This window comes from Streptomyces sp. NPDC002868, from assembly GCF_055563295.1.
This window is the reverse complement of the sequence record NZ_JBVHDR010000011.1, coordinates 285,660-340,210: the sequence shown is the minus strand read 5'-3', so window position 1 is coordinate 340,210 and position 54,551 is coordinate 285,660. Positions and strand designations below refer to the sequence as shown.

The 54,551-nt window shown below is 68.3% G+C and carries 55 protein-coding genes and 1 tRNA gene (1 of these 56 only partly in view); 18 read left to right on the top strand and 38 right to left on the bottom strand.

Features of this window, described 5'->3' with window-relative positions; all coding sequences use genetic code 11:
- A partial coding sequence (locus ACZ3H8_RS30135; RefSeq protein WP_467407288.1) for a helix-turn-helix domain-containing protein occupies window positions 1-470 on the bottom strand: 470 nt, incomplete at its 3' end.
- Between the two features lie 154 nt (window positions 471-624).
- Here ACZ3H8_RS30135 and ACZ3H8_RS30130 point away from each other — a divergent pair.
- A complete protein-coding gene (locus ACZ3H8_RS30130; protein ID WP_467407287.1) occupies window positions 625-1,449 on the top strand; it encodes an IS5 family transposase in 825 nt (274 codons plus the stop codon).
- Here the strand turns inward: ACZ3H8_RS30130 and ACZ3H8_RS30125 are convergent.
- Both ACZ3H8_RS30125 and ACZ3H8_RS30120 read right to left on the bottom strand, forming a co-directional pair.
- Window positions 1,446-3,002 (bottom strand): oxidoreductase, encoded by a 1,557-nt coding sequence (locus ACZ3H8_RS30125; protein WP_467407285.1) that lies wholly within the window; start codon window positions 3,000-3,002, stop codon window positions 1,446-1,448. The genes ACZ3H8_RS30130 and ACZ3H8_RS30125 overlap by 4 nt on opposite strands.
- A 21-nt stretch (window positions 3,003-3,023) precedes the next feature.
- Complete coding sequence (locus ACZ3H8_RS30120) at window positions 3,024-3,548, bottom strand: hypothetical protein (protein WP_467407284.1); 525 nt, start codon at window positions 3,546-3,548, stop codon at window positions 3,024-3,026.
- Between the two features lie 131 nt (window positions 3,549-3,679).
- Between ACZ3H8_RS30120 and ACZ3H8_RS30115 the strand changes: the two genes are divergently transcribed.
- A complete protein-coding gene (locus tag ACZ3H8_RS30115; RefSeq protein WP_467407283.1) occupies window positions 3,680-3,916 on the top strand; it encodes a transposase in 237 nt (78 codons plus the stop codon).
- Between the two features lie 340 nt (window positions 3,917-4,256).
- Here the strand turns inward: ACZ3H8_RS30115 and ACZ3H8_RS30110 are convergent, their stop codons facing one another.
- The 20 genes from ACZ3H8_RS30110 to ACZ3H8_RS30015 all read right to left on the bottom strand — a co-directional run bounded on the left by ACZ3H8_RS30110 (window position 4,257) and on the right by ACZ3H8_RS30015 (window position 17,010).
- Window positions 4,257-6,242, bottom strand: coding sequence for a YfjI family protein (locus ACZ3H8_RS30110; protein WP_467407281.1), 1,986 nt, complete (start codon window positions 6,240-6,242; stop codon window positions 4,257-4,259).
- Complete coding sequence (locus tag ACZ3H8_RS30105) at window positions 6,239-6,856, bottom strand: bifunctional DNA primase/polymerase (RefSeq protein ID WP_467407280.1); 618 nt, start codon at window positions 6,854-6,856, stop codon at window positions 6,239-6,241. The genes ACZ3H8_RS30110 and ACZ3H8_RS30105 overlap by 4 nt, the downstream gene beginning before the upstream one ends.
- A complete protein-coding gene (locus tag ACZ3H8_RS30100; protein WP_467407278.1) occupies window positions 6,853-7,005 on the bottom strand; it encodes a hypothetical protein in 153 nt (50 codons plus the stop codon). Before ACZ3H8_RS30100 ends, ACZ3H8_RS30105 begins: the two co-directional genes overlap by 4 nt.
- Window positions 7,002-7,373 (bottom strand): hypothetical protein, encoded by a 372-nt coding sequence (locus tag ACZ3H8_RS30095; RefSeq protein ID WP_467407277.1) that lies wholly within the window; start codon window positions 7,371-7,373, stop codon window positions 7,002-7,004. The genes ACZ3H8_RS30100 and ACZ3H8_RS30095 overlap by 4 nt, the downstream gene beginning before the upstream one ends.
- 153 nt (window positions 7,374-7,526) lie before the next feature.
- A complete protein-coding gene (locus ACZ3H8_RS30090; RefSeq protein ID WP_467407276.1) occupies window positions 7,527-7,748 on the bottom strand; it encodes a hypothetical protein in 222 nt (73 codons plus the stop codon).
- A gap of 77 nt (window positions 7,749-7,825) precedes the next feature.
- A complete protein-coding gene (locus ACZ3H8_RS30085) occupies window positions 7,826-8,023 on the bottom strand; it encodes a hypothetical protein (RefSeq protein WP_467407274.1) in 198 nt (65 codons plus the stop codon).
- Window positions 8,024-8,029: 6 nt separating this feature from the next.
- Window positions 8,030-8,173: a hypothetical protein gene (locus ACZ3H8_RS30080; RefSeq protein ID WP_467407273.1), complete on the bottom strand. Its 144-nt coding sequence runs from the start codon at window positions 8,171-8,173 to the stop codon at window positions 8,030-8,032.
- 174 nt (window positions 8,174-8,347) lie between these two features.
- A complete protein-coding gene (locus tag ACZ3H8_RS30075) occupies window positions 8,348-9,193 on the bottom strand; it encodes a hypothetical protein (RefSeq protein ID WP_467407272.1) in 846 nt (281 codons plus the stop codon).
- Complete coding sequence (locus tag ACZ3H8_RS30070) at window positions 9,193-9,798, bottom strand: hypothetical protein (protein WP_467407270.1); 606 nt, start codon at window positions 9,796-9,798, stop codon at window positions 9,193-9,195. The genes ACZ3H8_RS30075 and ACZ3H8_RS30070 overlap by 1 nt, the downstream gene beginning before the upstream one ends.
- Before the next feature lie 155 nt (window positions 9,799-9,953).
- A complete protein-coding gene (locus ACZ3H8_RS30065) occupies window positions 9,954-10,094 on the bottom strand; it encodes a hypothetical protein (RefSeq protein ID WP_467407269.1) in 141 nt (46 codons plus the stop codon).
- The gene (locus ACZ3H8_RS30060; RefSeq protein WP_467407267.1) at window positions 10,091-10,405 is read right to left on the bottom strand and encodes a DUF7739 domain-containing protein; all 315 of its coding nucleotides are present in this window, start codon (window positions 10,403-10,405) and stop codon (window positions 10,091-10,093) included. The genes ACZ3H8_RS30065 and ACZ3H8_RS30060 overlap by 4 nt, the downstream gene beginning before the upstream one ends.
- A gap of 12 nt (window positions 10,406-10,417) precedes the next feature.
- Window positions 10,418-10,555, bottom strand: a complete 138-nt coding sequence (locus ACZ3H8_RS30055) for a hypothetical protein (RefSeq protein ID WP_467407266.1) — start codon at window positions 10,553-10,555, stop codon at window positions 10,418-10,420.
- Window positions 10,552-11,151 (bottom strand): DUF6197 family protein, encoded by a 600-nt coding sequence (locus ACZ3H8_RS30050; protein ID WP_467407265.1) that lies wholly within the window; start codon window positions 11,149-11,151, stop codon window positions 10,552-10,554. Before ACZ3H8_RS30050 ends, ACZ3H8_RS30055 begins: the two co-directional genes overlap by 4 nt.
- A 90-nt stretch (window positions 11,152-11,241) precedes the next feature.
- Window positions 11,242-11,652, bottom strand: a complete 411-nt coding sequence (locus ACZ3H8_RS30045; RefSeq protein WP_467407263.1) for a hypothetical protein — start codon at window positions 11,650-11,652, stop codon at window positions 11,242-11,244.
- A gap of 271 nt (window positions 11,653-11,923) precedes the next feature.
- Window positions 11,924-14,164, bottom strand: a complete 2,241-nt coding sequence (locus ACZ3H8_RS30040; protein ID WP_467407262.1) for a hypothetical protein — start codon at window positions 14,162-14,164, stop codon at window positions 11,924-11,926.
- Between the two features lie 98 nt (window positions 14,165-14,262).
- On the bottom strand, window positions 14,263-14,817 hold the full coding sequence (locus ACZ3H8_RS30035; protein WP_467407261.1) for a hypothetical protein: 555 nt from the start codon (window positions 14,815-14,817) through the stop codon (window positions 14,263-14,265).
- A gap of 55 nt (window positions 14,818-14,872) precedes the next feature.
- Window positions 14,873-16,120, bottom strand: a complete 1,248-nt coding sequence (locus tag ACZ3H8_RS30030) for a hypothetical protein (RefSeq protein ID WP_467407259.1) — start codon at window positions 16,118-16,120, stop codon at window positions 14,873-14,875.
- Complete coding sequence (locus ACZ3H8_RS30025) at window positions 16,117-16,332, bottom strand: hypothetical protein (protein ID WP_467407258.1); 216 nt, start codon at window positions 16,330-16,332, stop codon at window positions 16,117-16,119. Before ACZ3H8_RS30025 ends, ACZ3H8_RS30030 begins: the two co-directional genes overlap by 4 nt.
- Window positions 16,329-16,700 (bottom strand): WhiB family transcriptional regulator, encoded by a 372-nt coding sequence (locus ACZ3H8_RS30020; RefSeq protein ID WP_467407257.1) that lies wholly within the window; start codon window positions 16,698-16,700, stop codon window positions 16,329-16,331. The genes ACZ3H8_RS30025 and ACZ3H8_RS30020 overlap by 4 nt, the downstream gene beginning before the upstream one ends.
- Window position 16,701: 1 nt before the next feature.
- The gene (locus ACZ3H8_RS30015) at window positions 16,702-17,010 is read right to left on the bottom strand and encodes a helix-turn-helix domain-containing protein (protein WP_467407255.1); all 309 of its coding nucleotides are present in this window, start codon (window positions 17,008-17,010) and stop codon (window positions 16,702-16,704) included.
- Between the two features lie 305 nt (window positions 17,011-17,315).
- On the opposite strand from ACZ3H8_RS30015, the gene ACZ3H8_RS30010 reads away from it, so the two are divergent.
- Both ACZ3H8_RS30010 and ACZ3H8_RS30005 read left to right on the top strand, forming a co-directional pair.
- Complete coding sequence (locus tag ACZ3H8_RS30010) at window positions 17,316-17,855, top strand: GntR family transcriptional regulator (protein ID WP_467407254.1); 540 nt, start codon at window positions 17,316-17,318, stop codon at window positions 17,853-17,855.
- A gap of 3 nt (window positions 17,856-17,858) precedes the next feature.
- Window positions 17,859-18,626: a GntR family transcriptional regulator gene (locus tag ACZ3H8_RS30005; RefSeq protein ID WP_467407253.1), complete on the top strand. Its 768-nt coding sequence runs from the start codon at window positions 17,859-17,861 to the stop codon at window positions 18,624-18,626.
- 457 nt (window positions 18,627-19,083) lie between these two features.
- Here ACZ3H8_RS30005 and ACZ3H8_RS30000 read toward each other — a convergent pair whose 3' ends face one another.
- Window positions 19,084-19,395: a helix-turn-helix domain-containing protein gene (locus ACZ3H8_RS30000; RefSeq protein ID WP_467407251.1), complete on the bottom strand. Its 312-nt coding sequence runs from the start codon at window positions 19,393-19,395 to the stop codon at window positions 19,084-19,086.
- Window positions 19,396-20,896: 1,501 nt separating this feature from the next.
- On the opposite strand from ACZ3H8_RS30000, the gene mobF reads away from it, so the two are divergent.
- From mobF to ACZ3H8_RS29985, 3 genes are all read left to right on the top strand, one after another.
- Window positions 20,897-24,481 (top strand): MobF family relaxase, encoded by a 3,585-nt coding sequence (mobF, locus tag ACZ3H8_RS29995; protein ID WP_467407250.1) that lies wholly within the window; start codon window positions 20,897-20,899, stop codon window positions 24,479-24,481.
- Between the two features lie 392 nt (window positions 24,482-24,873).
- Entirely contained in the window at window positions 24,874-25,218 is a 345-nt protein-coding gene (locus tag ACZ3H8_RS29990) for a transposase domain-containing protein (RefSeq protein WP_467407248.1), read from the top strand.
- Window positions 25,149-26,345 carry an IS4 family transposase gene (locus ACZ3H8_RS29985; protein ID WP_467407247.1) on the top strand — a complete coding sequence of 399 codons (1,197 nt, stop codon included), beginning with the start codon at window positions 25,149-25,151 and terminating at the stop codon, window positions 26,343-26,345. The genes ACZ3H8_RS29990 and ACZ3H8_RS29985 overlap by 70 nt, the downstream gene beginning before the upstream one ends.
- Window positions 26,346-26,533: 188 nt before the next feature.
- Here the strand turns inward: ACZ3H8_RS29985 and ACZ3H8_RS29980 are convergent, their stop codons facing one another.
- From ACZ3H8_RS29980 to ACZ3H8_RS29945, 8 genes are all read right to left on the bottom strand, one after another.
- Window positions 26,534-27,169, bottom strand: coding sequence for a hypothetical protein (locus ACZ3H8_RS29980; RefSeq protein WP_467407245.1), 636 nt, complete (start codon window positions 27,167-27,169; stop codon window positions 26,534-26,536).
- A gap of 299 nt (window positions 27,170-27,468) precedes the next feature.
- Window positions 27,469-28,170, bottom strand: coding sequence for a hypothetical protein (locus ACZ3H8_RS29975; protein ID WP_467407243.1), 702 nt, complete (start codon window positions 28,168-28,170; stop codon window positions 27,469-27,471).
- A 458-nt stretch (window positions 28,171-28,628) separates the two neighbouring features.
- Complete coding sequence (locus ACZ3H8_RS29970) at window positions 28,629-30,662, bottom strand: hypothetical protein (protein WP_467407241.1); 2,034 nt, start codon at window positions 30,660-30,662, stop codon at window positions 28,629-28,631.
- Window positions 30,659-30,970, bottom strand: a complete 312-nt coding sequence (locus ACZ3H8_RS29965; protein ID WP_467407238.1) for a hypothetical protein — start codon at window positions 30,968-30,970, stop codon at window positions 30,659-30,661. Before ACZ3H8_RS29965 ends, ACZ3H8_RS29970 begins: the two co-directional genes overlap by 4 nt.
- A 260-nt stretch (window positions 30,971-31,230) precedes the next feature.
- Entirely contained in the window at window positions 31,231-32,148 is a 918-nt protein-coding gene (locus tag ACZ3H8_RS29960; RefSeq protein ID WP_467407237.1) for a hypothetical protein, read from the bottom strand.
- A gap of 644 nt (window positions 32,149-32,792) precedes the next feature.
- Complete coding sequence (locus ACZ3H8_RS29955) at window positions 32,793-33,077, bottom strand: DUF6959 family protein (RefSeq protein ID WP_467407235.1); 285 nt, start codon at window positions 33,075-33,077, stop codon at window positions 32,793-32,795.
- A gap of 664 nt (window positions 33,078-33,741) precedes the next feature.
- A complete protein-coding gene (locus ACZ3H8_RS29950) occupies window positions 33,742-35,394 on the bottom strand; it encodes a tyrosine-type recombinase/integrase (protein ID WP_467407232.1) in 1,653 nt (550 codons plus the stop codon).
- 87 nt (window positions 35,395-35,481) lie between these two features.
- Window positions 35,482-35,554, bottom strand: a tRNA-Arg gene (locus ACZ3H8_RS29945).
- A gap of 151 nt (window positions 35,555-35,705) precedes the next feature.
- On the opposite strand from ACZ3H8_RS29945, the gene ACZ3H8_RS29940 reads away from it, so the two are divergent.
- Window positions 35,706-36,860, top strand: coding sequence for a CapA family protein (locus tag ACZ3H8_RS29940; protein ID WP_467407230.1), 1,155 nt, complete (start codon window positions 35,706-35,708; stop codon window positions 36,858-36,860).
- 40 nt (window positions 36,861-36,900) lie between these two features.
- On the top strand, window positions 36,901-38,601 hold the full coding sequence (locus ACZ3H8_RS29935) for a class I adenylate-forming enzyme family protein (RefSeq protein WP_467407228.1): 1,701 nt from the start codon (window positions 36,901-36,903) through the stop codon (window positions 38,599-38,601).
- Here the strand turns inward: ACZ3H8_RS29935 and ACZ3H8_RS29930 are convergent.
- Window positions 38,588-39,874 carry a M6 family metalloprotease domain-containing protein gene (locus ACZ3H8_RS29930; protein WP_467407226.1) on the bottom strand — a complete coding sequence of 429 codons (1,287 nt, stop codon included), beginning with the start codon at window positions 39,872-39,874 and terminating at the stop codon, window positions 38,588-38,590. The genes ACZ3H8_RS29935 and ACZ3H8_RS29930 overlap by 14 nt on opposite strands.
- 279 nt (window positions 39,875-40,153) lie before the next feature.
- On the opposite strand from ACZ3H8_RS29930, the gene ACZ3H8_RS29925 reads away from it, so the two are divergent.
- Together ACZ3H8_RS29925 and ACZ3H8_RS29920 are read left to right on the top strand one after the other, a co-directional pair.
- Window positions 40,154-40,807, top strand: a complete 654-nt coding sequence (locus ACZ3H8_RS29925; RefSeq protein ID WP_467407224.1) for a TetR/AcrR family transcriptional regulator — start codon at window positions 40,154-40,156, stop codon at window positions 40,805-40,807.
- Window positions 40,808-40,942: 135 nt separating this feature from the next.
- The gene (locus ACZ3H8_RS29920) at window positions 40,943-42,469 is read left to right on the top strand and encodes an MFS transporter (protein ID WP_467407222.1); all 1,527 of its coding nucleotides are present in this window, start codon (window positions 40,943-40,945) and stop codon (window positions 42,467-42,469) included.
- A gap of 129 nt (window positions 42,470-42,598) precedes the next feature.
- On the opposite strand, the gene ACZ3H8_RS29915 is transcribed toward ACZ3H8_RS29920, so the two are convergent.
- On the bottom strand, window positions 42,599-43,123 hold the full coding sequence (locus tag ACZ3H8_RS29915; protein WP_398987338.1) for a MarR family winged helix-turn-helix transcriptional regulator: 525 nt from the start codon (window positions 43,121-43,123) through the stop codon (window positions 42,599-42,601).
- A 138-nt stretch (window positions 43,124-43,261) separates the two neighbouring features.
- Between ACZ3H8_RS29915 and ACZ3H8_RS29910 the strand changes: the two genes are divergently transcribed.
- Window positions 43,262-44,044 carry a dioxygenase family protein gene (locus ACZ3H8_RS29910; protein ID WP_467407219.1) on the top strand — a complete coding sequence of 261 codons (783 nt, stop codon included), beginning with the start codon at window positions 43,262-43,264 and terminating at the stop codon, window positions 44,042-44,044.
- Here the strand turns inward: ACZ3H8_RS29910 and ACZ3H8_RS29905 are convergent.
- Window positions 44,041-44,595: a GNAT family N-acetyltransferase gene (locus ACZ3H8_RS29905; protein ID WP_467407217.1), complete on the bottom strand. Its 555-nt coding sequence runs from the start codon at window positions 44,593-44,595 to the stop codon at window positions 44,041-44,043. The genes ACZ3H8_RS29910 and ACZ3H8_RS29905 overlap by 4 nt on opposite strands.
- A 146-nt stretch (window positions 44,596-44,741) precedes the next feature.
- On the opposite strand from ACZ3H8_RS29905, the gene ACZ3H8_RS29900 reads away from it, so the two are divergent.
- Window positions 44,742-45,737 carry a sigma-70 family RNA polymerase sigma factor gene (locus ACZ3H8_RS29900; RefSeq protein ID WP_467407214.1) on the top strand — a complete coding sequence of 332 codons (996 nt, stop codon included), beginning with the start codon at window positions 44,742-44,744 and terminating at the stop codon, window positions 45,735-45,737.
- A gap of 144 nt (window positions 45,738-45,881) precedes the next feature.
- On the opposite strand, the gene ACZ3H8_RS29895 is transcribed toward ACZ3H8_RS29900, so the two are convergent.
- On the bottom strand, window positions 45,882-46,844 hold the full coding sequence (locus ACZ3H8_RS29895) for a helix-turn-helix transcriptional regulator (protein ID WP_467407213.1): 963 nt from the start codon (window positions 46,842-46,844) through the stop codon (window positions 45,882-45,884).
- A 63-nt stretch (window positions 46,845-46,907) separates the two neighbouring features.
- On the opposite strand from ACZ3H8_RS29895, the gene ACZ3H8_RS29890 reads away from it, so the two are divergent.
- The 5 genes from ACZ3H8_RS29890 (at window position 46,908) to ACZ3H8_RS29870 (ending at window position 53,370) form a co-directional block, all read left to right on the top strand.
- Window positions 46,908-48,413 (top strand): MFS transporter, encoded by a 1,506-nt coding sequence (locus ACZ3H8_RS29890; RefSeq protein WP_467407210.1) that lies wholly within the window; start codon window positions 46,908-46,910, stop codon window positions 48,411-48,413.
- A gap of 215 nt (window positions 48,414-48,628) precedes the next feature.
- On the top strand, window positions 48,629-49,390 hold the full coding sequence (locus ACZ3H8_RS29885) for a DeoR/GlpR family DNA-binding transcription regulator (RefSeq protein ID WP_398986683.1): 762 nt from the start codon (window positions 48,629-48,631) through the stop codon (window positions 49,388-49,390).
- A complete protein-coding gene (gene pfkB, locus ACZ3H8_RS29880; RefSeq protein WP_467407207.1) occupies window positions 49,387-50,358 on the top strand; it encodes a 1-phosphofructokinase in 972 nt (323 codons plus the stop codon). The genes ACZ3H8_RS29885 and pfkB overlap by 4 nt, the downstream gene beginning before the upstream one ends.
- Window positions 50,355-52,814: a PTS fructose transporter subunit IIABC gene (locus ACZ3H8_RS29875; protein ID WP_467407206.1), complete on the top strand. Its 2,460-nt coding sequence runs from the start codon at window positions 50,355-50,357 to the stop codon at window positions 52,812-52,814. Before pfkB ends, ACZ3H8_RS29875 begins: the two co-directional genes overlap by 4 nt.
- An 85-nt stretch (window positions 52,815-52,899) precedes the next feature.
- Entirely contained in the window at window positions 52,900-53,370 is a 471-nt protein-coding gene (locus tag ACZ3H8_RS29870) for a hypothetical protein (protein ID WP_467407203.1), read from the top strand.
- Window positions 53,371-53,417: 47 nt separating this feature from the next.
- On the opposite strand, the gene ACZ3H8_RS29865 is transcribed toward ACZ3H8_RS29870, so the two are convergent.
- Window positions 53,418-54,179, bottom strand: a complete 762-nt coding sequence (locus ACZ3H8_RS29865) for a DUF6227 family protein (protein WP_467407201.1) — start codon at window positions 54,177-54,179, stop codon at window positions 53,418-53,420.
- Between the two features lie 184 nt (window positions 54,180-54,363).
- Window positions 54,364-54,551: the 3' end of a P1 family peptidase gene (locus ACZ3H8_RS29860; protein ID WP_467407199.1), read on the bottom strand. It continues 883 nt past the right edge of the window; only the last 188 of its 1,071 coding nucleotides appear in the window; its start codon lies beyond the right edge, outside the window; the stop codon is at window positions 54,364-54,366.

Genomic DNA, 54,551 nt, shown 5'->3' with positions numbered 1-54,551 from the left:
TTCATCGCGTTGATGCGGCTCTTGCCGGAGATGAAGCGGCTGCGTCCGCCGCGGTGTGCGGAGGGCCTGCGGACCCTGATCTCGGTGGCGTCCATCAACGCTGTCTGGCCGGTGGCACCGAGATGAGCGATGACGTCAGCAAGAGTTCGCAGCCGCAGTCCACCCTCGATGCGGCAGCCGCGGTCGGCGAGGAGAGGCCGGATTTCCCCGACCGCACGCGTGATCGTCGACCGGTCGACCTGAAACCAGCAGGCAAGGACGTCGTGTGTGACGCCGTGCCGAAGGTGGACGAGGGTGGCCAGGAGCCGGTCGACGAAGACCAGCTTGTACTTCGCACCCGCACCGACGGCTCGGCGACGCGGACGATCAGCCAGTTCGGCATCTCTTCGGGCCTGCCACACCGGCCCCAACTCCGCCACCAGATCGGCGATCACGGCCGCCGAAACTCCCGTGACTCGACGCTCCGACATGATCAACCTACGTGCCTCAACCCCCACCACAAACAGCCCAACGACCCAGCCCGACCACCGTCACCGCTAACCATGCACGAGGTCGTAAGAACTCCTAACAAAATGATCTTCAGGGTGCTTGATCGCTCCGGGACGGATGATCTGGGGGTGCGGGGTGGCTCGGCCGAAGCCATGGGAAGTCGACGACGAGCTGTGGGCGGTGATCGAGCCACTGCTACCCAAGGTCGAGCGTCGGGCCCGGCACCCCGGGCGCAAGCGGCATCCGGACCGGCTGGTGTTCCAGGGCATCCTGTTCGTCCTGCGCACCGGGATCGCCTGGGAACACCTGCCGCAGGAACTCGGCTTCGGCTCGGGCATGACCTGCTGGCGCCGGCTGGCCGAGTGGACCGAGGCCGGTGTGTGGCCCCGGCTGCACGAGGTCCTCCTGGTCAAGCTGCGCAGTGTGGATGCCCTGGACTTCTCCCGGGCGGCCGTCGACGGCTCCCACATCCGGGCGTTGAAAGGGGGCTCCAAGACCGGACGAAGCCCCGTCGACCGGGGCAGGACGGGCTGCAAACACCACCTGATCACCGACGCCACCGGCATCCCGCTGGCCGCCACCCTGACCGGCGGCAACCGCAACGACGTCACCCAACTGATCCCACTGCTGGAGGCGATCCCGCCGGTACGGGGCAAGCGCGGCCGGCCCCGTCGCCGCCCCACCGTGGTGCTGGGCGACCGCGGCTACGACCACGACAAGTACCGCCGTCTGGTCTGGAGTCTCGGTGTGAAGCCACTGATCGCCCGCCGGGGCACCGAGCACGGCTCCGGACTTGGCACCCAACGCTGGGTCGTCGAGCGCGCGTTCGCCCACCTGCACTGGTTCCGCCGCCTGCGGATCCGCTGGGAGATACGCGACGACATCCACGAGGCCTTCCTCACCCTCGGATGCGCACTGCTCTGCTGGCGCCGCCTGAACTCAGCTGTCGTCGACCGCTAACTCTTCTGCAGGGTGCGGGTGACACCCGCGATGACCGCAGTCGTCAGCACCCAGCCGAAGGCAATCAGCAGGTAGGCCAGCCACTGGAGGCTGTCGTTCGACCAGTACCAGGCCGTGCGCTGGCCCAGACCACCGATGGGGACCAAGAGGTCGAGTGTGTAGACGAGGGGCTGGAACGGGGCGCCTTCGCCTTGTTTGACCGGGGTGGGGGAGTGAGTGCCGAAGGACAGCGTGCCCAGCAAGGTCAGTGCGAGGAGCCAGATGCCGGCCAGCCAGGGGCGGTAGCCATAGCCGACGGTCACGTCGAGCAGGTGCCCCCACACGCGCGCGGCCGGGAGCAGAGTTTGACGCCGGTGGCGCTGTTTGGCCAGGAGTACGCGGCGGGCGTCGTCGTCGTGGCCGGCCTTCCGGTACCAGCTCGCCAACTGCTCATAGGGCTGGGGGTTGTAGCCCGGGCCGCGTCGTATCCACGCCACGCGGCGGGCCACGGAGTCCCGCCGCGCCACTGCCTCCCGCCGCTCGCCTGCCTCGTCCACCTTGATGGAGCCGTAGACGAAGCCGTCCAGCTCCACCATGGCCGGCCAGCTTTGGTCGCTGTCGTGGAGGTAGGACACATGCGCGCCCCGCAGGTCCACGGTGCCGGACGGTGGCCGGGCGAGGGTGAAGTCGAAGTCGACGGCCTGCATCAGCAGGGCGACCAATGACGGGCCGTGGCCGTCGGGCGGCCCGTTCAGGACGGCTCCTTCAAAGTTCAGGTTGTCCGAGATCCGAACACCCCGCAGCCGTACGGTCCCGTTCGCGATGAACCCGTCGGAGAAGTCGAGCGTCGAGGCCACGGCGTTGTCCAGGGCGAGCGCCACCCCACGCTGGCCGGGGCGTTCCAGTAGTGCGCCCCGCATGTGCAGTCCGCCTGGCAAGTGGGCCCCCATGAGACGGACTTCACCGTGCGCGACGAATCCGTCCACGCAGTAGACGCCGCCCTCCGCGACGAGTCCGCCAGCGGACACCGCCCATTCCTCGGGTGCGGTGATCTCGGCGCCGCTGAGGTTCACGGCGCCGCTCACGTGGGCGTTGATGAGCGACAAGGCGGTGACCCTGCGGTGCAAAGGCGAGGCAGAGCCGCTTTCCAGGCGAGAGCGCCGCAGGTCGAGGCGCCCCTCGATACGGATCAAGCCGGCTTCCACGCCCGGCACTCGGCTGCCCACGATCGCAATCGACTGGGTCGACGCACCAGAGAGGTCCACGCCCTCCTCGAACCAGCAGTCCTCGAGCCAGAGGGCGTGAGCGACCTGCGCGCCGGCCAGGTTGAGGTGCCCGGATATCCGCGCCCCGGCGAGCCTCAGGCACGCGACGACGCCTGGCTGCGCGGTGTTCGCGCCCAGGACGAGCGCCACGATCACGGCGGCCCGAACCGTCCGCCCGGGGCCCCACCGCCCACCCTCGGCGACACGGTCGTCCTCGGGCACACCCATGCGCAGGTCCACACGGCGTCCCTCGGGGAACGCGTCCCACAGCTCACGCTCTGGTGAAGTCAACTCGTCGTATGAGAGCACTCATGCAGAGTAGTGATCTTCCTACGTGCTCGCCGTGCCCCACTGCGTGCGGCCCGCTCTGTTAGAGGTTCTAAGTGCGGCCTGGGCCAGCGAGAGCCCTCCCCGATCGAGCTGCCCCCTGATGGAGTCGTCTTCCCAGAAAGGGGCCAAAGTGTCTGTCTGCTCGGGGAAGGCCATGTAGCTGATCAGGAACGGCTTCCTGTGGACCGCAGCGGCCCCGGCGGAGAATCGCTCGAAGTCTTCGATGGGGGCCACGAGGGGGAGCGTGAGGTTGGAGTCCCTCTTCGCTGCGCGGAACAGCGTGTCATCCTGGCCGATTGTTATGTCGACCAGGCGACCGAAGGACTCGCTCCAGACCACGACATGACCGTTGTAAAGGCCGTCGTCGCTGATGTGCGGAACCTTGTCCCACACGCCGACGTCCGTCACCTTTACCTGGGTGCCGCCGGCGCTGTTCGTGCTGTAGACGCTGGCGCAGACCCCCACGAGCTCAGCGTGAAACCCGAGGTGCCGCAGTGCGGCGGCGAGTTGGTAGCTGGTGGCCACACACGAGCGGGCTGGCTGGCTGGCCCCCGGCTATGTACCGCAGATGCATCGCCGCAGCGTAGAGCGGCTGGGCTTGATCCGCTTTGACGGACATCCGAGATCAGGGGTTCTGCCCCGGAAGGATGTCCATCATGGAGGGCATGGGGAAGAAGAAGCCTCGGCGTCGCCGTTCGTTCACGCCGGAGTTCAAGGCCGAGATCGTTGAGCTGTGCCGGCGCGGTGACCGCTCGGTCGGTCAGATCGCCAAGGACTTCGATCTGACCGAGACCGCGGTCCGGCTGTGGGTCAGCCAGGCCGAGGTCGACGCGGGCGAACGCGATGGCCTGACCAGCAGTGAACGGGAGGAGTTGGCTGCGCTCGCGGCCTGACCACCACACCAATGGTGTCCGTCAAACCGGAACAAGCTCAGGCAGGATGTCCGGCGGCATGTGGAGCAGCGGAGCGAACAGCGTCTCCTTGCTCAGCATGGGCAGCACCGGGCCCGACACCGATCTTGACGCTCCGGTCGCTTGTGCTGCCCGTGCCTTCGGCGGCTTGCGGGATCGGTGCACGGTCTTGCGCTTGCGAGAGTTCTTTCCCAAAGCCCTGCCCTCCCGGCGATCGGCAGCGGGAAGGCTGCCCCGACCCGTCCTCGCGCACGCCCCGACAGGATTGGTTGGCGTGGATGCGACCACGCATTACCGAATCGCGTGCTGCTGATTCGCCTGCTCAGCGATCTTCGCTGACGGCTTCGGAGCGTCGAAGGGCTGTGACCTCCGGGTGGACGCGATACGTAACCGCTGGCTGGCGGCCCCTGGAGCCGTTGCGCTCCGCGTGGATTCCGCGCACGAAACCGTGCTCTTCGAGTGTCGTCAGAGCCGGCCCCACGGATGCGACCGTCTTGAACCGCCTGGAGCCTGCGACGACGTCCTTGGCCTTGAACTGGGTCTGGCCGAAGCGGACGAGCCACTGCAGCACGGTGTACGCGTCATCGACGACGGGCTCGGTCGTCATCAGGTCGAAGGCCGCGAGCGCGTGGGCGGTGTAGTAGTCGCCGATGGCGATGGCGCGCTCGACCGTGGCGGCCTCGATGGACTGGCCCCAGCGGCCGGTGATGTGGTCGCCGAGGTGGAGCAGGCCGGCGATGCGGGCGACCGCGCCCACGTACTTACCGGCCCAGTCGTCGATGTGGGCCAGGGCACCGTCGGGGCGGAGCTTGGGCTCGATGTCTTCCTGCAGCTTGATGATGGCCTGGTCGGCAGCGGGCGAGCACTTGATGGTGACCGGCTCGGGGAGGTCGGTGAGGGTGTGGACGAGCGTGGTGAGACGGGATTCGTACGTCCGCGCCGTCTTGTCCGGGACCGGAGGCACAACCACCTTGCGGTACCCGAGCGTTGAGGCGGGGAGGGAGAACAGGAAGCGGGCCAGGAGGCCTCGGCCGCGGGCGCCCGGGGTCTGGGCGAGGTCCATCAGGACGGGCGGCTGCAGGGTGATGCCGATGGTGAGGGCAGGCTTCTCACTGAGGTCGGCGTCGCGAGTGATGCGCTCGGTCTGCAGGCGCTCGCCCTTGTGGCCCTGTAGGAAGACACCGAGGTTGGGTTGCTTGCTGTAGCGGCCCGCGATGATGTCGAAGAGGTCGCCCTCCGGGGAGAGCACGCCGATGCGGCCGTGGGTGGCCAGGAGCTTGGTCAGGGTCTCCGGGGTGACGTCACCGGAGGCGGTGAGGCGGGGCTTGGGCGGCACGACGATGGCGTCGGCCTCCATGCGCAGGCCTGCGGCTTCGGCTACCAGGGAGTTCGAGGCGAGGGCGTCGTCGGCCTTGCGGGCCTTGGCCAGGATGGACTCGGCGCGGGCATCCGCGGCTTCCTTGGCAACCTCGGCCTCGATAATGGTAGGCCGAGCCTCTTCCTGCATGGCCGCTTCGATGTCGTAGATCGGTCGGGTCATGGGGGCGAAGACGTCGGACTTGCGGGAGGCCGGGGGCATCGCGACGACGAGGAACAGGTTGGTCTGCTCGACCCAGCCGTCGCGGATCTGGACGTGGACGCGCCCGCCGGCGGCGGTGGACAGGGCGGCGAGAGCCATGGTGGCCGCCATGTCCGGTGGTGTCTGCGTGAACTCGGCAACCGCGGCCACCTGTTCGGCCACCCAGGCTGGGAGAGCGTCGACGGGGAAGGTGGGGAGGGCGACGTGTTCACCAAGAGGGGCGGGGGTGGGCCAGCTCTCCTCGACAGTCGTGCTGTCGAGGACGGTGCGAGCGTCGGCGATGAGCTGGTCACGTTCGAGGCCGGAGGCGTGCCGGGCCTGGGTGAGGCGAGTGCCGAGCTGCGTGAGCTTTCGTTCGTTGGCCAGCTCGCGCACGATCTTTGCGTAGTACGGGCCGTTGAAGGCCGTCGGTGGGGCGTCGTAGCACGTGTGGAGGTAGCTGGCTCCGCCGATGCGTTCCAGGTTGCCGGACTTGCGCAAGACATCGGCGAGGATGATCGGGTCGGGCTGGTATCCCCCGGCGGCGAGGTCCAGGATCGCGCGCCAGATCGTCTCGTGGGCGGGGCGGTAGAAGACAGATGGGTCCTCCCCGAGTTCGGCTTCGATCGTGGGGAGGAGCCCTACGTCGATCATGACGGCGCCGAGTACCGATCGCTCGGCGTCGGCGTCGTGGGACGGCTCGGTCAGGGGGAAGACATTGTCGGTGGGGGCGCGTTCGGGCGTGCTCACGCCGCTCCTCTCAGTGCGGTGGTGCGGTGGGGCGCCATCAGGTCGGCCAGCCATGTGGGCAGCGGAGCAGGGACGGCGGCGTGAGTGGCGGTGAAGTTGCCCCAGCGCGTCGGGTTGCCCGCGGCTGCGACGTACGAGCCGGCGGTGCGCAGGCTGATGTGCCAGCCGAGCGGGCTGCTCGGCCCGTGGGTGGCGGGTGGGCAGGTCCCCTCGGGGTGAGTGAAGTAGAGGTGGGTGCCGCCGAAGGGGGTGCGAACGGTGTACGTCTCCGTGGGGTAGACGGCCCCATGGCGCTCGGCGAGGACGGCCAGAGCGTCGGTCCCGTCGACGACCCCGGGCAGATCCCATTCGGGCCGTGGGCGGAGGCCGCGAGTGGGCGGGACCAGGTCGAGCACGACGAGACCGGAGGGGCAGGGCACGATCCCGACGCCGAAGGCGCCGGCGCCCCAACAGCGACGGATGCGCTCGGGATCGGTGGTGGCGCGGTCGTGCCAGTCCCGTACGGCCGGAGCAAGGCCGACGACCTGCAGCGGGAAGACGTGCCAGCCGCGGGAGGCCGCAGCCAGAGCGGCGGCCTCCAGGTCTTCCCACTCCTGGGTGCGGTGAGCGGTCACAGCCGCACCTCTACGTAGACGCGGACGAGGGCGCTGTCACTGCGGCGGTTCAGGTACGGCTCGGATTCCTCGACGACGGTGACGACCTGGCGGAGGCGCTCGACAAGCTCGGCGGCCTCGTCGTCGGTGGCCATGATTCGGATCTTCACGCGGGGTCTCCTTCTGCGAGGGGGATGGCTGTCTGGTCAGGGGCGACGAGCCGGGCGGCGCGAGTCCGGGCCGCGGTCCTGGCGTGCAGGGCGGCGTCGTACGCGAGGTGGCGGGCCTGGCACATGGCGGCGAGGTTGTCGGCGGCGCAGTGCTCGGGGATGTCGTCGACGTGGGCGACGGTGAGGACGACCAGCGAGCCCGTGACCGGGTGGGGCCCGCCTTGGACAGATGGGCAGCGGCCGACGTGGCGACGACCGCAGCGGCCGTCGCATTCGCAGCGCCCGCCCGCACGCTCGAAGCGGATGGGACGGCTGATCTGCGGCCAGTTGCGGGGGTAGCGGGTCCGCATCTCGGGGCGGATGGGCATCAGGTGCTCCTCTGCTCGGTGACCGGCCAGGAGCCGTCCACGGGCTGACCGCCGCCCACGTGCACGATGTCGGCGATGACGATGCGAGCGGTCTCGGGGGCGAGGCCGGTGTTGTGGAGGTGGAGGCGGCCAGGCGCCTGGTGCGCCAGGTGGTCACGACGGCACCCCGGCGATGTGGTGCCATGCGTTGTAGCTGGCGAGGGGCATGCCGCCGGATGTCGAGCCGCTTATGGCGGTGGCCGCGGCGAGCGCGAGGGTGGCGTGCACCTGGGCCTCGGCGAGCAGGAACAGATTCTCGGTGGAACCGCGGTCCTCGATGCCGCAGGCGTGGTCGAGGAGCTTTTCGGCCTCGCGGTAGTGCTCGGGTCCGGTCATGGATGGAGTTCTCCTTGTGGGGTGTGGCCGACCTCCCGGCGCGGGGTGGACGTCGCGCCGGGAGGGGCGTCGAGGGTTCAGGCGTGGTCGAGGCGGTGGCGGGCGATGAGGAGGGCGAGCAGGTCCTCGTTGTTGGACTGGCCCGCGTACGAGCCGGAGGGAGACCAGGCGTGCCACCAGAAGGAAGTGGTGCGGCGGTAGTCCTCGGCGGTGAGGGCGACGGTGTAGCCGTTCAACTCGCCGGTTTCGACGGGCTGTCCGAGGGGCTTCTTCACGGTGGTTCAGCTCCTTTCGGAATCTGTGTGGCAGTCGAGGCAGTGGCCGTAGCGACGGGGCAGGCAGTAGCCGACGTCGCGGCGGCAGTCGGGGCAGAAGCGGCGGGCGGCCTGGGCCTTGGCGAGGGCCTCTATCTGGAGCCAGGTCATGACGCGCTTCGGCTTGGCCTGCGGCGTAGGTAGAGGTGGGCCTCGCGCTTGCCCTTGCGCCAGACCAGTCGGGCCGCGACAGGCCCGCCGGGCCTCAGCCGCTCGGCGGCGAGCTGGCGGCGTAGGCGCGTCGGTCGGCCTGGTTCCAGTCGAAGACCGGGAGCCCGCCGGCCATCACGCGGCCTTGTTGCGCGCCGGGCTGGCCCAGCCGCCAAGGAGACCGCGTACGTAGTCGGGGCTGAGGCCGACACGCTTGGCGATCTCGTCGCTCGAGGTGCCGAACGACGCCAAGTGCTCGATCTCTTCGCGCCGTTCGGCGGATGAGATCGTGCGACGTACATCCTTGTGCGGCTGGGCCCCGGGGTCGTCGAGCGCGTCGTCGTCCCAGGCCATCGGCGGAGCCCAGCCGCGGGAAGCCGCGTACCTGCGGGCACGGCCGACCTGCGCCGGCTGTACGCCGTGCGCCGTCGGGTCGGCGTCCCACCAGGCGTCGTACAACTCGGCGATACGGCGGGCGGTGGAGGCGAGGACCAGGCGCTCGTGGAGCTGCAGGCCCTGGCCGACGTTGCCGAGGGCCCGCGCGATGTGCACCTTGGGCCAGCCGACAGCGACCAAGGCGCGGATGCGGCGCCAGGTGCCGGTGGCGTCCACGAAGGCGCCGTCGGCGAGGAGTTCCGTGGAGTAGTCGACGGCCAGGAGGCGCTCGGCGGTCTCGCGGCGGATCCGCTGCGCGGGCGGGCGCCCCTTGCCGGGCACGCCGTACAGCAGCTTGTTGATCGTGCCGGTCGCGACGCCGGAGACCTCGGCGATCCGGCGCCACCCCATGCCCCGAGCCATGAGCTCCCGGACATGCCCGCGAGCGGGCTCGGCGTCGACATACGGCTGCCAAGTGCCGTACACCTTCTGCCGGGTGCGGCGCTGCTCGTACTCGCGGTGCGCGGTGCGGCAGGTCTCGCAGCGGCAGCCGTGGTTGCTGTAGCGACTGCGTGTGCCGTGGGTGGGCAGAGTGCGGGCGGGCATCACCGTTCACCTCGAAGGGCGGCGACGATCGGGCCCGCGTGCTGGTTGATACCGGAGGCCAGAGCGGCGACGGTGCATTTGGCGTCGTCGACCAGGCCGTGGCCGTGGGTGTGCTGCTGCGGGGGCAGGCCCCAGCTGGTGTCCGCCACCAGGCGCACGACGGTGGTGGTCAGCAGGGCGGGGCGCTTGGAGCCTGGCTCGAACAGGGTCGCGTACGAGGAGAGGTAGTGACGCTCGGTGTCCCAGTCCTGCCAGCCGAGCGGGATGTCCCGGGTCGCACGCAGGTCCTGGTGATATAGCGGGACGTGTACGTCGATGAGAAGCCGCCCGTCGCCGTCCTCGTCGAACGTCGGGATGATGCCGCGGAGGTCGGACCGGATCTCGACGTACCCGGGTGACATGACCGGCGAGGTCGCGACCTTCCATGCTGCGGCGGCGAACTCGGCGGTGGGCAGCGGCTGTTCGGGCTGGTCGTACTCGTGGAACCGAGACAGCCGCTGGTTGAGGTATGCGCCGTAGCGGGAGTGGCCGTCGGAGGCGTTGCGGCGGTCGTGCTCGTCGTCGACGAGGGCGAGTGTGGTTGGGGTCCAGCTTTCGGTGGTCACGGGCATTATGGGAGTACTCCTTCGCACCGCTTGGTGGTTGAGGGGTTCTGCGGGGCGAGTCCGTTGCTGTAGGAGGCTGGCGGCCTCGCCCCGTGTTCTGTTGTCGGTTCGACCCGGAGGGTTGAGCTCGAAACGGATGGGCGCGGGTGGAACTGTCAGGAGTCGTCGAAGCGGGTTGGCTCGCACTCGTTGCACATCGGCACACGCCAGTCCCTATCGAGGACCTCCCAGACGAACGGGTCCCTGCGAACCGACACGTCCGGCTTGGCCTCGCCGCAGAACTCGCAGCGAGTCATGACCAGATCCAGGGCTCGCCCGCGTCGGAGGCGCGGTCGGCGGCGTCGGCGAACAGGCCCGCCTCCTGTTCCCAGTCGCGGGGCATGCGCCATTCGGCAGCGCCGCGGCGGAGGATGGCGGCGATCACGCGGGCCTCGTTGGGGTCGACGGCGACCGGGGTGCGGAGCGAGCCGTCGAACAGGTGCCGGATGGCGGCCCAATCGCCGGAGGAGAGCACGTTGCAGAGGTGCTTGCCGAGGTTGTGGACCGTGGTTGCGGAGCGTCGTTCCTCGCCGTACAGGTCCGAGCCGTGGCTGACGTTGATGCCCATGGCGGTCGTCCTTCAGGAGGCGGTGGCGCGGGGGCGGACGGGGCCGGTCTTGCCGTGGCGGCGCAGCTCGGCTTCGGCCCGTTGACGGGCGGCTTCGGCGCGGCGGGCGGCTTCAGCGGCGTGGGCGGCCTTCTGCTGCTGTTTGGTCATCGCCCGGCCCTCCTGGCGGCGGCGGCCGCGGTGCGCACGAGGGTGAGGACCTGGTCGCGGGTGCGGGCCGGGTGGTCGTTCCAGACCACGTAGGAGCCGGCGGCGTGCCCGAGGGTGTCCTGCAGGATCGTGCTGGCGGTGCGCAGGGTGGCGATGTCGCCGTAGCCGAGTCGGGTCAGGGCGTACTGGGCGCCGATCAGGCAGCGCTGGCCGCGCTCGCCGCATTCGGTGCCGCGGGTCCAGCCGAACCGCTCGATCATCAGCGCGGTGAGTTCGAGGTGTTCGGCGGCAGTGATGGGGCGGCCCCCGCCGTGCCAGGCCCGCATGAGCGGCAGGGAGAGCACCCAGCCCGGCAGGCGGCGCAGCAGTGCCGAGGGTGCGGTGAGCTGCGGGGCCGTCCCGGCGGGAGCCGGAGGCGGGGTGTCGAGTCCGGCGAGCGCTTCGGCGACCAGCTCGCTTGTGGTCTTGGTGACGAGCGGGTGGGCGGTGGCCCGGGTGCGGGCGGCGAGGTACTGCTCGATCTCGGCGACCAGGCGGTCGGCGTCGACCGCGATGTCGGCGGGCTGGGTTGCTCTGGCGGCGGTGGCCGTGGTCATCTCGTACTACCTCCTGCGTGCTCGTGTGTCGCGGGTTGGGGTTGGGGCGCTCCCGTGCTGTCCAGGCGGAGGGAGCGCCCCGGTTTGCTGTCAGAGCCAGCCGCGCTTGCCGCGGCCGGAGGCGTAGTCGGCGCGCTCGACTTGCCGTTCGAGGTCGGCGATCTCGCGTTCGGTGAGCTTGCGGTCGAACTCCTTGCCCTTGGGCAGGGGACCGGCGACCTGCGGGCCGGGGGCGGCCACGTTGCGGAGCCCGCTCGGCTGCTCGGTATAGAGCGGGCCGAAGCGCAGGCAGATGCCTTCGACGGACTGGCCGCCGACCATCGCCCCGCCCAAGAGCGGGTGATCGCCGGTGACGGTGTACTCGCTGTACAACCCGTCGTCCTCGTACGGCGCCACGTTGGTGGCGACGCTCATGACGATGAAGAAGCGGTCGCCCTTCTTCAGCTCGCAGCCCGCGCGCTTGGCGTCGCGGACGGTCCGCTCGTAGGTCGCCTTCGACATGTCGGTTCTCCTTCTCGGGAGTTGGGGCGGGGCGCTCCGGTGCTGTCCAGGCGGACGCAGCGCCTCTTCGGTATGTGCCGGTTTGTGGGGCGGTCTTGGGGGTGGTCACCCCCCGGTGGTCAGTGCTTTTCTCCTGGTTTGCCAGGTGGTCCCGTGGGCGGTCCGGGTGGTCGGGCGACCGGTTGCGGTGTGCGCGCGACCGTAGGCCAAACCGGTTGAAAGCGGGCACTGACCGCGGGGTGGCTGGGGCTCAGACCGGGTCTGTCTGAGGTTATTTGCCGGTTTTTACCGCTGTGGCGATCTGCTCGCGGGTGTAGCCGTTGGCGTTGGCCATGCCGTCGACCGCGCCGATCTTCTTGGTGGTGCCGGCGCCCGCGTCGCGGAGCCGGGCTTGGAGCTGGGCCTTGGTGGTCTCGCCGTAGCGGCCGGGGTGGTGGTAGGCGAGCAGCTCCAGGAGCCGCTCGGTGCGGGCGCGGTCGATCCCGGCGGCATCGAGTACGGCGAGGCAGTCGGTCAACAGCAGGGCGGCGGCTGCTGCGGCAGCGTCCTCCTTGCCGTACTCCAGGGCGTCGCCGGTCAGGGTCCCGGCGTCGGTGCGGAGTTGGCGGCCGCGGAGGCAGATCTCGCGGAACTCGGGGAGGTCGATGACGTCGGCTTTGAGGGTGACGTGGCCCTGCTCGCTGCCCTGGTCCAGGACGACGACTCCCTTGGACGCCTCGGTCAGCAGGTGGGGAGAGGCGCCGGCGGCGACCGCGTCGTCGCCGAGGACCATCTTGGCGCTGTTGTCGCCCTTGACCCGGTACGACGCTCGCTTGGCACAGACCTCGCGGAGCTTGGTCGGGACCGAGTCGGCGGAGGGGCGCTGGGTGATGAAAACGCCCATGCCGCCCACGAAACGGGTGACGCGGACGTAGCGGGCGAAGGCTTCGACCAGGAGGTCACGGCCGGATCGGGTCTTGGCGCGGCCACCGCCCTCGGGCTCGTCCTCGATGGGGACCTGCACCAGGGCGGCACCGTCCAGGAGCTCCTGGAGCTCGTCGACGACCAGGAGCACCGGACCCATCCCCTTCTGCGCGAGCTCGGGCGTGATCTTCCCTTCGGGAACGGAGTCGGGGTTCTCCTCGTAGAGGCGGTCCAGCTCGGTGCCCCGGTCCTGCATCTCGCCGATGGTCTGCTCCATCACCCCGAGCACGCGGCGGATGATGTCCGGGGTGGCCCCGGCGATCCACTGGTGGGCGATGTGCCGCAGCGGTGCCCAGTCCGGGCCGGTCTTGCCAGTGAGGACGATGACGCGGACGGTCGGGTCCAGCGCGGCCGCAGCCGCGACCAGGCGGGCCATGTAGCTCTTGCCGTAGCCCATCAGGCCGCCGATCATCAGCGACGACCACAGCAGGTGCATCGTGTGGCGCTCGCGGCGAGCATCGGCTCCGAGCGGGACCCCCTGGTGCCAGAGGTCCCACCGGTCGGCGTCGATCAGCTCGGACGGGTGCTTGGCCGTGCCGTAGGGGTTGTCCTCGTTGGCGACCCAGAGCACGAACTGTCCGTCGTGGCCGTCGACACTGGTGTCTGCTGAGATCTCGATGCGTGACTTCTTGATCCTCAGCGCGGACGCGAGTTCCCCGACCCGGCTAACGGCGACGGACGCCTCGATGCCGCGCGGCAGTTCGACCGTGGCGGTCCATCCCGGGCCGGACGGCTGGATGACGCCGACCAAGTGGGTCTCGTCCCGCTGGGCCTCGGTGATGATGCGGGCCTTGATGAGCGCCGTGACGAGGTCCTTCTCCCCCTGGACGCGGCCCGACTCGGGCTTGACCAGGCTGACGCGGCCCATCGCGGCGAGCGCATCCGGCACGAACGGCGCACCCGGCACGGCACTGTTGGCGACCGGCATGGCCTCGGGGCCGACCTGCCCGGGGACGACGGGAGCCTCGTCGGCGGCGAACTCGCGCCCGAGGTAGAGCCAGGCGACGGGTGCGGCACCGAGCGAGACGAGCGCGAGCAGCGGCTCGGCGGCGACGCCGTTGAGGTAAGCGAAGGTGCCGGCACCGACTACACCGATCCGGGTGGCCCTCTTCATCCAGCGCGCCCGTACCAGGTCGCGGCCGGAGACCTTCATACGGTCGGCGTCCTCGTCCTGACGGATCTGGAGCTGGGTCTGGGCGGCGGTGAGCTGAGCCGACAGAGCCGGGGCGGTGTTCTCGTCCGCGGTCCGCAGCTGCTCGCGCAGCATCCGCACGCGGTCGCGGAGCTCGCGCTCGCCCTGGTGCTGCTCACGGCGGCGCTTGCGTTCGATCTCGGCGGCGAGCTCGGCGTCGGTGACATCGGTGCTGGTGAACCATTCGTTCACCCGGCGGGCGACGTTGGCGCGCTGCTGCTCGGCCGCCTTGCGGGCCTTGGCCTGGTGACGGGCCACCAGGTCCCGGGCCTTGCTGCGGAGCTGTTCGGCGCGGGTGACCTCTTCGACGTCAATGACGTCCTCGGTGGGCTCGGTGGTGCTGACCTCGACGGCCATGGGCTGTCCCTTCCCGGGTCCGGGCGGGGCGCGGACTGTGCCCGCGCCCCTGGCTATCTGGCTTGCTGGTGAGCTGGCTAACTGCCTGCTCAGGGCCCCTACAGGCCGCCGAAGATGTTCCCGAAGGCCGTCACTCCAGTGCCTCCGAGCTGGGTGACGAGCGGGCCGACGAACGTTCCGGCGAGCACGACGCCCATGGCCATGGAGGTGAAGGCCCAGCCCTTGGAGACCCTGCCGTTCTTGATGCCGAAGAACAGGACCAGGCCGAGGACCAGGGCGAGGACCGCGCCCGTACCGAGGACGGCTCCGCTGCCCGCCTGGGTCTGGACCTGCTGCGGGTTGTAGCCGGGCTGCTGGAGCTGGGCACCAACACCGCCCTGCGGGGCGGTGTTGTTGACGTCGGCGGGGGCGGCGAGCTGGTCGACCGCAGTGCGGTGGGAGGCGTCGGCACGGTAGGCGACGGAGTCGAGTCCGCGGACGTGAAGGGTCTTGCCGGACGGTAGGGAAACCGGGGCGCCAGCGGCGCGGTCGACGGCGGCCTCGATGGCGGCGGTCGCCTGCTCGGGGGTGGCGGCGGTGGTGGCGGTCGCGGTGCCGAGGACGGTCGCGGCGGCGGCACCGGAGAGGGCGATGACTCGGACGATGCGGTTCACGGCGGTTCCCTTCGGGGAGTTCGTGCGGCGGTCGGTTCGGGGTGGTGCTCGGTGCTCAGTCGGCAGGCTGCTCGGCCTTGTGGCGGCGGCCCTCGTGGCTCATCTCGCGGCGCGCGCCCTCCGCGTAGGGGGCGGTGTCGCCGGGCCTGCGCAGCGGAGGGACGCCCCCGTTGAAGCGGCGGCCGTCGACGGCGTCCGGGTCCTTCTCGCGCAGGTGCTGCTTTTGGGATTCGACCTGCGACAACGCGTCCTCGTCGCCGTCCGCGAGCAGGCCCTCGACAGCGGCCTTCATGCGGGCCTGCGCAGCCTTGGATCGGGCCTCGATCTCGGGCGTGACGCCGATCGTCTTCGAGCCGGTGACGCGGTACCAGGCATCGGCCCAGATCTGCTCGGTGACGGTCTCCGCACCACGGGCGGAGCGGAGCGCTTCGGCGACCTCCCACACCTCGGGGTGGCGCTGCTGGCGGTCGGCGTCCTTGCGCTGCTGCTCGGCCTGCGCGCGGTCCTGTGCTTCCTTCTTCTCGGCGGCCTTGGCCTCGTCGGCGGCCTTCTTCTCGTCTGCCCTGCGCTGCGCTTCGGCGGCGGCGGCCTCGGCTGCCTTCGCCGCGTCGCGGCGCTCCCTCCAGGAGGGGATGCCGTCGCGGCGCTGGGCGATGCCGTGCTCGTACGCCATCAGCACGACCGGACCACCGAGCGAGGCGATCGCGCCGATCATTCCGGCGTTGAGCCCGATTGCAGGGTCGATCAGGCCGTGCCACAGGTTGATGGTCGCGGCGATCAGCGCGCCGACCATGATGCCGACGCGGTACGGCATCACGTCACGGCGGTGGGCGACGGCCCAGGCCGCGCCGAACGCAAGCACCAGGGCCAGCCCCTCCAGCAGCGCCGGGGCGACGATGAGGAAAGGCCGGCGCTCGTCCCAGAAGGCGAGGAACTGGATCGGGGCCGCGATGATGAGGCCGACGGCGTAGATGCCGCGGGCGCCCCACTTCCACGTCCGCTCGGTGCGATGCTGCTCCTCGATCCGGTGGGCTTCTGCCTTCGCCTCGGCGTCGGCGTCCGCCTTCTCCTTCGCGGCCTCGGCCTCGGCCTTGGCCTCGGCGGCCTTCAGCTCCGCGAGACGCTTGGCGTGCGTGGCCTTCTCGGCCTCGAGCTTCATCGCGGCGCGGGCGTTGGCGATGCGCTGCTTCTCCGCCTCGGCTTCGGCCTGGATGCGAATGGCGTCCGCCTCGGCCTGCGCCTTGAGTTCCGCGGCCTCGGTGTACGTCTCGCCCGACTCGGGGCGCAGCTCGGTAACCGTCATCGCGCACCCCCCTCGGGCTTGAACGCAGCGAGGACCTCCCGGGTGCTCGCACCGGGGTTGTCAGCGATGAACTGGGCCATGCACTCCAACCCGGCGCGAATCGCCAGGGTCCGGTCGCACGTCTCCAGCCACTTGTCGAACTCGACGCTGGACCAGTTGGCCGGGTCACCGTGCCGCTGAACGAACGTGAAGGGCGTGTACTGCTTCGTCATGCCGCTGCCCCCAAGTCGCGCTTCTGGGAGACAAGTCGACGGAGAATGGCGCGCCGTTCGGCCGGTGTCGTGCCGCCGAGAACGCCGAAGTCATCGCCGTTCCGCAGGGCCTGCATCAGACAGGTCCGAATGACCGGGCAGCGACGGCAGACGTCCTTGGCCGCGCCCACCTGCGCGGTGTTGGACTCGTGCGGGAAGAACAGCTCGGTGTCGTAGCCGACGCACGCGGCCTGACGCTCGATGTCCTCACTGAGCCGGGGCGCGGTTCGGGCCACCCTCTCCGTCATGGCCGCTCGCCAGTCGGGCGAGTCCTTGATCGGCGTCGAGGTGGCTGAGACGCGTACGGCGGCACGGCGGGGGACTGCCATCTCAGCCCACCTCCGCGATGGCTGCCTCGGCACGCCAAGCGGCCGTCCAGTCGGCCGCGTCGACGAGCTGCCCGGACTTGGTGACGGACTCCATCAGCAGTTCGATCGCCTTGATCGGCACGAGGATGCGACCCCGGATCTTGATCCCGGGGAACTCGCCCTCGCGGATCGCCCGCCACAGGGTCTGGTAGCTGACGCCGAGCTGTTCGGCGGCCTCGGCGATGGTGATGGCGAGGCGCGTGGGGTTGTTGCCGCCCTTGACGCGCTGCAGCTTCACAGCGGCGGCCGACTGGCTAGCCTGGTCGTGCATCGAGCCTCCTGGTCTCAGCAGGGGGTGGGTGTCGGCCTCGGCGAAGATCTTCGTGGTGGTGGTGCACCACGGGCCGGACTTCGCCGAGGCCGTTGTGTTTGCTGCGGCCGATCCCGGGCTCGACCTGCATCGATGCTGGTCGACAAGGGATTCAGAGCAGCGGAATGCCGCGTGCAATCAGGGGCAAGCCCTGGAGCATGCTTGGCAGCTTAGTGAGATACTCATCAAGCTAGCAAGGGTCATGCTGAAAGAATCACCAAGCGAGTAGGCGGCTATCGTGGAATCAGGCCAACGAAGGGGTAGTCGTGCCAGGTCGCCGGTGGGAGTCCGACTCGGTCGCATACCTGACGCCGCGTGGTGCAGGGGAGAGCGATGCCTGGAGTCAGGAGTTGGAGCGCCAACAACGTCGTGGTGCGCAGCGGATCGTCGATGTACGCGAGCTGGAGCCACCGCCGTCGATCGCGGCGGCCTTGCGCCTCAAGGCCGGCGAAACGGCTGTTGTGCGGCGACGGATCATGTACCTGGATGATCAGCCTGTGGAGCTGACTGACTCGTACTATCCGGCGGCCGTTGCCCGGGGCACAGCTCTTGCGGAGGCCCGCAAGATCCCTGGAGGCGCTGTCACCCTCGTAGCCAAGCTCGGATTCACGATCAGCGAGGTCAGCGAGGACGTGACGGTGGACATACCCAGCCAGGAGGTCCGCGAGGCGCTCTGCCTGGACGAGGGCGAACCGGTGCTCGTGCTCACGCGTACCAGCGCCACGTCCGATCAACAGCCTGTGGAGGTATCCCAGATGACCATGCTGCGTGGTCATCGCCTCACCTATCGGACCAAGGTCGGCTGATCCATGGCGAAGCACACGGACACACGTCCAGCGCATCACAGAATCGCAGCACAGATTCGTGCCGAGATCATGTCTGACGATCTCGCAGCAGGTCAGCAACTGCCGATCACTCAAGACCTGGTAACGCAGTACGGAGTGTCCAGCCAGACGATTCAGCGTGCTCTTGGGCTGCTCAAAGCGGAGGGCTTCATCGTTGGCCGATCCGGCCGCGGTGTCTTCGTACGTGACAGCCCGCAACAGGCCTTCGACAGCGTCGCGACGATGCCGCCGGCCCGGGACGGCGAGCCTTACGTATGGATCAAGGAAGCCGCCAAGCAGTCGAAGGTAGGGACCAACAACATCCTGCGCGTTGCGGAGGTCGTGCCACCGACGCAAGTCCGTGATGCGCTCGGCCTTGAGCCAGGTGAGACAGCCGCGATGCGCGAGCGTCTGCTGCTCTTGGACGAGGAGCCGGCCGAACTGGTCTGGTCGTACTACCCCATGGACATCGCCCAGGGCACCGCTCTTCTCGAACGCAAGAAGATCAAGGGCGGATCGCCCACACTTCTGACCAACAAGGGGTACCCACCACGAGAAATGGTCGACAGGGTGTCGTGCCGTCCCCCGACCGAGGAAGAGTTCGTCGGCCTGGAGCTGCCGACCGAGGTGCCCGTGCTCAGGACCTTTCGCGTCGTCTACTCGGACAACGCCAAGCCCATCGAGGCGACGGTCATGGTGAAGGCCGCGCACCTGCATGAGTTGCTGTACCGCGTCCCGCTCGACCTCGACTGAGCCGGCCATCTCAGACCATCCGGGCAACGACCGTCTCGGCACGCCAAGCGGCCGTCCAACGCCGTGGGCCCGGGCGGCGCTGGCGGAGCACTTGAAATCGGTGAGCCCCTCGACGTGTCCCGCCTGTCCATCGAGCGCCAGGTCCGTCTCGCCATGGACCTCGTCTGCGCCCACGTGCAGCTTCGTCACGCCGGTGAAGCCGTACGCCACTTCTTGCGCGCTGAAGGGCTGGTCTCGGAGATGGTTCAGTCCCACATCGCCGCTCGCGCAGTGAACCGTGACCTGATGCCTGTCGCCTGACACTCGGCTCCGCCGGAGCTGATCAAGCTGGCGAGAAGGACTGGCGCCATGCCCCGAGCTGTTCGACCGCGTTCGTCCTGGCGGCCCCGCCAGTCGGCCTGAGCCGGGGCCAGCTCCTTGCTCCCTCGCACGACGGTCACGTCGAGGGGTAGCCATGTCAGCTCACCTCCGCAGCCGGGGAGTTCTCGGCCCGCCAGGCGGCGGTCCAGTCGGCGACGTCGATGAGCTGCCCGGAGTCCAAGACCGTGTCCATCAGCCGCTCGACGGCCTTGATGGGCACGAGAATCCGCCCCCGGATCTTGATGCCCGGGAACTCACCGTCCTTGATGGCCCGCCACAGGGTCTGGTAGCTGACGCCGAGCTGCTCAGCGGCCTCGGCGATGGTGACGGCGAGCCGATTGGGGTTACGGCCGCCCTTGACGCGCTGCAGTTTCACAGCGGGAGCGGGTTGAATTTCCTGGTCGTGCATCGGTCCTCCTGCGTACTTAGGGGTGACGTCTCGGGCCTCGGCGAGGGATTCGCGCGGCGCGGGAGCACTTCGCGATCCGGTTTCTCGGTACTTGATCCCTGAGGATGACCGGGTCTACAAGCGCTGAACGGCGGAGAGCGTCGAACTACCCGCAGGGCGGGAATCTTTCTTCTCGACTTCCTGCCAGGCGGGAAGGTCGCCTTTACAACTCGCTGCCGAGGGTTGGGAGACGTCAGGTGCGTTTGGCCCGTGCCCGGTGCAGCAGAGCAAGATCGGGTTCGTGCAGGAGGTGCCCAATGCCCCTGCACCCCCGCTCGGGGCTGAAGGAGGCCATGCGGTCACGACCAGCTCGGCGATGTGGTCGATCAGTTGGCCGATCGGGATTGCCGAGTCGGGGAAGCAGCGCATGCATTTAGCTGTGCAGAATCCTCAAGCGCACCGATGAGTAAGGTCAGTTCACCGGTAGAGATGAGTCGAAAATCAAGGGGCGAGACAGCCCAGCTCGACAGCGCCGGCCCCCAGCATCCGGGGAGGCGAGCGCGTGGCCTGCACTGTGCCCGGCTTCGATGCCGTGCTGCGCCCTGACCGAGCGGGTGAAGCCGCTACGTCAACGCCCTCAGGGGTGACTGTTCGTGATCGGCGGCCGGGATCCAGCGAAGGAAGCAGCCAAACCGTCAGCGATGTCAGCGAAAAGCGCTGAGCAGGTCTTTTGCAGTCAGCATTAATGTCAGCGACCGTCAGCGTTGTCAGCGAAAAGACCCGATTCCGCTGACAACGCTGACAAGCGCTGACATTTTTGCTGACACCGTTTCCCCAGCTCAGCGATTTTCGCTGACATCGCTGACGGTTTCGGAGGTGAGCGCCTCCAGTAGCGATACCGCGTTACTCAGCGTGCGCGCTGCGGGGGCGGGGCGACCGGCTGAATCCGGGTGCCTGACGGTGGCAGGGCCAGATGACTTGTCGGAGGTCGGCTCGTCCCGTGCGCGCGGGGCCCGACTCGGGCCCCGGCTTGCCGGGGTTCCCCATGGGGAACCCCCTTCGTCCTCACTTGTGTTTGATCACCTACGGGACATGCCGATGTCAGCGGGATGGCCTGGGTTATGTCAGCGGTGGCGCAGTCCCTGTGGGTCCCGAGCACCTGTCACGCCCATCCGTAAGACGGGCATGTGCCCAGGCACTGCGCGTCTCTCCCCGGCCAGCGACATCGAGTTGCTCAGTGGGCCCGTCCCGCCTGGCAGGAAGTTGAGAAGAAAGATTCCCGCCCTGCGGGTAGTTCCACGCTCTTCGCCGTTCCGCCCTTGAAGGCACAGCCAACCTCAGGGGATCAAGGACCGACGGAGGTGAACTTGATGCCTAAACGAGGGTGGACTGCGGCCCTTGCGCGCCTCGACGACTTGGAGCGCAAGGTCGCGGATCTGACGAGAAGAGTGACCGCTCTTGAGGAAGACGAGCCGCCAAACTCGAAGGAGTGCCCCGTGCGGCGTCCGCAAGGGGGCCAGGGATGGCATGGCTGACGAGGATCGTCGCGGACGCGCAGGTGGAGTATCGGCTGCGGCAGCAGGCCGGATGTGCCGTGGTCGAGTCGTCCGCAGGGGAGACCGTCGTCATCGACGACGGCGAGGAGGCAGCTGTCGAGTACCGACTGAGGCCGGAGGGTGGCGCCGCCCTGGTGTGGATGGGCTCCGGACTGGGGGCGGTCGGTCTGGTCGAGGGCGAGGTCCTTGACCAGGAGGGCAAGAACGCGGCGCGTCGGCTGATGAGCGGGTGCCATCCGGCGACTGGCGCCCGCCTGATCGCCTCCCGGACCTCCGTCCAATCCCATCCGAAGGCGCAGTTGACCACGGCCCGCGTGGTCGAGGCGATCGTGGAGGCCGCCGAGAAGCAGGGAGTGGAGCCTGCGGTCCTCCTGGAGGGCAAGCCCAAGCAGCAGCGGGTCCTGGAGCGGATGCAGCGGATGGTGCACCGCCAGGGCGAGGCGCATCGGATGCAGGTGGAGACACTCCACAAGCTGGCCCGGGCCGCCGGACTCTCCGTCGCCGACATCTACGGCGAGCAGGAACTCGCCGTCGCCTGGGCGCACAAGGACATACGCGTCGACGGCCGTGTCCGCGGCTGGGATTTCGTCTTCGACCTGCCGAAGTCCGACAGCATCCTGATGGGCTTGCTCGACGAGCAGCAGCTGCGGGAACTGGTCCATCAGGCCAAGCGGGACACCTTCGGGCAGGTCGAGCGGTGGTGTGGCTACGCGGTCGGCAGTGAGGACGGCGAGCCCGTACGGCTGGCGATCGGTGGCCTGCTCGCGTGGTCGGTCGAGCACCAGAGCGCGCGTCCGGTCCGGGCCGGGGAGCCCGGCGACCCGCATCTGCACTTGCACGTCACGATCGCCAACATCGGGTTGTGCGAGGACGGCAAGTGGCGCTCGATCGCGAACTCCGGCAACGACTTGCACGCGCACGCCAACGCCGCCGACGCCTACTTCAAGGCACGCGTCCGAGCTTTGCTGAACGAGCGGTTCGGCGTACGGCGCGAGCGGAACGAACGCACCGGGGGCTGGGAGATCGTGGGCATCCCCGCCGAGCTGCGCGACGCCTTCTCGCGCCGGGCCGCTCTCGTGGAGGAGAAGGCCGGCGCCGACGCCAGTCGCCAGGAGAAGGCGGCGGTCTCGATGGCGACCAGGCGCGACAAGCTCGATGTCGACGCCACTACGATGCGCGACAGCTGGCGTCGACGGGCCGAGGCGATGGGCATTGACGTCGATGCGATGGTGGCGGGAGCCGCTCCTGGACCGCCCGGCCCGGACGGCCAAGCAGACGCCGACGGGCCGGGCTCAGGGCCACGAATGCCCGCGTCCTCCGACCTCGCCGCCATCCTGTTCGACCCCAGGACCGGGCTGACCAAGTCGCGAAAGTCCTTCAGCCGCGCGGAGTTGCTGGCGGCCGTGGCCAACGCGCTGCCATACGCCATCGACGCCGACCCGGACCGCCTGGAGCAGCTCGCCGACCAGGTCCTCGCGGTCGAGGGCTACGCGGTGCGCGTGCCATCCGTGGGCTCCGCCGTCATGTCGTCCACCGACCGCTACACCACCCAGGACATCTTCGACGCCGAGAACGTCGTCCGTACGCAGACGCTGGCACGCTTCAACGACGGTTCCGTCCGGCTGAGCGAGGCCCCAACTGCCAAAGCCATCGCGAAGTTCGAGAAGGCGGTCGGCTGGCCGCTCTCCGAGGAGCAGCACACGGTGGTGACCCGGCTGCTCACCGCCGGGCACGGCATCGATGCTGTGGTCGGCGCCGCCGGAGTGGGCAAGTCGACGCTCATGGAGGTATGCCGGATCGGCTGGGATAACAACGATGCCACGTATGCGGGCGCCTGCTTGAGCGCGGTCGCCGCGCAGAGCCTGTACGGCGTCTCCGGCATCCCCTCGAAGACCATCGCGGCCTGGCTGACCGAGATCGAGCACGGCAAAGGCCTGCGCGGCATCGACGTGCTGTGCCTCGACGAGGCGACCATGGTCGATGACCGCGCCGCCTCCGTGCTGATGACCGAGGCCGCACGCACCGGCACCAAAATCATCGCCATCGGGGACCACCTGCAGCTGCAGGCGATCGGCCCCGGCGGCTGGTTTCGCGAGGCCCACCGCCTGGTCCACGGGCTCACCCTCACCGAGAACCGTCGCCAGGAGGACGCCGCCGAGCGGGCGGCGCTGGAGGTCTGGCGTACCGGTGACCACGAGCTGGCCCTGCAGATGCTCGCCGAGGGCGGCCGGGTCCACGCCGCCGACACTGCGGACGAGGCCCGCTCGCAGATCCTCACCACTTGGGACGAGCTCCGGAAGCGGTGGCCCAACACGTACGACCTCATTGCGAACATGGTCGTACTCGCCGCCCGGAACAGCGACGTCGATGCCCTCAACATCGGCGCACAGCAGATCCGTCGTGCCGCCGGCGAACTCGGCGCTGAGCACCGTTACGCGCTGCCCGGCGGTGACACCCTGACCCTCGCAGTCGGCGATGCGGTCCGGGTCCGTATCAACGACTACCGCGAGCGCCGAGGCGAAGGCCCCAATGTGCTCAACGGGTACCGGGCCGTCATCACCGCGATTGATGAGGACCACCGGGTCCAGATCAGCTGGCGGATGGACGGCGCCGGAGGGAATGGGCCGCAGTACGAATCGGTGTGGATCACGAAGGAGAAGATCGCCGCTGGAGCGCTGTCGCTGGGCTACGCCATGACGATCGCCGCGAGCCAGGGTCTGACCTGTGACACCTCACTGCTGTACGGGCACGGAGCGAACGCCTTCGCAACGTACCCGGGCATCACGAGGGCCAAGAAACAGAACCACATCTGGCTCCCGCTCGCGGTGCTTGAAGACGAGCGGACCCAAGCCCAGCTCGGCGCCGCCCGCAGCGAGAAGGAGTTGCTGCAGCGTGCCGTCGCCGCGTTCGCCCAATTCCTCGGACAGTCCAGGCCAGATCGCATGATCTCCGACCTGCTCCGGGAGCCGCCAGCCCCAGCGCAGCTCTCACTGCGGCGCGAGGCTGAGGAGGCCCGCGTGGAGGCCGAGCGCAAGCTACGCCGGGCCCACGCGGCGAGCGCCCTCTCCCCGTCCGTCGAACAGGCCGAACGTGAGGCTCGCAAGAGGCGCCGCCCGACCAGGGAGTCATCGGCCCTGGACCGGCACTCCGTCGTGGCGGACGCTATTGAGGCCCTGCGTAAACACCCTTCGCGCGAAGTGGTCCGGCGCCTCGCCACCGCGTTCGGGTTGGAGGCGCCGGCCCGCACCCTGGAGGAGGCCGAAGAACTCCTCTCCCAGATCCAACGGAAGGCAGGCGAGGTCGATGCTCGCTTGGAGACCATGGAGACCATGGAGACCAAGGAGACCATGGAGACCATGGAGACCAAGCGGTACCAGCTCAGCGACGAGCAGAAGGATTGGCTGGCACGGATGCGCGAGGAGCACGAGCGGTCCGCTGTGGTGGTAGGGGAGACAGCACCGAGTCTCGCCGAGCGGCTTGAGCCGCTGAACGAGAGCCAGGCAGTAGCTACCGCGCAGCCTCCGCAGCGCCCTGGACTGCGTGGACGGTGACTCAGGACAACAACTTGCTGCAGCGCATCCAGAAGTCGTGGCCCGTCTGGAGTACCAACCGTCAACCATCAGCTGGGACCGAAGTGTCAAGCATCTACCGGGACCGGACACAAACGCTGCCAGTCAGCGAGTTACAACTTTCTCTCCTGGTTCAAGGCGCCGCGCAAGCGCGGCGCGCGCCGCTGCCCCCGGCTCGGGGGCAGCCCCTGTCTTCGCCGGCTGCTCCCGGCCGGGCGGCGGCGCACCGAGCGCGGACGCTAACCGTCAGAGAAGCGGTCGGCACGGGGCTGGGGCGGTCGGCTCCGCGGCTTTAGGCCAAGACCGGGAAGTTAAGTGGTGTTGTGGCTGGTCGGGTGGGTTGACATGGGAACGGAGCCCGGCGCGGACTGTGAGTGTCGAGGTCACGGTTCGTGGGGGCTCCGTTGTCTGTTCAGTGTGCCACCGGCGAGGTGGTTCGGGACCGTTCATGGGTGTGGCTGCCGTGTCATTTAGGGGCGTTGACGCGGTGGGTTCCGCCGTCGTTGGTGGACGAGGTGGTCCAGGCGGCGGGCTGTGCGGAGCGTCGGGTGCGGCTGCTGCCGGCGCGGGTGGTGGTGTATTTCGTGCTGGCCCTGGGCTTGTTCGGGGACTGTGGGTATCGCCGGGTGTGGGCGGCGATGACGGCCCGATGGCCGGCTGGAATGGTGGCCGATCCGTCGGCTGCTGCCTTGCGGCAGGCACGGCAGCGGTTGGGGTGAAGCCGCTGGTGCTGCTGTTCGACCGGCTGCGTGGGCCGGTCGGCACGGCTGCAACGCCGGGGGTGTTCTGGCGGGGGCTGCGGCTGGTGGCCTGGGACGGCACCTGCCTGGAAGTGGCCGACAGCCCGCAGAACGTGGCGTGCTTCCGCCGGCATGCCGCCCGCACCACACGCCCGGCCGGCTATCCCCAGCTGAGGCTGACCGCGTTGGTCGAGTGCGGCACCCGCGCGCTGATCGACGCGGGCTTCGGGTCGCAGCAGTACACCGAACTGCCGCAGGCCCGGTGCCTGCTGGCATCCTTGCGGCCCGGGATGCTGCTGCTGGCCGACCGAGGCTATGACGGCTTCGAAGCGCTGAGGGAGACCGCCGCCACCGGAGCCGACCTGCTGTGGCGGGTGCAGGCCGGACGCCTGCTACCGGTGATCCGCCCGCTGCCCGACGGCACCCACCTCACCTGGATCACCGACCGCCGCTCCGCTGACCGGCTGGCGAAATGGCAGCAACGCGGCCGCCGCACTGCACCGCCCGCGATGACCGCTCTCACCCTGCGCGTGATCAGCTACCAGATCACCGCGACGCACGCGGACGGCACCTCCCACGCCAGCACCGTGCGACGGGTCACCACGCTCCTGGACCCCAAGCGGTATCCGGCCGCGGAACTGGCCGCCCTCTACCACCAGCGCTGGGAGATCGAGACCGCCTTCTACGGGCTGAAAGTCACCCTGCGCGGACCAGACCGCGTCCTGCGCTCACGCACCGTGGACGGCGTCGAGCAGGAACTCTTCGCACTGCTGGCGCTCTACCAGGCCAGCCGCCAGGCCATCACCGAAGCCGCCACCAGCGCTCACCTCGACCCCGATCGGCTGTCTTTGACCGTGGCCCTGCACACCGTCCGGCTCACCGTGATCAACGCCAGAACATCAAATCCCGCCGACCTCGTCGCAGCTCTGGTCCACACCCGCAACCTCGCTCCCCCACAACGCCGTTCCCGCACAAGCCCGCGCTGCGTCAAACGCACGCTGTCGCCCTACGCCTACAACAAGACCAAAGGCAGCGTCGGACACAAGACAGCGGTGATCACCGCCATCACCCTGACCAGCCACCGGACAACGACCGAACCGCCCTAACTTCCCGGTCTTGGGCTTTAGCCAGCCACCATGGGGCGAGCCTCGAAGATCGGGGCCCACATCGGGCTATTGCGGGCAGGTCCAGAGACTGCCCGAATCGCGGATAGCTTACGGGCCCCGACCTCTCGCCCCATGGCAGCTCCTGCCCAAAGCCGCTCCTCCGGCCGCGCCTGGAGCTTCCCGTTCAGTTACGCCGGGTACTTCACCATGAAGGCCCGAACGCCGTCGATGAAGAGCCGGACCTGCGACTTGTCATAATCGGCGTAGTTCCCGTGTGCCGCCTTGTTGCGCAGATCCATCCAGGCCGTGAGCTGCTTCTGCTGCAAGCCGTCGTAGACGCCCGCCTTCTTGAGGTCGGCGTTCATGGTGTCGGCCTTCTTGGGCTTACCCGCCACGTCCGTGACGATTCCTGACTTTACACACAAAGCTCGCACGTGGACTTCGAGGGACGTTCCTGCGATGACCGCCGCCGGGTCCTTGTACCCCGAGTCGAGGAGCGACTCCGCCATCTCCAAGTAGTCGCTATGCATGTCGGCGTGGACCAGCTCCACCACTGAGTCAATCCATCCCGCCTGGATGTCGTCGCGGAGTCCGACCGCGATGCCGTGAATGGCCTCCAACCTCCAACCGTCAGTGGCGCTCATTGATCGAACATGTGCCAATTGCGTGGCGTACGTACTCCCCGGAAGCGAAGCGCGTTCAACGGCAGCCTCAAGTCGATTTTTGAGGATACGCACCTTCTCGTCCACCCGAGGTCTGCTCATCGAGGAGTACTCCTGGATGAGCACGTCCAGCTGCTCCGCCATCTTCTTGAGGTCTGTCAACTCAGCACCTTTGTTCGTGACTTCGGCTCCTAGGCCGAACAGGTCAGAATACAACCAACCACCATGACGAAGTACTTGGTTGCCCTAGACGCCCCGAGGTGCACAGGTCCCGGATCTGAACTGAGGTGTGACCGTGCGGCAGCACTAGAGGGTGTTGATACCAAACCTCCGCGAGTTCGCAGATTCTGAAGGACCGACCACGCAAACTGACGGTTTCGCTGTCCCCTGCGGTGGGAGTGACCCTCGAGTTCGACACTTCCCAGATATGCCGATCGCTTTCCAAGCGGGCGGTCCACCTCCTATAGGAAGCCCCGAAACTCTCCGATCAGGGCGTCGAGTGCGGTTCGCAGTCTGCGGAGTTCCTCGCCTAGAGGGCGGTAGGCGAGTCCGGCACCAGGCGACGGATGCCAGTGATCGCGTAGTTTCCACAGCTCCATAAGGTCAAGCGCCCTCGTGTCTCGGATCGCGGCCCACACCTCGCTCCACGCCTGACCCCACGCTGGCTCGTCGTGGTTGCGCAGCCGAGCCAGTCGACGCATGGCCGTATCCAGCGATGGGTTGTCCTGCCGCAATTCCCTCAACAGCTGGTAGGAGGCGTGGATTTGGTGCATGGCGACAGCCCGGGACACCAACTTGCCCAAGGCGGCGTTGACCTCGGCCGCCTTCACGGCGATCTCTTCCGGCCCCTCGATTCGTACGACCGTCAGAGTTCGGGTCATATCCGTATGACCAGCGACCTTAAGCAATCGCACCTGGAACGGCCCTTCCATCCCCTGGTGCAGCCGGATCGCCTCGTCCCGTACTCGCTCGACCGCGAGAATGAACGCAACCACGGCATCACGGCGGGCAGTGCGTCGATCCTGGTCGTGTACGGCCTGCGCGGACACCTCGGCGGCGCGTTGCGCGGCCCGGGCCTGAAGGTGCGCGCCCACGAGTGCCCCAGCGATCGTGAACAGTCCGACCCCGGCCCCCAACACCGCGGTCGCTATCTCCCCCGCCAACTGGATCCCCTTTCCCTATGGTCAACTTCCGGTGCTGCCGGGTTCGGCCATCTGCTCAGCTCGGGACACGATGACTGCCAGGGCATAGCGCAAGCTGGTCTTGGCACCGAGGGAAAAGACGTGTGCGAGGTGGAGGGGATCGGCGCTGTTGGCGAGGGCCTCCTCCAGGATGCGGTCCCGCCGCAGTCGGGAGGCCGCGGGAACTCACGGGAACATCTACGACACCTAACTCCAACAAGCCCGCACAGTGGCGGTCAGCACCGAACCTCAACGGACCGACAGCAAGGAATCTGGCCAGCTGGCTGACGTCACCGACCACCCATGGGAGACCTGATAGAGATGACGCCAGCCCCCAAAGCCGGCCTCCACCGCAGGGTCGCCATTCTCGACCGAGGACGGCGACCCGCTGGCTTGACCCGGCCATTGAGACTACGCCGACCTTGGCTACCTGACTGCTCCTACTGAGGCGCCAGCAGGTGGCTTCCCGACGCAGGAAGCAGGCTGTAAGACACGTTTTGCAGGACCTGCTGCAACTCCCTCGGGTCCTCACTAGTTGCGTAAATAACCTGGCAACCGGTCGCAGCACCTGAACTTAGCCTCTTTACGAACTCCGAGAGGCTACCCCTATCGGTCTCCTGCTGGCGAGGTTCGTCGAAAATCAACAATCCCGCATGGCGGCCTTTACTTGACGCCTGGGCGGCTTCGAATATGGCAACGTAATACGCCCACTTCGTCCGGATCATATCCGACGCGCTAATCGCCATAGTCAAATCAAACGCCAACTCCATTCCGTCATTTACCGGCAGGAGTGTTTCAGGATCAATCGAGATTTCATTGGGAGGAATACTGCGAAGGCCGTAATCAGCTAGCTGCTCCCTGAAACTCTGCTGAAGTCGCGCTACGATTGCTTGATCTTCAGGGCTTGCCGCACTATCGCCCAGATCCCTCATTCGATCACGAATATCTTGCCACTCTTCCGCCATTTCGCCGAGCAATTCATTCGTGTCTTCGACGAAATCAAGGATTCGCGACCCCTGATCAACCATAGAGGTCAACTGGACCTGCTCCTGCACCTGCACCTTACTCGGACTAGCAGAAGGCCCCGCCAACTCGTCACGCAAGTACCGCACCCTCTGACGAGATTCATTGATCAGGGACTCAACCGCCCGCCTATCTCGGTCAAGGGAATCGAACCTCTGCAAGGCTGCGTCCCGCACAGACTCAAGTGTGCTTTTCTCCGCTTCGTTCTCAAGTAGCGACTGGTCAATATCTGCAGCGACTCCCGTGCCTACTTCCCGCCCATCCAGGGACTGGCCACACGTTGGGCATGCATCATCGGAGATGGTCGCGATCTCAAGCCCGCTTCCCATCCGCCGGAGCTTTCGAAGATCCAGCAGCCGTTCACGTTCTGCATTCAATGAAGCTAGTCGGGAAGCCAACAAGTCCACGTCATTGCGAACCAGATTGAGCTGCTCCATAGCCAATCGCAGACTCGCCCCGAGCTTCCTGAGTTCGCCCTCCGCAGTCGTCAACTCAGCACGTGCTGCATCTGTTCGCTGGCCGGCCGGAACCAGGTCAGATGATTCCAAATGCCGAAGCCGTGCACGCCACTGTTCAATGACTGATTGCAGTGGAACCCACTGACCGCTCGCGAAAATCTCAGCTACAACGTCTTGGCGACGAGCAGGCGTTACAGGACTTTCACTCAAGAATGATAGCCGTGCTTGCATGGTATCCGCCGCCTCGGAAATCCGCCGAAAGGCAAGCTGCCATGAGGTCCTGAGGCTTTCTTCCTCCGCCCGAAGGGCGGCGACAGCCCGAAGTCGGTCCAACGTCGAGAGTCCCAAAATGAACTCGACGGACCTGCGAAGCATGTCTCGGATCCGCAGGTATGTAGGCATCCTCGGGGTAACGCCTGACCAACCGGATTTTTGCTCAACGTAGAACAACGGAAAGAGACATTCAATGTAAAGCGGGACCTCAGCCGAATTGAACCCTGGGACCGTGGGCAGATCCCACCCGACGAAGCGAGCCAGCTCGTGATGGAACCCAAGCTCACGGGCAGCAGAGCCAGGCTGACGAACAAACATATCGACTCGCCTGGCATCTTGTAGGGCTCCATAATTTTGAGCCTGCCATGTTTGAACCAGGAAAGTGTCGATCTCATCAGATACGACAAACCTCTTTGAACGCATAACATGCCCGTGATCATTCGCAACGGTCAACATGACCCACGATTCACGCACTCGCCCGCGAGTCCCATCTGGAAGATCCGCGACAGACAACATTGCTGGGCCGAACGGCGGTTTACGTCCAGCCGAAAACATACCCTCTAATCCCAGAGCGTAAATGACGCCTTGAAGGAATGTAGACTTGCCAAAACTATTGGGGGCAGCCAAGACGTTCAATCCGTCGCCGAACGTTGCCGCGTACCGCAATGTACCCGCAGCAGTTCGGGAACAAACCTCTAGGTCAACCAGTTTGATCGTCACGTGTTCCCCCTCGCAGCGACCTCTGTAGGCGGCTGGACACTTCCTAACCTCTCCCACATACGTGTAGCAGATATGGGCCTAAGCCCGGCAAGAAACCTCTTTTCCTCTACAAGCACGTCGTCATCGGTGCCGATCAAGCGCAGATATTCTTCACCCTTAGGAAGCAGAACGAACCGAGCTTTACCTTTTTCCGCCATCAGCCCCTCTGCGCGAGCGATAGCAAGCGTGTCGGCGAGATCTGGACTCAAGCGCCGCAGCGGCTGTTCACGAGGGTCGTTCGAGTTCCAAATAGAGACGAACAGCCGCATGTTCTTCTCACTCGAAATAGCCCACATCAGGCAATGAAGCTGCTCTATGGAGGCCGCCTTACCTCGACACGAACCGAGGATTAGAGTAGCCATCGTAACTCGCCACGCTGCTCTTCTCCGCGTAGGCACCGGGAGAGCTACGGGAGAAGCTTCGATGGGGGATAACGGAAGATGAGTGGGCAGGCCCCTGATATCGACGATTTCGCCGCCTACCGTCCCACCATTCGGGGCGAATGAAAACTGGCTTGGGCGCCAGGATGTCATGCAACCCTCCTGAATTTCAGCGGGCATCGAATTAGCCAGTCCGCCACGGCGTACCAGGCTATCTGCTCACACAGCACGCTTGAGAGACCAGGCGCGTCTGCTTGGAGTCCGTCCGTTAGCCTGCGCACTAGCGTGGCCATAACCTCAAACCCAGGTTCCCGTATACCCGCAACGGTCATCGTCAACGTCGACAAGACGTTCTTGAGTCTGCGATCAACTGCCTGATACAGGGTCGGATAGTCCCTTTGTAGCATTTCTATCTGACCCTGCCCTCGAAAGAAGACAGCGATCATTTCATTCCTGCACTCGGCGAGGAACTCCGGATCAGACGCCATTACTTGATCAATAGACAGCTTGACGTCGATCCTCTCCCCCATTTCAGTGCCTGCGGCCGACGCATAGTAAGAATCATCGATACTTGGAATATCGATATTCAGCCTGGCATCCACCTCGCCAAACAATCTTGTTCGCTCTGCTGCAAATTCCTCATCAGTAATGATGAGGATCTCGAAGGAGTCGGCGCGCCATGTGGGAGCAGGGGCTAGGTCGACTATTTCACGGCTCTTCTTCCGGGCGTACTCAACGAGAGTTCGACTATCGAACTGAGGAGTCATCAATATCCACGTATGCAAGCGGATCTCGCCCAGCAGGCGGCACGTCCCTGGCACGTCATCACAAAGCTTCTTGAGATCCGTATAGATCTTCTTCTTTTGGCTCTTGGTCTGCGACTCGACAGAAAATGAATCTTCAGGGGCATAGCACTGATACGCGACACCATCGAGCCGGAAGGCCTCTAGCCCCCCATCCCCGCCATCACGCGCCGGGATGAACTGGATCTTGGAGTCGTACCTCATGGCGAGTAGGCGCCGGCAGTGCTCTTCCCACTCGCCACCGTCCCATTGCTCTCTGATCACGAGAGAACTGTAACGATCAGGGGTCGCACAATGTAACCACTCGTATCGATTTCTAGTACGGGCCAAGTTGCTCGCGTGGTGCCATGCGCCTGGCAGGCGGGCCGGTATGGAGGAGGGCGCAGGCGCCGCCCGCCCGTACAGGAGGATTGCAGTCCAGGCCGTCAGAGTCGGCACCCTTCGCTTCCCTTGGATCATCGCTGTCACTGCCCCCTCTGCCGCTCCCTTGGCGTCTCTCTCGATCGGCCCACGCCGAGTGTTGGCCAAGCAGCCATGACCTCCCCGGCAGACTATTGATCTCCACTAGTTCGTGTCGGTGGCTGTGGATAACAATGCATCTTCGTGCAAATAGTCGATTACTCGTCTACGCCGAGGCCTGAGCGACTTGCAAGTGCCAGGCTGAGGTCGGGCGCCTGGGCCTGGGGCCCATCAGGCAGCTCTCGGAGATTGGGGGACCGGTCCCCTGCCGTTAAGCGAGCCTCAAACGCCCACAGCCGCGGTCGCATCTCCGCACCACAAGCGCACCAGAACTAGCGGGGCGTAGCGGGGAATCACAGCGAAAGCGGCCAAACTCGACAAGTCCGCACCTCGGCCGTTCCCGCAGGTCAACGACCGAACCGGCCGCAAATGATCGCAGCTTCCCAAGCTCAGGGCCAGTAAGGCAGCGGGATCTCGTGCGCTTCCAGCGCAGCGGCGTAGCGCGCGAGCACCGCGTCGAGGTCCTCCAGGAGAAGGCCGGCGGCGTCGCGGGCCTCAGCCACATCGCCCTGGTCAGTGGCCTCCACCACTTCAGCAACGTCGCTGCGGAGGATGGAGAGAGAGTCGCCCTGGATCAGTACACCGGGGAACCGGCGGCCGGGCAGCCGCACCACAGCGTTGTTTCCACCATCCGTGAACAGCTCAGCCTCGACACGTTCCGTCCGGCCGTCCAACCTGACATCAACGACAGCAGACAGTCCCGGCGTTGAGCGATCCCGAGCGGTCAGGCCCCACACGGCGAGGTACTCTCCAAGGCCCGCCCGCTCGAACTCCTAATGCGAGTGTCATCAGGTGTAGCCAGACGGTTGGTACTTGGACTATCCGGGCTTCCTCAGCAGATGCTCGGTGGGCCAGCACAGCCCGCGCCAGGCCGAGTTCGTCATCACGAAGTATGCGGGTCTGACCCAGCCTCCTCCTTACACAACAGGGCTCGGGCGTCTGCTCGGTAGGCGCGGCGCAGGTACCGCTGGCGGATCGGTCCTCCTGCGAGTAGCAGCGCCGGTGATGCGGTTGCGGTCACACCGGGGCGGAGGACGAGGATCTGTGCGCGCTGTTAGCGCTGGCGGCAACGGGCGCGGATGACTGCGGCACTCAGCAGCCGGTCATGTCAGTTGCATGAAGTAGCCCAGGCCCTGGCCCCCGGGCCGTACCCGCATTTTCTAAGTGCCAGCCCTTACGTAGTCAGCCAGCTACGAAGTCGGCGCGGAACTCGCACGGTAACGGTGGAGCATGTCCGCTCCGCGTGGTACGCGATCGACCGTCGATCTCCAAGACCTGGGCCCGATCCGGTGTCGGAGTGCCGTCTGGGCATCCACCACCTTGTCGACCGCACGGGTGCTACGCGGTATCGACGGTCTCCTCCTGGTGGCTGAGTACGACGGCTCGGCGGCCTCGGCCGACCTCGATCAGACCGGCTTGCTTGAGCTGAGTGAAGGCGCGGTGGGCGGTGCCGACGGAGACGCGGTGGGCCTGGGCGATGTCGCCGATGGTGGGGACTTCCTCGCCGGGAAGCAGCGTGCCGTCCTTGATGGCTTCGGTGAGCTCCTGGGCGATCGTTTCCCAGGGAGCGAGGTCGCGGGGTGGGGTCACGTCCACCTTGATGGTGCGCCCGATCGGGCCTACTGCCGTGCCTGGGCGGGCTTCGACGGCAGCCTCGCACTGGCCGCACAGGGCCTCTGCCCCCTCCTCGGTGACCACGAGCATGGCCCACAGTGACTCGTTGCCGCACTCGCACGCGAGGCGCAGACCGTTGATGGCGGTGGTAACCGGGCGGTCCGTGAGCAGGGCCTCGGGGACCGGGAGTTGCTTGGCGAAGGCGGTGACGGCCTGGCGGTCGGAGGTGGCGAGGAAGGCCGCGTAGTACTTGAGGGTGGTCGCGCCTCCGCCGCCGTGGCCGACGCGGCCAGCGACGGTCCGTACGTCGGCGCCGGCACCCAGGAGCTCGGTGACGTTGTAGGAACGGAGATCTTTCAGGCGCGGCGTGTGGATCTTCAGCTTCTTCGCCAGGCGGCTGTAGCGCTGGCTGACACTCGGGGGCAGGAGCGGGGCTGAGCAGTCGGGTTCGCTGGCGAAGACGAAGGCGTCACGCGCGAGCTCGCCGCCGAGAGCCTTGCAGCGTTCCTCGGCGCGGGTCCGGTGGGCGACCAGGACGGCGCGTGTGATCACGTCGATGGCCTGCTTTCGGCGCTGGTGGGTCTTGGTGTCCTTGATGCGGCGGCCATTGTGGGAGTGCTTTACGAAGAGTTCGAGGCGGTCGAGGTTGATGTCCGACCAGCGAAGTGCGCACATCTCCCCGCGGCGTGAGCCGGTCACCATTGTCATGAACAGGAACGTCCCCCAATCCAGGTCTCGTTGCCAGGACGTATTGAGGACGAGGGCTGCTTCCTCGGGTGTGGGTGGGTCCGGGTTCGGCTTCGGCTGAGACGGGGGTTCGGCGAGGGCGGCGACGTTCGTAGTCACGTAGCCCCATCGCAGGCCGCGGTCGAGTGCGGGCCGCAGGATGAAGTGAATCTTGCGGATGGAGTTCGGCTTGAGATCCCTGCAGACGTGCTTCTTCTTCGTCTTCGGGTCGGTCTTCCCGTTGCGCCTGCCGTCGCACTGCTCGTGGCACTGTCGAAGGCGGGCATAGAAGAGCTCCAGCATCTCCGCGGTCAGCTTGCCGGCCTTCAGGTCGCCGAAGGTGGGCCTGAGGTAGTTGCGGATGATGCCCTCGGCCCGCTCCCGCGAGGTCTCCTCCAGCTCGGCCACCCCGAGCCAGCGATCGAACAGGAACGACATCGTCACCTGGGTCTTAGGGTGCCGCTTCTCGTCGACCTGGTGGAGGAGCCTGGTGCGGGCCTTCTCGGCCTCGACCAGCGTCTCGGCCTGGCCGTGGAGGTAGATGTCCTTCTTCGTGAGCGGGTCACGCCCCGCGTAGACACGGACCTGGAAGCCGGCCCCATTGGGGCGGATGCTGCCGCGCTGACGTCGCCTGGATGTTGTTTTCGCCATGACTGCGGAACCTATTCATGGTTAATGCCATGGCTACGACGAACAGCACGCCCGTCCCGGAAGGACGAACGCGCTGGTCAGACACTGTGCCCCCGGCAGGATTCGAACCTGCGACACCCGCTTTAGGAGAGCGGTGCTCTATCCCCTGAGCTACGAAGGCGGGGAGACCCGGTTGATCCAGATCCGGCGACTAGCCTAGCGGATGCGGGCTCCAGCCTGGCAAGCATTCCGTTTTCGCAGGTCAGGCCGTGGTCGGCGGTCGCGGATCCGGGTGGTTTCCGGTCGCGTTCCGCGCGGCTTAGCGTGGAAGCATGCGCGGGGACGTGGTGACCCTGTTCCTCTGCGGTGACGTCATGCTCGGCCGTGGCGTCGATCAGATCCTCCCGCACCCCGGCGACTCCGCCCTGTGGGAGCGGTACACCGCGGACGCCCGGTCCTATGTGGAGTTGGCGGAGGCGGTGAACGGGCCGATCCCGCGTCCGGTCGGTCACTCCTGGCCCTGGGGGGATGCGCTGAAGATCCTCGACGAGGCCGCGCCCGATGCCCGGGTGGTGAATCTGGAGACCAGCGTCACGCGCAGCAACGACTTCGCCGAGGGCAAAGAGGTGCACTACCGGATGCATCCGGCCAACCTTCCCTGCCTGGTCGCGGGTCGGCCCGATGCTTGTGTGCTGGCCAACAACCACGTGCTGGACTTCGGTCGCCAGGGGCTGGAGGAGACGCTCGACTCCCTGGCCGGCGCTGGCCTGCGGGCAGTGGGCGCCGGGCGGGATGTGGATGAGGCGCGGCGGCCCGCCGTGGTCGACGTCCAAGGGGGCGCGCGGGTGCTCGTCTTTTCCTTCGGGATGGCGTCCAGCGGCATTCCGCGCAGCTGGGCCGCCGGCGAGGGCCGGGCCGGGGTCGACTTCGTGGCGGAGCCGTCGGACGCCGCGGCGGCCTCGGTCGTCCGTCGCGTACGGCAGGTGAAACGACCGGGTGATGTGTCGGTCGCCTCCGTCCACTGGGGATCCAACTGGGGATACGGCATCCCGCGAAGTCATGTCCGTTTCGCGCATGCGCTGATCGACGGCGGAGTCGATGTCGTGCACGGGCACTCATCGCACCATCCCCGCCCGTTGGAGCTGTACCGCGGCAAGCCCATCCTCTACGGCTGCGGCGACTTCATCGACGACTACGAAGGCATCACCGGCTATGAGCAGTACCGGGACGACCTGCGGCTGCTGTATTTCGTCTCGGTGGAGCCGGACACCGGCAAGGCGGCCGACGTGCGGATGGCAGCCGTGCAGAGCCGGCAGATGCGGCTGAGGCACGCGTCGGGCGAAGACCGCGAGTGGCTGCGGGCGACTCTCGACCGGGTCAGTCGCGGCTTCGGTGTGCGCATCGGCCTGGAGCCCGGCGGGATGCTCATGGCCGGTTCCCTGCATGGGTCGTACACAGATGTTGACGAGGGTGGGGCACGGGCATAGCGTCGCTCCGTACTGAGCAGGTGCTTAGAGAGGGTCGACTGTGCCGCACCCCGATCCGTCCACCCGCCCCGAGGCCGCACTGACTGCGCCCGGGGCGCCCTTCGAGGTCGTACGGGGCGAGGGCGGCGGGCTGCTTTACGCCGACGGGCCGCGCACCCTGCGGGAGTTCGTCGAGGCCACCTGGGCGTTCGGGGACCAGCCGTTCCTCGTCGCCGCCACCGGGACGTACAGCTACCGCGAGTTCTTCGCCGCCGCCTCCGCGCTCGCCCGGCGGTTCGTCGAGGTGTACGGGCTGCGGCCGGGCGACCGTGCCGTTGTCGCGATGCGGAATCACCCCGAGTGGCAGATCGCCTTCTGGGCCACCCAGTTGGCGGGACTGGTGGCGGTGCCGCTCAATGCCTGGTGGACCGAGGACGAGTTCGCGTACGCCCTCGACGACTGTTCGCCGCGGGTGCTGCTCGTCGACGGGGAGCGGCTGCCGCGGGTCGACGCCTGGCGCAGGCGGGCCCGCGTCCCGGTCGTCGTCTTTCACGGGGAAGGCGCGCCGGACGCGGGGGTGGAGCGGTACGAAGATTTTGAGGCCCCCGATCCGCTCGCCGCGCCGCCCGGGGTCGAGGTGCGGGCCGAGGACGACGCCACCATCATCTATACGTCCGGGACCACCGGGCGGCCCAAGGGCGCCGTCGCCACTCAGCTCGCGCAGGCCGGGGCCGCGCACAATCCGCGGTTCTACGCCGCGGCTTCCGCCCTCGCGAGCGGGGTGCTGCCGGGGCAGGGGCCCGCGCCGGTGGTGCTGATGACGTTCCCCTTCTTCCATGTGGCCGCGTTCACCACGCTGTACGCGGCGATGGCGGCCGGCGGGACGCTCGTACTGATGCGGAAGTGGGACGCCGAAGAGGCCCTCGCGCTGATCGAGCGGCACCGCGTCACGCACTACTCCGGGGTGCCGACCACCGCGCTCCAGCTGCTTGACGCCGCCGAAGGGGCCGGGGCAGAGCTTGAGACGCTCACGCATCTCAACACCGGCGGGGCCGCGGCCCCACCCAACCTCATGGCCCGGCTGAGGGCCCGCTACGGGCAGCGGATCGAGCCGCGCACCGGCTACGGACTGACCGAGACCAGCGGCGGCGTGCTCGCCAACTTCGGCCCCGGGTACCGGGAGAACCCGGGGAGCGTGGGGCGGCCGACCCCCGCCACCGAGGTGCGGATCGCCGGGCAGGACGGTCATGAACTGCCCGAAGGAGAAGTCGGCGAGTTGTGGCTGCGCGGGCAGGCGCTGGTGCGCGGGTACTGGAACAACCCGGACGCGACCGCCGCCGCGTTCCACGACGGCTGGTTCAGGACCGGCGACCTCGCGACCGTGCGCGACGGGCAGGTCAGCATCGTCGACCGGCTCAAGGACATGGTCATCCGCGGCGGCGAGAACGTGTACTGCGTCGAGGTGGAAGCCGTCCTGCACGATCACCCGGACGTTGCCGACGCCGCCGTGCTGGGCGTCCCGCACCCGGTGCTGGGGGAGGAGGTGGCGGCCGTGGTGCAGCTGCGAGCCGCGGCCACGGTCACCGTCGACGAGCTGAGGGCGCACGTCGGCAAGACCCTCGCCGCCTTCAAGGTGCCCGCTCATGTCCTCGTACGGGACGAGCCCGTGCCCCGCAATCCGACCGGGAAGATTCTCAAGCGCGAACTCCGTGGCCCCGTAGAGGAACAGGTGTCGCAGGAGCGGCTCTTCAGGAACGCGTGACGCGCACCCGGTAGGTGCCGTCCGGCTCCTCCCGGATCACCGCGATACGGATGCCGTTCTGCCGGTCGACGAACGACTGCCCCGGCCGGTACGGCGCGTCCGACAGCTCCGCATGCACATTGGGACGCCGGGTGCAGCCCCCGCTGTTCCGGGTGCTGTCCGAGACCGACACCGGACCCTGCCCGGTGTCCACGTCTGACTGCACGCGGTAGATCAGCACGCCCGGCGCGCACACGGCCTCGTCGTTGCCCGCCCGGGTGCGCACCTCCACCGCGTACCCCGCGTTCCTGGTGAGCGGCACGATCGCCATCTTCGCGCCGCCCGCGACCGCCAGCGGCGTCAGCCCGTAATCCGTGGTGCCGGGCGCGGACGCGCAGCCGATCTGGCCGGCGTCCAGCCAGCCCAGCTTCCATTTGTGCCAGCCCAGCAGATCGTTGTTGGCCCCCCAGTCCTCGGACATGATGTCCCAGTGGCCGACCGCGCCCGCGCCCTCGGAGGTGTAGAGGTCGGGCAGGCCGAAGACATGGCCGTTCTCGTGGGGCAGTACGCGATAGCCATTCTCGGCGTACGACCCCGAACCGTCGTCCTGGCGGCTGTAGACGAAGGACGTGTTGGCGAGCGGCACGCCGTCCGCGAGCGGGGCCTCGTCATTGCCGGAGAAGGTAACGGAGAGCACGGTGTCCAGCGCCGACGGCCCGGCATTGGGCGTGACCAGTATGTTGACCAGGTCGTACGCCTTGAAGTCCACCTTTGGGTCGGCCACCTCCACGATGTCCTGGGCGAGTCGGCGGTAGCCCGGTTCATAGGGGGAACCGCGCTCTATCCCGTACGCGGCGAACGGCATCGGCATCCGCAGCCAGTCGGTGAGCGGGGTGTGCGTGCGATAGCTGAGGCGTCCGTACGAACTGGTCCGGAACCAGTCGGCGGTCTGCGGGAAGAACTCCGCGAGCCGGTCCACCGCCCGCCCCGAACCCTGGGCGTCCGGGAAGTCGATCATCAGGTTGAGGGCGCGGACCTCGCCGATGGAGCGGGAGTAGCCGGGCGGGGTCGGCACGCCCTCCGACATCTGGATCCCCAGCGTGGAGGCGATTTTGCAGGGCCCGAGGGCGGACTTGTCGGCGCCTGCCACCGGCCCGGCCGACGCCCGGGTGGGGTCGGGGAGATGGGCGCTCGCCGTCGTGAGTGCGGCGAGGGTGAGAGCTGCGAGGGCGGCGAGTGCGCCGAGGCGGCGGGAGCTGCCGGTGGTGCGTATCCGGTGGCGCGTTGGCTGCATGCAATCGCCTTCGGGTCCGCGGCAGCAGGCCGGGCCCTGGCTGCACTCATTGCGATCAGCCTGTGACGGGTGGTGGCGGGGTGCTCGCCGGGTGAGCCGATCGTGGTATTCCGCGCGAGACATTTGTGATGCAGGTCACATCTTGCAAGGGAAATAACCGGGGATCGTTTCCCCGTTTGAACTCGTGTCCCTGCGAAACGGGGAAGAGGTCCCCGGTTACGTAGCGAGTACATGCGATGTACGTAGCGATACGAGGCAGACACGAGAGGAAGTGGAGCCGTGAGCCCCGCCGCCGACACCGAAACGCGCCGTTCCCCCCGGCCGCGGGCGGACGCCCTGCGGAACAGGGAGCGGATCGTGACGGCCGCGCGCGAGATGTTCGTCGAGTTCGGGCCCGAGGTCCCGCTCGATGACATCGCCCGCCGGGCGGGTGTCGGCAATGCCACGCTCTACCGGCACTTCCCCGACCGCGAGACCCTCATCCGCGAGGTCGTCCTCTTCGTCCTGGCCCGCACGACACAGCGGGCGCACGAGGCGGCGGCCGAGGAGGCGGACCCGTTCGAGGCGCTGCGGCGCTTCACCCATGCGGCCGCCGACGAGCGGATCGGGGCGCTGTGCCCACTGCTCACCGGGACCTTCGACAAGCATTTTCCCGATCTGACCAATGAGCGGGTACGCCTCGAAGCGGCAGTCGACGGCCTCTTCCAGCGCGCACATGAAGCGGGCCGACTCCGCTCCGATGTCGCCGTCGGAGATCTGCTCGTCGCTCTCTCCCAGCTCACCCGGCCGCTGCCGGGCACCGCGTGCCTGAACATCGACCGGTTCACCCATCGCCATCTGCAGCTTTTCCTGGACGGACTCGAAGCGCCTGCGCGCTCCGAACTGCCGGGCACGGCCGCGACTTTGGAGGGCCTGCGCGGCAGCACCCCGTGAAGCGGTGAAGCAGCCTGGCCGCGCCGATGAGTTGAACCGGCGCCGCAGGTCTCCTCTGCAACACCTTTGACCACGTCTACAACACGTCTGACTACGTCCGTTTTGACCTCTCCGCACCCTTAGGTGGCTACTTCCATGCCAAAAACAGCCGACATTTCCGTTCCGGACCCCAGCCGCTGGAAAGCGCTGGTGTTCATAGCCGTGGCCCAGCTGATGGTGGTGCTCGACGCGACGATCGTGAACATCGCGCTGCCCACCGCCCAGCAGGACCTGGGCATTTCCGACGCCAACCGCCAGTGGGTCATCACCGCCTACGCCCTCGCCTTCGGCGGACTGCTGCTCTTCGGCGGCCGCATCGCCGACCTGTGGGGCCGTAAGCGCACCTTCGTCGTCGGACTGCTCGGCTTCGCCGCGGCATCCGCGCTCGGCGGCGCGGCCACCGGCGAGGCGATGATGCTCGGGGCCCGCGCCCTGCAGGGCGCCTTCGGCGCGCTGCTCGCGCCCGCCGCGCTCTCGCTGCTCGCCGTGATGTTCACCGACGCCAAGGAGCGCGCCAAGGCCTTCGGTATCTACGGTGCGATCGCCGGTGGCGGTGGCGCCGTCGGCCTGATCCTCGGCGGCTTCCTCACCGAGTACCTGAACTGGCGCTGGACCTTCTTCGTCAACATCCCCTTCGCGATCGTCGCCGCCGTCGGCGCGTACCTCGTGATCCGTGAGCCGGAGGGCGCGCGCAACCGCTCCTCGCTCGACATCCCCGGCGTCGTCCTGTCCACCCTGGGCCTGGTGGCGCTGGTGTACGGCTTCACCCGCGCCGAGTCCGCCGGCTGGTCCGACAGCCTGACCGTGGGCATGTTCGTCGCCTCCGTGGTGCTGCTCGCCGGATTCGTCGTCACCGAGGCGAAGGTCAAGTCCCCGCTGCTGCCGCTGCGCGTCCTGACCGAGCGCAACCGCGGCGGTGTCTACCTCTCGCTGGGCCTCGCCATCATCGCGATGTTCGGGCTGTTCCTCTTCCTGACGTTCTACCTCCAGGTCGTGAAGGGGTACTCCCCGGTCATGACGGGCTTCGCGTTCCTGCCGATGATCGCGGGCATGATCGCGGGCTCGACCCAGATCGGCGCCCGGCTGATGACCCGCGTTCCGCCGCGGCTGCTGATGGGCCCCGGCTTCGTGGTCGCGGCGGTCGGCATGCTGATGCTGACCCAGCTGGAGATCGGCACCTCGTACGCCGGTCTGATTCTGCCGGCGCAGGTGCTGCTGGGCCTTGGCATGGGTACGGCGTTCATGCCGGCGATGTCGCTGTCCACGCACGGCGTGAACCCGGCTGACGCCGGTGTCGCCTCCGCGATGGTCAACACCTCGCAGCAGGTCGGCGGCGCGATCGGCACGGCGCTGCTGAACACGATCGCGGCCTCGGCCACGACCGCGTACATCACCTCGCACGCAGCGGGAGCGGCCGACCCGAAGCTGCTGGAACTGCAGGGCATGGTGCACGGCTTCTCGTCCGCGATCTGGTGGGCGGTCGGGATCCTGGTGGCCTCCGCGGCGATCGCGTTCACGTTGATCAACACCGGGCGCCCGGGGGCCGGTTCGGTCACCGGGGCGTCGGGTGAGGATGTCGAGGACTTCGAGGACGAGATCAAGGTCCCGGTCGTCGCGCACTGACGGTCGCGCACTGACGGTCGCGCACTGACGGTCGTGGACTGACACGAGCTCGGCGGACGCTGAGAGGTCAAGCGGACAGGGCCCTGCCCGGGGTTAACCCGGGCAGGGCCCTTCTCGTGCCGTGTGGGGTCAGCGCAGCCAGGGCAGGTCCGCGCCGGAGTCCTGCGGCTGGAGTCCAGCGGCCATGATCTGCATGATCTCGCCGAGCTGTCCGACCTGCTCGGGCGTGAGCCGGTCGAAGATCGCCTGTCGTACGGCCTCGACATGGCCGGGCGCGGACCGTTCGAGGACCTTGAAGCCGTCGTCCGTCAGCACGGCGTTCTGCCCGCGCTTGTCGGAGGGGCAGTCCTCGCGGCGTACCCAGCCGTTCTTCTCGAGACGGGCTATCGCGTGCGAGAGCCGGGACCGGGTGATCTTCGCGTCGATGGCCAGCTCGGTCATCCGCTTACGGCGGCGCGGGGCCTGGGAGAGCTGGACGAGCAGTCCGTAGTAGATGTGCGGCATGCCGGCGTCGCGCTGGAGCTGGCGGTCGAGGTGGTCTTCGAAGAGGGTGGTGGCATGGAGATAGGCGCGCCAGACGCGCTGTTCGTCCTCGGTGAGCCAGCGCGGTTCGCGGCCGCCCCCGCCAGTGGATGCCGTGTTCATGTATCCCACTCTACGACCCATTCTTGAAAGTTGAACTATGTGAGGTTAGAGTCGATGTAGCTTGAAAGTTCAAGTAGGTCGCCCGGGTAGGTCGGACCACGTAGGTCGGACGTAGACCGGACCGGATGTGGATCGGGAGCCGCTGTCATGAATGCCACCCCTGCCGCGGAGCGCATGCCCGCCCTCTATCTCTCGCACGGCGCACCGCCGCTCGCCGACGACCCCGTCTGGCCCGGCGAGCTCGCCGCCTGGTCCTCGTCCCTGCCGCGCCCGAAGGCGATCCTCATGGTCTCGGCCCACTGGGAGGACGCCCCGCTCGCGCTCGGCGCGACCGAGACCATGCCGCTGGTGTATGACTTCTGGGGCTTCCCCGAGCACTACTACCAGGTCCGTTACGACGCGCCCGGCGCGCCCGAACTCGCCGATTCCGTACGGAAGTTGCTGCGCACCGCCGGAACGCCGGTACAGGATGTCCCGGACCGAGGGCTCGACCACGGCGCCTATGTCCCGCTGGTGGAGATGTTCCCGGGCGCCGACCTCCCCGTACTCCAGATCTCCATGCCCACGCTCGACCCGCAGAAGCTGATGGACATCGGGCGCAGGCTCGCGCCGCTGCGCGACGAGGGCGTGCTGATCGTCGGCAGCGGCTTCTTCACCCACAATCTGGCCGCGCTGCGGTATGAGGGGACTCCCGGCTGGTCGGCGGAGTTCGACGACTGGGGGCGGCGGGCGCTCGCGGCGGCGGACGTGGACGCGCTGCTGGACTTCGAGAACAAGGCCCCGGCCGGCCGGCTGGCCCACCCGCGGACCGAGCACTTCGCGCCGCTTTTCGTCACCCTGGGAGCGTCTCAGGGCGAGCTCAAGAGCGGGAAGAGCGTGATCGACGGCTTCTGGATGGGCCTGGCGAAGCGGTCCTTGCAGTTCGGCTAGCCGCTGCTGCCCAGGTCCTTGCCCAGGACTTTGCCCAGGTCTTTCTCGTACCAGGCCACGTCCCAGTACCGGCCGAACTTGCGGCCCACTTCGCGGTACGTACCGACGTGCCGGAAGCCGAAACGCGCGTGCAGCCGGGCCGAGGCCTCGTTCGGCTGGGCGATCCCGGCGTACGCGCGATGCAGATCCTCACCGTCGAGTGCCTCGAAGAGCGCCTTGTAGAGGAGTGTGCCGATGCCGCGGCCCGCCGCATCGGGAGCGCAGTAGACGCTGACCTCGACCGAGGTGGAGTACGCGGGTTTGGGGCGGAAGGGGCTGCTCGTCGCGTACCCAAGAATTAGGGCAGAGCGGACATCCCGAGCAACCAAAAGACGGTGGGGGCCGTCTTCAGGGTGGGAGTGCAGCCATGGGCGGCGCTGCTCGGGTGTGAAGGCAGCCGTGTCGAACGTGACGGCGGTCTCGCGTATGTAGTGGTTGTAAAGCTCCGTGAGGGCATCGAGATCGGCCTCCGTGCCCGCCCTGACCTGCACCTCTGTGTGATCCTTCGGCACTCTTCCTCCCGATGGCCGGACAGGGTACTGCAAGATCACGAAAATCGATGTGTCGCGTGGGAATTCTGTCCGGATTCCAGTCGTTGTTTCCAACGGATGCAGGGCACCCGGAAGGGTGTCGCGACCTACTCAGCAAGGGAGCTCGCATGGCAACCCGTGCCGTCGCCCGTCGTCAGTCCGTCGGGTCCACTGGGACCGGCCGGGCAAGCAGTGCCGTGGGCGGGGAGATCGCCGACCGCGACCTGGTCGGCATGTACCTCGACGAGATCGCACGTACGCCGCTGCTCGACGCCGCAAAGGAAGTCGAGCTGTCCAAGACCATCGAGGCGGGCGTGTATGCCCAGCAGATCCTCGACGAAGAGGTGCAGAGCGATGCCGTCGACGCCACGCGCGAGGAGCTCGAGGCGCTGGTCGCCGAGGGCGAGCGCGCGAAGGACGTCTTCATCCGCTCCAACCTCCGGCTTGTGGTGGCAGTGGCCCGGCGCTACCCACGCAGCGGCCTGCCCCTGCTCGACCTGATCCAGGAAGGCAATGCCGGTCTGGTGCGCGCGGTCGAGAAGTTCGACTATGCCAAGGGCTTCAAGTTCTCGACGTACGCCACGTGGTGGATCCGCCAGGCGATCACCCGCTCCATAGCCGACCAGTCCCGCACGATCCGGCTCCCTGTCCACCTGGTGGAGGAGCTCGGCCGGATCCGCCGCGTCCAGCGCGAGTTCAACCGGGAGAACGGGCGGGAACCGGAGGCCGCGGAGGTCGCGAAGGAGCTGGGCTCCACGCCTGAGCGCGTCATCGACGTCCTCGACTGGGCGCGCGACCCCGTCAGCCTGAACATGGCGGTGGACGACGCGGGCGAGACGCAGTTCGGCGACCTGCTGGAGGACACCTCGGCGGTCTCGCCGGAGCAGTCGGTGCTCACGCTGCTGCGCAGCGAGGAACTGGAAGACCTGATCGGCAAGCTCGACCACCGTACGGCGTCGATCATCCGCATGCGGTACGGCATCGAGGACGGCCGGGAGCGCACCCTGACGGAAGTCGGCAAGCAGCACGGCCTGACGCGGGAGCGGATACGGCAGATCGAGAAGCACGCGCTGCTGGAGCTGAAGCGGATGGCGCGCGACACGGGCTTCGACGCGGCGGCGTAATCGCCCGCGGCGGGCAAAGGCCCCCATAGACGGACCCCGGCACCATCCCCCCCGGTGCCGGGGTCCTTTCCTGTCCTGGGCCCGCGGCTCCTGCTCCTGGCCGGGGGGTCTCCTGTGCCCGCGGCGTCTCCTGCGCCCGCGGCGTCACCGGACAGGAGTTGCCCGGGTCAGGCGCGCGCCCAGGTCCGTCACGTACTCCACCAGCGGCCGCGGTCCGTGCACCGTGAACTCGCAGTCCACCAGCGCCAGTCGGAGCGCCACCCACTCCAGCGAGTCCGCCGACCTCGCCCGCAGCCGGCATGTCCCCTCTCCCGTCGCCTCCGGCGCGCCCAGCGTCTCCGGGAGACGCGCGGCCACGAACGCCGCCGGGGCCTCGAAGGTCACGTCGATGGCGTGCTCCGGCTGCCGGGACATGGAGTGCCCCAGCAGCTCCGCGGCACTGCCCGTCGGCAGCTCCCGCGGCACAAAGCGCGCCCCCGTGGCGAGGGGTTGGGAGACCCGGTCGACCCGGAACGTACGCCAGTCCTCCCGACCGATGTCGTACGCGACGAGATACCACCGGCGGCCGGTCGAGACGAGGCGGTACGGCTCGACCTGCCGCTTCGTCTCGGTGCCGTTGCCCGCGCGGTAGCCGAATCGGAGCCGTTCGCGCCCGGTGGCCGCGCCCGCGATGACCGTCAGAGTCTGCGGGTCGATCGTCGCGCCGTCGCCCCGGGTCAGCGGGATCGTCGCCGCCTGGAGCGTGGTCACCCGGTGCCGCAGCCGGGACGGCAGCACCTGCTCCAGCTTGGCCAGGGCGCGTACGGAGGCCTCCTCGATGCCCTCGATGGCATGGCCGGCCCCCGCGCGCAGGCCGACCGCGATCGCGACCGCCTCCTCGTCGTCGAGGAGGAGCGGTGGCATCGCGGCGCCCGCGACCAGCCGGTACCCGCCGACCGCGCCCTTCGTCGCCTCGACCGGATAGCCGAGGTCGCGGAGCCGGTCGATGTCGCGCCGGATGGTGCGCGGGCTCACCTCGAGGCGCTCGGCGAGCTCACTGCCAGGCCACTCGCGCGGTGTCTGGAGGAGGGAGAGCAGATTCAGGAGTCGTGCCGGAGTATCCGTCATGTTCTTCAGGATGCCGCTTATATAGGTCGTGATCTGGCCTATATGGCCTCTACTTTCCTTCCTATGAGTTCACAGCCCGCCGTACCGGATACGGCTTCAGACCGTCGTCGCTGGATCGCGCTTGCCATCGTCATGACCGCTGCCTTCATGGATCTGGTCGACGTCACCATCGTCAATATCGCGATCCCGAGCATCGAGCGGGACCTCGGGGCGTCCTTCGGCGCGATCCAGTGGATCACCGCCGGGTACGCGCTGGCCTTCGCCGCCGGTCTGATCACCGGCGGCCGGCTCGGTGACATCTACGGCCGCAAGCGGCTGTTCCTGATCGGCATCACCGGCTTCACGCTCGCCTCCGCGCTCTGTGGTTTCGCCGCGAACGAGGAGATGCTGGTCGCCTCCCGCCTGCTGCAGGGCGCGACCGCCGCGATGATGGTGCCGCAGGTGCTGGCGATCATCCATGTCACCTTCCCGGCGCACGAACGCGGCAAGGTCTTCGGCATGTTCGGCGCGATCATCGGGCTCGGCGCGGTGTCCGGGCCCCTGCTCGGCGCGCTGCTGACCCAGTGGAACCTCTTCGGCCTCGAGTGGCGGCCGATCTTCCTGATCAACCTGCCGGTGGGCATAGCCGGGCTGATCCTGGGCCGGAAATACATCACCGAGTCCCGCGCCCCGAAGGCCCTCAAGCTCGACCTCGTCGGCGTCGCGCTGGTCACGCTCGGCCTGCTGATGCTGATCTACCCGCTGACGCGCGGCCGTGAGCTGGGCTGGCCGCTGTGGGGTCACCTGTGCATGGCCGGCAGCCTGATCGTCTTCGCCGCGTTCGTCATGTACGAGAAGTACAAGACGCGCAAGGACTCCTCGCCGCTCGTCGAGCTGTCGCTGTTCAAGGTGAAGAGCTTCGCGGCGGGTATCGCCGTGCAGCTCACCTTCGGGATCGCATGCGGGATCTTCTTCCTGGTCTGGACGCTGTACATGCAGATCGGTCTTGGCTGGTCGCCGCTGCGGGCGGGGCTGACCGGCGTCCCCTTCTCCATCGCCGTGTCCACGGCGGCCGGGATGTCCGTACAGAAGCTGGTGCCGCGCTTCGGCCGCAAGGTGCTGCAGGCGGGCGCGGTGACGATGGCCGCGGGTCTGCTGATCTACATCTGGGAGGCCGGGCGGTACGGCACGGGGATCCAGTCCTGGCAGATGGCGCTCCCGCTGGTGGTCATGGGCGTCGGGATGGGCCTGATCGTGGCGCCGCTGACGGACGCGGTGCTGTCGGACGTGCCCCGCGAGCACTCGGGCTCGGCGTCCGGACTGATCAACACCACCATGCAGATGGGCAATGCGCTGGGGCTCGGACTGGTCTCGGTGGTCTTCTTCGGCTCGATCGACGACCGGATCGCGCCGAGCGCGGTCGGGAAGGCGTTCGGGGAGGCGTTCCAGAACTCGCTGTGGTGGGTGGTGGCGGTGCTGGGCGCGATCTTCGTGGTGATGTTCGCGCTGCCGGCGCGGCCGAAGCAGCATGTGGAGGGGGCGGCGGAGGCCGAGGGCCCGGTCGACCGGGAGCCGGTGCTCGCCAACTGAGCTCGTGCGGCTGACAGGCCCGGCCCGGGGATGCTGCCCCGGGCCGGGCCTTTCTGTATGTGCCCGTCTCTGTATGTGCCCGTCTCAAAGCGTCCGTCTCAATGTGACTGTCCCAATGCGTCCGCCACATGCCCGGATCTGTTTACTTTGCCGAAATCCAGGCGTAGTCTGCAAGCGAAACCACAGGTTCGGGCATGGAACGGATGTAAACCCACATGTACGCACCGGAGCGCCAGCAGGAAATCCTGCGACTCGCCCGCGATGGCGGCCGCGTCGATGTCCTCTCCCTCGCCGAGGAGTTCCAGGTCACCGCCGAGACCATCCGGCGCGACCTCAAGGCGCTGGACCGGGCCGGGCTCGTCCGCCGGGTGCACGGTGGGGCCATACCGGCCGGGCGGCTCGACTTCGAGCCCGACCTCGCCGAGCGCGAGTCCACCGCCGCGGACGAGAAGGACCGCATCGCGCACGCCGCGCTCGCCGAACTGCCGGCGGACGGCAGCGTGATCCTCGACGCCGGGTCCACCGTGGGCCGCCTCGCCGCGGCCTTCCCGCTGGAGTGCTCGCTCACCGTCGTCACCCACGCCCTGCCCGTCGCGGCGCGCCTCGCCGACCATCCCGGCATCGACCTCCACCTGGTGGGCGGACGGGTCCGGCACCGGACGCGGGCCGCGGTCGACGCGTGGGCGCTGAGGGCGTACGGAGAGATCAACGCGGACGTCGTCTTCCTCGGCGCCAACGGCTTCTCCGTCGCTGGCGGGCTCACCACGCCCGACCTCGCCGAGGGCGCCGTCAAGCGGGCGACCGTCTCGGCCGCGCGGCGCGTGGTGCTGCTGGCGGACTCGGCCAAGCACGGCCACTCGCACTTCGCCCGCTTCGGCGACCTCGCCGACGTCGACCTGCTCATCACCGACAGCGGGCTCAGCCCCGAGGACGCCGCGGCGATCGAGGCCGCGGGAACGGAAGTCGTACGCGCATGATCCTGACCGTCACCCCGAACCCCTCGCTGGACCGTACGTACGAGGTCCCGGCGCTGGACCGCGGCGAAGTCCTGCGGGCCACGGCCGAGCGGATGGACCCCGGCGGCAAGGGCGTCAACGTCTCGCGGGCCGTCGCGGCCGCCGGGCACCGTACCGTCGCGGTCATGCCGCTCGGCGGGGCGCCCGGCGCGCTCGTCGCGGAGCTGCTGACGGGGCAGGGCATCGAGGTCGCGCCGGTTCCGGTGTCGGGTGCGACGCGCTCCAACATTGCGCTGGCGGAGCCGGACGGGACGCTGACGAAGATCAATGCGCCAGGCCCCGAACTGAGCGCCGCGGAAGCCGAGTCGCTTCTGTCCGCGGTCTCTTCGGTCTCCGCGGCCTTTGCGCGCTCCGCGTCCCCGGCCTGGATCGCGTGCTGCGGCAGCCTGCCGCGGGGCCTCGCGCCCGAGTGGTACGCCGAGCTGGTCACCCGGGCCCACGCGGCGGGGGCGCGGGTCGCCCTCGACACCTCCGGCCCGTCCCTGCTGGCCGCCCTGCGCTCGCGCCCCGACATCGTCAAGCCCAACGCCGACGAACTCGCCCAGGCGGTGGGCCGCCCGCTCGCCACGGTCGGCGACGCCGTCAAGGCGGCGGAGGAGGTGCGCGGGCTCGGCGCGGGCGCGGTGCTGGCGAGCCTGGGCGCGGACGGCCAGCTGCTGGTCTCGTCCGCAGGCACCTTCTACGGGCACGCCCCCGTGACTGCCGTCCGCAGCAACGTCGGCGCGGGCGACGCGTCGCTGGCCGGCTTCCTGGCGGCGGGCGGCGAGGGCCCGGACGCGCTGTCCGCGGCGGTCGCCCACGGCGCGGCCGCGGTCCAGCTGCCCGGCAGCGTGATGCCGAAGCCGACCGACCTCGACCCGTCCGCGGTCACCGTGACCGCGGACATCCCCCTGGACCGAGCACTCACCGAGCAAGGGAGCCCGCGATGAGCGAAATGATCACCGCGGACCTGGTCGACCTCGACCTGGCCGCGACGACGAAGGAGGCCGCGGCCCGTTCGCTGGCCGAGCGGATGGTGGCCCATGGCCGGGTCACCGACCTGGACGGTTTCCTGGCGGACGTTGCGGCCCGCGAGGCCCAGATGCCGACGGGCCTGGACGGCGGGATCGGCATCCCGCACTGCCGCAGCGCGCATGTCACCGAGCCGACACTGGCATTCGGCCGCAGCGCTTCGGGCATCGACTTCGGCGCCCCGGACGGCCCGGCGGACCTGATCTTCCTGATAGCGGCCCCCGCGGGCGCGGACGACGCCCACTTGACGATCCTGTCGAGCCTGGCTCGCCGCCTGATGGACGAGAACTTCACGGGGACGCTGCGGGGAGCGACGGCCGCGGATGCGGCAGCCGCGCTGATCCGGGGCGACGCTCCGGAGACCGCGGCGGGTGCTGGATCCGCGTCGGGCGCGGGGACGGCCGCGACCGCACCGGCTTCGCCGGAGAGCGGCGCGGGTGCACCGGCCGCGGGCTCGCGGGGAGTGGCCGACGGGGCGGCGGAGACTGATACGGCCTCGGGCCCGGTGCCGACCGGCGGCTCCGCCTCTGTCGAGGGCCCGACGGGCGTGGCCGCCTCGGCTTCGGGTGGGACGCGCGCAGCTGACGGGGCGGCGGAGACCGACACGGCGTCGGGCTCGGTGCCGAGTGGCGGCTCGCTCTCGGGCGCGACTGGCGCGGCGCCTTCGCCCGACAACGGCGCGGGCGCACTGGCCGCGGGCTCGCGGGACGCCGCCGCGGCGGTGCCGGGCGCCGACAGTGACGCGTCCGGCGGGGAAGCTGCCGCCGACAGCGACGGGCAGGTGCCCGGCGTCGGAGTGGAGCCGGTGGCCGCCGAGCGCGGCGAAGCCGACGACGGCGCGGCCGGGGGTCCGGGGCGGAGCCCCGGTTTCGGGAAGGGGCGGGGTGAGGGAGACACCACCACCCCCTTCCGCATCGTCGCCGTCACCTCCTGCCCCACCGGCATCGCCCACACCTACATGGCCGCCGAATCCCTCGAAAAGGCCGGCGAAGCCAACGGCGTCCAAGTCGCCGTCGAGACCCAGGGGTCCGCCGGGTTCACCCGGCTCGACCCCAAGGTCATCGCCGACGCCGACGGCGTGATCTTCGCGCACGACGTGCCCGTACGGGACAAGGAGCGCTTCGCCGGGAAGCCCACCGTCGACGTCGGCGTCAAGGCCGGGATCAGCAGGCCCGCCGAGCTCATCGCCGAGGTCCGTGGCAAGGCCGCGCGCGGTGAGGTCAGCGGTCCCGCCAAGGCCACGCCCGTCGAGGCGGCCGGCGAGCCCGGCGAGGGCTACGGCACCAAGCTGCGCAAGTGGCTGATGTCCGGCGTCAGTTACATGGTCCCGTTCGTCGCCGCCGGCGGCCTCCTCATCGCCCTCGGCTTCGCCATCGGCGGCTACGAGATCTCCGACGCCAAGTCCGTCGCCGAGCACTTCGCCTGGGCCGACCACACCAGCTGGGCCGCCCTCCTCTTCCAGGTCGGCGGACTCGCCTTCAGCTTCCTCGTCCCCGTACTCGCGGGCTACATCGCCTACGGAATGGCCGACCGCCCCGGTCTCGTCCCCGGCTTCGTCGGCGGCGCCATCGCGCTCACCATCAATGCCGGTTTCCTCGGCGGCCTGATCGCCGGTCTGCTCGCGGGCGCCACCGTCATGGCGATCCAACGCCTCAAAGTGCCCAAACCACTTCGCGGCATCATGCCGGTCGTCGTGATCCCGCTCATCTCGTCCGCGGTCGTCGGGTTCCTGATGTTCCTGGTGATCGGCAAGCCCATCGCCGAGCTCCAGCAGGCGCTCACCGACTGGCTGTCCAGCCTCTCCGGCGCCAACGCCGTCATCCTCGGCGCCATCCTCGGCCTGATGATGTGCTTCGACCTCGGCGGCCCGCTCAACAAGGTCGCGTACACCTTCGCGGTCGGCGGGCTCGCCAACCCCAACGAAGGCTCCCTCAAGGTCATGGCCGCGGTGATGGCCGCCGGCATGGTGCCGCCGCTGGCGATGGCTCTGGCCACCGTCGTACGCGGCAGGCTCTTCACCAAGACCGAGCGTGAGAACGGCAAGGCCGCCTGGGTGCTCGGTGCGTCCTTCATCACCGAGGGCGCGATCCCGTTCGCCGCGGCCGACCCGCTCCGGGTGATCCCGGCGGCGATGGCGGGCGGCGCGGTCACCGGCGGCCTGTCGATGGCCTTCGAGTGCACCCTGCGCGCCCCGCACGGCGGCATCTTCGTGGTGCCACTGATCGGCAACCCGTTCCTCTACCTGGTCGCGATCGTCGCGGGCACGCTCGTCAGCGCAGGTTTGGTCATCCTCCTCAAGGGCGCGCGCAAGCGGCAGCCTGAGCAGGTACCGGCCGCGGCCGAGGAGGAGACCCAGGTGCTCGCGGCGGCCTGAGCGGGCCCGACCGATGGTCACGGTCACCAGAAAGGAGAGGCCCGTGAGGAGAAGCCCGTGAGGAGAAGCCAGTGAGGAGAAGCCCGTGAGGCAGACGGCGACACACCCCGAGCTCCAACGGCTGGAGCCCCTCGTGGGCGAGTGGCTGATGGACGCGTCCATCGACGGCCGGCTCGTGGCACGCGCAAGGACGACCTTCGCGTGGCTGGAAGGCGGAGCTTTCCTCCTTCAGCACGCGGACCTGGAGCCCGACGCCTCCACCGCCGCTGAATGGCTGGACAACGCGCCCTTCCCGGTCGAGTCGGTCACCGGGCTGGACGACGCGGCCGGGACGTTCACCATGCTCTATGCCGACGGACGCGGCGTTTCCCGGGTCTACGAGACCGACGTACAGGACGGGATCTGGACCATTCGGCGGACCGCACCCGCGTTCCACCAGCGCTTCACCGGCACGATCGGCGCTGGTGGCAGGACCATCACCGGCCGCTGGGAAGGGTCGGGCGACGGCGAGACGTGGTCGTACGACTTCGATGTGACCTACCGGAAGGTCACCTAGCCGAACGCACCGGCGGGCCCAAGCACGCGCCGGCTGACGCCCGTCGGCTAACGCACCCGCGCCCGGAGCTCCATCGCCTCCCGCGCGGTGTGCTCCGCGCCGTACACCTCGCACATATGGCGGCCGTCCGGCGTCGCCGTGTGCTCCACCTCCCACAGGCTCGTCTCCGTTCCGTCCAGCAGCAGGAACGCGTGCTCGTAGAGGGTGAAGCCCGCGTCTCTGCCCTCCACCCGGTACTGGCGGCCGAAGACCTGCGTGATGTGGTGGGCGAACGCGGCCCGCAGCAGGCGCGCGGTCTCTTCGCCCGGCCGGTCGGCGTTCTCCGCGCGGCGCAGCACGCGGCGGGCGTGGTCCGCGGAGTTGTCCGGGGCATACATCCGGGGGAGCGGGGCCGGTGGTGTCGCCATCAGGCTGGCGAGAAGCTCCAGATCAGCGTCCAGGTCGGCGCCGGGATCCATGCTGGGGCCCGCGTCCGGTCCGGCGAAGCCCGGGAAACCCGCGGGCAGCCGTGAGGCGGCGAGGCGGGCCTCCGACTCCTCGGTGTACAGCTCGTGCTGCTCAGCGCCGCCACGCCCGGTGTTGTGCACCAGCTCCCACAGGACGAGCGAGCTGCCGTCGCTGAGCAGATAGGCATGGCGGTACGTCGCTCGGTGCAGCGCCGCGCTGTGGTGCGAGGAGTGCAGCGAACTGGCGTGCGCCAGCGCCGACTCCAGCCGTTCGACCGTGGCGTCGGGCAGGTCGAAGGAGTTGAGCGCCCGACCCAGGAGTCGCTCGAGCTGCGTCTCGGTTGTCTCGTACGGATCGTTCAAGATGGGTCTCCAGGCCGTCGCCGCAAGTCACTTGGTGATTGCTAAACGTAGCCCCTGGGTCTGACAACGTGTCCGGGGTTCGGGAAAACGAAGGGGGTGCGAGGGAAGTTCCCGCGCGTCCGCTCGCGTTCCCGCGCATCCGCGGGGGTTCCGTGCGCCGGAGCCAACTGACTTGCCCCGTAAGTCAGTTGATGCCGTACAGGTCCCGGTACGCAGGAAACACCCCGCCCGGTCCCTCGACCCCCTCGGCCGTGAGTACCGCCCGTACGATCGCCCGCGTCACCACGTTCGCGCCCGCCGCGAGCACCTCGTTGAGCGCGAGCGGGTTGGCGGCGTCGAGGGGGACGGCGCCGGTGGCGAGGGTGAAGACGG

Excerpts from the sequence above, each read along its gene's own strand:
- ACZ3H8_RS30115 (WP_467407283.1), top strand. The coding sequence starts at position 3,680 with ATGGAGGGCATGGGGAAGAAGAAGCCTCGGCGTCGCCGTTCGTTCACG.
- ACZ3H8_RS30095 (WP_467407277.1), bottom strand. The coding sequence starts at position 7,373 with ATGCCCATCCGCCCCGAGATGCGGACCCGCTACCCCCGCAACTGGCCG.
- ACZ3H8_RS30090 (WP_467407276.1), bottom strand. The coding sequence starts at position 7,748 with ATGACCGGACCCGAGCACTACCGCGAGGCCGAAAAGCTCCTCGACCAC.
- ACZ3H8_RS30080 (WP_467407273.1), bottom strand. The coding sequence starts at position 8,173 with ATGACCTGGCTCCAGATAGAGGCCCTCGCCAAGGCCCAGGCCGCCCGC.
- ACZ3H8_RS30075 (WP_467407272.1), bottom strand. The coding sequence starts at position 9,193 with ATGCCCGCCCGCACTCTGCCCACCCACGGCACACGCAGTCGCTACAGC.
- ACZ3H8_RS30065 (WP_467407269.1), bottom strand. The coding sequence starts at position 10,094 with ATGACTCGCTGCGAGTTCTGCGGCGAGGCCAAGCCGGACGTGTCGGTT.
- ACZ3H8_RS30060 (WP_467407267.1), bottom strand. The coding sequence starts at position 10,405 with ATGGGCATCAACGTCAGCCACGGCTCGGACCTGTACGGCGAGGAACGA.
- ACZ3H8_RS30055 (WP_467407266.1), bottom strand. The coding sequence starts at position 10,555 with ATGACCAAACAGCAGCAGAAGGCCGCCCACGCCGCTGAAGCCGCCCGC.
- ACZ3H8_RS30050 (WP_467407265.1), bottom strand. The coding sequence starts at position 11,151 with ATGACCACGGCCACCGCCGCCAGAGCAACCCAGCCCGCCGACATCGCG.
- ACZ3H8_RS30045 (WP_467407263.1), bottom strand. The coding sequence starts at position 11,652 with ATGTCGAAGGCGACCTACGAGCGGACCGTCCGCGACGCCAAGCGCGCG.
- ACZ3H8_RS30040 (WP_467407262.1), bottom strand. The coding sequence starts at position 14,164 with ATGGCCGTCGAGGTCAGCACCACCGAGCCCACCGAGGACGTCATTGAC.
- ACZ3H8_RS30030 (WP_467407259.1), bottom strand. The coding sequence starts at position 16,120 with ATGACGGTTACCGAGCTGCGCCCCGAGTCGGGCGAGACGTACACCGAG.
- ACZ3H8_RS30025 (WP_467407258.1), bottom strand. The coding sequence starts at position 16,332 with ATGACGAAGCAGTACACGCCCTTCACGTTCGTTCAGCGGCACGGTGAC.
- ACZ3H8_RS30020 (WP_467407257.1), bottom strand. The coding sequence starts at position 16,700 with ATGGCAGTCCCCCGCCGTGCCGCCGTACGCGTCTCAGCCACCTCGACG.
- ACZ3H8_RS30015 (WP_467407255.1), bottom strand. The coding sequence starts at position 17,010 with ATGCACGACCAGGCTAGCCAGTCGGCCGCCGCTGTGAAGCTGCAGCGC.
- ACZ3H8_RS30005 (WP_467407253.1), top strand. The coding sequence starts at position 17,859 with ATGGCGAAGCACACGGACACACGTCCAGCGCATCACAGAATCGCAGCA.
- ACZ3H8_RS30000 (WP_467407251.1), bottom strand. The coding sequence starts at position 19,395 with ATGCACGACCAGGAAATTCAACCCGCTCCCGCTGTGAAACTGCAGCGC.
- mobF (WP_467407250.1), top strand. The coding sequence starts at position 20,897 with ATGGCATGGCTGACGAGGATCGTCGCGGACGCGCAGGTGGAGTATCGG.
- ACZ3H8_RS29985 (WP_467407247.1), top strand. The coding sequence starts at position 25,149 with ATGGCCGGCTGGAATGGTGGCCGATCCGTCGGCTGCTGCCTTGCGGCA.
- ACZ3H8_RS29965 (WP_467407238.1), bottom strand. The coding sequence starts at position 30,970 with ATGCGGCTGTTCGTCTCTATTTGGAACTCGAACGACCCTCGTGAACAG.
- ACZ3H8_RS29950 (WP_467407232.1), bottom strand. The coding sequence starts at position 35,394 with ATGGCGAAAACAACATCCAGGCGACGTCAGCGCGGCAGCATCCGCCCC.
- ACZ3H8_RS29940 (WP_467407230.1), top strand. The coding sequence starts at position 35,706 with ATGCGCGGGGACGTGGTGACCCTGTTCCTCTGCGGTGACGTCATGCTC.
- ACZ3H8_RS29930 (WP_467407226.1), bottom strand. The coding sequence starts at position 39,874 with ATGCAGCCAACGCGCCACCGGATACGCACCACCGGCAGCTCCCGCCGC.
- ACZ3H8_RS29920 (WP_467407222.1), top strand. The coding sequence starts at position 40,943 with ATGCCAAAAACAGCCGACATTTCCGTTCCGGACCCCAGCCGCTGGAAA.
- ACZ3H8_RS29910 (WP_467407219.1), top strand. The coding sequence starts at position 43,262 with ATGAATGCCACCCCTGCCGCGGAGCGCATGCCCGCCCTCTATCTCTCG.
- ACZ3H8_RS29900 (WP_467407214.1), top strand. The coding sequence starts at position 44,742 with ATGGCAACCCGTGCCGTCGCCCGTCGTCAGTCCGTCGGGTCCACTGGG.
- ACZ3H8_RS29895 (WP_467407213.1), bottom strand. The coding sequence starts at position 46,844 with ATGACGGATACTCCGGCACGACTCCTGAATCTGCTCTCCCTCCTCCAG.
- ACZ3H8_RS29890 (WP_467407210.1), top strand. The coding sequence starts at position 46,908 with ATGAGTTCACAGCCCGCCGTACCGGATACGGCTTCAGACCGTCGTCGC.
- ACZ3H8_RS29885 (WP_398986683.1), top strand. The coding sequence starts at position 48,629 with ATGTACGCACCGGAGCGCCAGCAGGAAATCCTGCGACTCGCCCGCGAT.
- pfkB (WP_467407207.1), top strand. The coding sequence starts at position 49,387 with ATGATCCTGACCGTCACCCCGAACCCCTCGCTGGACCGTACGTACGAG.
- ACZ3H8_RS29875 (WP_467407206.1), top strand. The coding sequence starts at position 50,355 with ATGAGCGAAATGATCACCGCGGACCTGGTCGACCTCGACCTGGCCGCG.